The sequence below is a fragment of the Streptomyces altiplanensis genome (assembly GCF_053591575.1).
This window is the reverse complement of record NZ_JBSFUB010000010.1, coordinates 1-56,978: the sequence shown is the minus strand read 5'-3', so window position 1 is coordinate 56,978 and position 56,978 is coordinate 1. Positions and strand designations below refer to the sequence as shown.

Annotated in this window: 49 protein-coding genes and 1 pseudogene; 15 read left to right on the top strand and 35 right to left on the bottom strand. The window is 70.9% G+C overall.

The window, feature by feature from the left end; all coding sequences use genetic code 11:
- Positions 1-117: 117 nt before the first annotated feature.
- From ACWD0Y_RS07185 to ACWD0Y_RS07130, 12 genes are all read right to left on the bottom strand, one after another.
- A complete protein-coding gene (locus ACWD0Y_RS07185; protein ID WP_450259432.1) occupies positions 118-510 on the bottom strand; it encodes a YccF domain-containing protein in 393 nt (130 codons plus the stop codon).
- The gene (gene htpX / locus ACWD0Y_RS07180; protein WP_450259431.1) at positions 507-1,370 is read right to left on the bottom strand and encodes a zinc metalloprotease HtpX; all 864 of its coding nucleotides are present in this window, start codon (positions 1,368-1,370) and stop codon (positions 507-509) included. Before htpX ends, ACWD0Y_RS07185 begins: the two co-directional genes overlap by 4 nt.
- 144 nt (positions 1,371-1,514) lie before the next feature.
- Positions 1,515-3,023: an NADH-quinone oxidoreductase subunit N gene (locus ACWD0Y_RS07175; protein WP_450259430.1), complete on the bottom strand. Its 1,509-nt coding sequence runs from the start codon at positions 3,021-3,023 to the stop codon at positions 1,515-1,517.
- Positions 3,020-4,627 carry an NADH-quinone oxidoreductase subunit M gene (locus ACWD0Y_RS07170; RefSeq protein ID WP_450259429.1) on the bottom strand — a complete coding sequence of 536 codons (1,608 nt, stop codon included), beginning with the start codon at positions 4,625-4,627 and terminating at the stop codon, positions 3,020-3,022. The genes ACWD0Y_RS07175 and ACWD0Y_RS07170 overlap by 4 nt, the downstream gene beginning before the upstream one ends.
- A gap of 3 nt (positions 4,628-4,630) precedes the next feature.
- Positions 4,631-6,625 carry an NADH-quinone oxidoreductase subunit 5 family protein gene (locus ACWD0Y_RS07165; RefSeq protein ID WP_450259428.1) on the bottom strand — a complete coding sequence of 665 codons (1,995 nt, stop codon included), beginning with the start codon at positions 6,623-6,625 and terminating at the stop codon, positions 4,631-4,633.
- Positions 6,622-7,020, bottom strand: a complete 399-nt coding sequence (gene nuoK / locus ACWD0Y_RS07160) for an NADH-quinone oxidoreductase subunit NuoK (protein WP_450259427.1) — start codon at positions 7,018-7,020, stop codon at positions 6,622-6,624. Before nuoK (ACWD0Y_RS07160) ends, ACWD0Y_RS07165 begins: the two co-directional genes overlap by 4 nt.
- The gene (locus tag ACWD0Y_RS07155; protein ID WP_450259426.1) at positions 7,020-7,592 is read right to left on the bottom strand and encodes an NADH-quinone oxidoreductase subunit J family protein; all 573 of its coding nucleotides are present in this window, start codon (positions 7,590-7,592) and stop codon (positions 7,020-7,022) included. Before ACWD0Y_RS07155 ends, nuoK (ACWD0Y_RS07160) begins: the two co-directional genes overlap by 1 nt.
- Positions 7,589-8,185, bottom strand: a complete 597-nt coding sequence (locus tag ACWD0Y_RS07150) for a NuoI/complex I 23 kDa subunit family protein (RefSeq protein ID WP_450259425.1) — start codon at positions 8,183-8,185, stop codon at positions 7,589-7,591. The genes ACWD0Y_RS07155 and ACWD0Y_RS07150 overlap by 4 nt, the downstream gene beginning before the upstream one ends.
- Complete coding sequence (locus ACWD0Y_RS07145; RefSeq protein ID WP_450259424.1) at positions 8,185-9,153, bottom strand: complex I subunit 1/NuoH family protein; 969 nt, start codon at positions 9,151-9,153, stop codon at positions 8,185-8,187. The genes ACWD0Y_RS07150 and ACWD0Y_RS07145 overlap by 1 nt, the downstream gene beginning before the upstream one ends.
- The gene (locus ACWD0Y_RS07140) at positions 9,150-10,328 is read right to left on the bottom strand and encodes an NADH-quinone oxidoreductase subunit C (protein WP_450259423.1); all 1,179 of its coding nucleotides are present in this window, start codon (positions 10,326-10,328) and stop codon (positions 9,150-9,152) included. The genes ACWD0Y_RS07145 and ACWD0Y_RS07140 overlap by 4 nt, the downstream gene beginning before the upstream one ends.
- Positions 10,325-10,945: an NADH-quinone oxidoreductase subunit B gene (locus tag ACWD0Y_RS07135; RefSeq protein WP_450259422.1), complete on the bottom strand. Its 621-nt coding sequence runs from the start codon at positions 10,943-10,945 to the stop codon at positions 10,325-10,327. Before ACWD0Y_RS07135 ends, ACWD0Y_RS07140 begins: the two co-directional genes overlap by 4 nt.
- Complete coding sequence (locus tag ACWD0Y_RS07130; protein WP_093799593.1) at positions 10,936-11,328, bottom strand: NADH-quinone oxidoreductase subunit A; 393 nt, start codon at positions 11,326-11,328, stop codon at positions 10,936-10,938. Before ACWD0Y_RS07130 ends, ACWD0Y_RS07135 begins: the two co-directional genes overlap by 10 nt.
- 201 nt (positions 11,329-11,529) lie before the next feature.
- Between ACWD0Y_RS07130 and ACWD0Y_RS07125 the strand changes: the two genes are divergently transcribed.
- The 6 genes from ACWD0Y_RS07125 (at position 11,530) to rarD (ending at position 19,684) form a co-directional block, all read left to right on the top strand.
- A complete protein-coding gene (locus tag ACWD0Y_RS07125; protein WP_450259421.1) occupies positions 11,530-12,846 on the top strand; it encodes a sensor histidine kinase in 1,317 nt (438 codons plus the stop codon).
- A gap of 90 nt (positions 12,847-12,936) precedes the next feature.
- Positions 12,937-14,292, top strand: coding sequence for a sensor histidine kinase (locus ACWD0Y_RS07120; protein WP_450259420.1), 1,356 nt, complete (start codon positions 12,937-12,939; stop codon positions 14,290-14,292).
- A 258-nt stretch (positions 14,293-14,550) separates the two neighbouring features.
- A complete protein-coding gene (locus ACWD0Y_RS07115) occupies positions 14,551-15,210 on the top strand; it encodes a LuxR C-terminal-related transcriptional regulator (protein ID WP_450259419.1) in 660 nt (219 codons plus the stop codon).
- Between the two features lie 281 nt (positions 15,211-15,491).
- Entirely contained in the window at positions 15,492-17,459 is a 1,968-nt protein-coding gene (locus tag ACWD0Y_RS07110) for a 2-oxoacid:acceptor oxidoreductase subunit alpha (RefSeq protein WP_450259418.1), read from the top strand.
- On the top strand, positions 17,452-18,501 hold the full coding sequence (locus ACWD0Y_RS07105) for a 2-oxoacid:ferredoxin oxidoreductase subunit beta (RefSeq protein WP_450259417.1): 1,050 nt from the start codon (positions 17,452-17,454) through the stop codon (positions 18,499-18,501). The genes ACWD0Y_RS07110 and ACWD0Y_RS07105 overlap by 8 nt, the downstream gene beginning before the upstream one ends.
- Positions 18,502-18,664: 163 nt before the next feature.
- Positions 18,665-19,684 (top strand): EamA family transporter RarD, encoded by a 1,020-nt coding sequence (gene rarD, locus ACWD0Y_RS07100; protein WP_450259416.1) that lies wholly within the window; start codon positions 18,665-18,667, stop codon positions 19,682-19,684.
- A 135-nt stretch (positions 19,685-19,819) separates the two neighbouring features.
- Here rarD and ACWD0Y_RS07095 read toward each other — a convergent pair whose 3' ends face one another.
- A complete protein-coding gene (locus tag ACWD0Y_RS07095; protein WP_450259415.1) occupies positions 19,820-21,286 on the bottom strand; it encodes an MFS transporter in 1,467 nt (488 codons plus the stop codon).
- A 90-nt stretch (positions 21,287-21,376) separates the two neighbouring features.
- Here ACWD0Y_RS07095 and ACWD0Y_RS07090 point away from each other — a divergent pair, with 90 nt between their 5' ends.
- The gene (locus ACWD0Y_RS07090; protein ID WP_450259414.1) at positions 21,377-21,868 is read left to right on the top strand and encodes a winged helix-turn-helix transcriptional regulator; all 492 of its coding nucleotides are present in this window, start codon (positions 21,377-21,379) and stop codon (positions 21,866-21,868) included.
- A 60-nt stretch (positions 21,869-21,928) separates the two neighbouring features.
- Here the strand turns inward: ACWD0Y_RS07090 and ACWD0Y_RS07085 are convergent, their stop codons facing one another.
- A complete protein-coding gene (locus ACWD0Y_RS07085) occupies positions 21,929-22,549 on the bottom strand; it encodes a CGNR zinc finger domain-containing protein (protein ID WP_450259413.1) in 621 nt (206 codons plus the stop codon).
- Between the two features lie 37 nt (positions 22,550-22,586).
- Here ACWD0Y_RS07085 and ACWD0Y_RS07080 point away from each other — a divergent pair, with 37 nt between their 5' ends.
- Together ACWD0Y_RS07080 and ACWD0Y_RS07075 are read left to right on the top strand one after the other, a co-directional pair.
- On the top strand, positions 22,587-23,036 hold the full coding sequence (locus ACWD0Y_RS07080) for a VOC family protein (RefSeq protein WP_450259412.1): 450 nt from the start codon (positions 22,587-22,589) through the stop codon (positions 23,034-23,036).
- Positions 23,037-23,247: 211 nt separating this feature from the next.
- The gene (locus ACWD0Y_RS07075) at positions 23,248-24,567 is read left to right on the top strand and encodes a M28 family metallopeptidase (protein ID WP_450259411.1); all 1,320 of its coding nucleotides are present in this window, start codon (positions 23,248-23,250) and stop codon (positions 24,565-24,567) included.
- 205 nt (positions 24,568-24,772) lie between these two features.
- Here ACWD0Y_RS07075 and ACWD0Y_RS07070 read toward each other — a convergent pair whose 3' ends face one another.
- From ACWD0Y_RS07070 to ACWD0Y_RS07055, 4 genes are all read right to left on the bottom strand, one after another.
- Entirely contained in the window at positions 24,773-25,669 is an 897-nt protein-coding gene (locus ACWD0Y_RS07070; RefSeq protein ID WP_450259410.1) for an ABC transporter permease, read from the bottom strand.
- Entirely contained in the window at positions 25,656-26,618 is a 963-nt protein-coding gene (locus ACWD0Y_RS07065) for an ATP-binding cassette domain-containing protein (protein ID WP_450259409.1), read from the bottom strand. Before ACWD0Y_RS07065 ends, ACWD0Y_RS07070 begins: the two co-directional genes overlap by 14 nt.
- 48 nt (positions 26,619-26,666) lie before the next feature.
- Positions 26,667-27,914 (bottom strand): LolA family protein, encoded by a 1,248-nt coding sequence (locus ACWD0Y_RS07060; protein WP_450259408.1) that lies wholly within the window; start codon positions 27,912-27,914, stop codon positions 26,667-26,669.
- Positions 27,915-28,146: 232 nt separating this feature from the next.
- The gene (locus tag ACWD0Y_RS07055; RefSeq protein ID WP_450259407.1) at positions 28,147-29,157 is read right to left on the bottom strand and encodes a polyprenyl synthetase family protein; all 1,011 of its coding nucleotides are present in this window, start codon (positions 29,155-29,157) and stop codon (positions 28,147-28,149) included.
- A 187-nt stretch (positions 29,158-29,344) separates the two neighbouring features.
- On the opposite strand from ACWD0Y_RS07055, the pseudogene ACWD0Y_RS07050 reads away from it, so the two are divergent.
- Together ACWD0Y_RS07050 and fahA are read left to right on the top strand one after the other, a co-directional pair.
- Positions 29,345-30,111, top strand: a pseudogene (locus ACWD0Y_RS07050) (oligopeptide:H+ symporter); the annotation flags it as partial.
- A gap of 485 nt (positions 30,112-30,596) precedes the next feature.
- Complete coding sequence (fahA, locus tag ACWD0Y_RS07045; protein WP_450259406.1) at positions 30,597-31,823, top strand: fumarylacetoacetase; 1,227 nt, start codon at positions 30,597-30,599, stop codon at positions 31,821-31,823.
- Between the two features lie 135 nt (positions 31,824-31,958).
- On the opposite strand, the gene recQ is transcribed toward fahA, so the two are convergent.
- The 15 genes from recQ to ACWD0Y_RS06970 form a co-directional block, all read right to left on the bottom strand.
- On the bottom strand, positions 31,959-34,019 hold the full coding sequence (gene recQ, locus ACWD0Y_RS07040; RefSeq protein ID WP_450259405.1) for a DNA helicase RecQ: 2,061 nt from the start codon (positions 34,017-34,019) through the stop codon (positions 31,959-31,961).
- A gap of 142 nt (positions 34,020-34,161) precedes the next feature.
- The gene (gene nuoN, locus ACWD0Y_RS07035; protein ID WP_450259404.1) at positions 34,162-35,817 is read right to left on the bottom strand and encodes an NADH-quinone oxidoreductase subunit NuoN; all 1,656 of its coding nucleotides are present in this window, start codon (positions 35,815-35,817) and stop codon (positions 34,162-34,164) included.
- The gene (locus ACWD0Y_RS07030) at positions 35,814-37,391 is read right to left on the bottom strand and encodes an NADH-quinone oxidoreductase subunit M (protein WP_450259403.1); all 1,578 of its coding nucleotides are present in this window, start codon (positions 37,389-37,391) and stop codon (positions 35,814-35,816) included. Before ACWD0Y_RS07030 ends, nuoN begins: the two co-directional genes overlap by 4 nt.
- A 5-nt stretch (positions 37,392-37,396) precedes the next feature.
- Positions 37,397-39,349, bottom strand: coding sequence for an NADH-quinone oxidoreductase subunit L (gene nuoL / locus ACWD0Y_RS07025; RefSeq protein WP_450259402.1), 1,953 nt, complete (start codon positions 39,347-39,349; stop codon positions 37,397-37,399).
- A gap of 15 nt (positions 39,350-39,364) precedes the next feature.
- The gene (nuoK, locus tag ACWD0Y_RS07020) at positions 39,365-39,664 is read right to left on the bottom strand and encodes an NADH-quinone oxidoreductase subunit NuoK (protein WP_093799614.1); all 300 of its coding nucleotides are present in this window, start codon (positions 39,662-39,664) and stop codon (positions 39,365-39,367) included.
- Complete coding sequence (locus ACWD0Y_RS07015; RefSeq protein WP_093799615.1) at positions 39,661-40,506, bottom strand: NADH-quinone oxidoreductase subunit J; 846 nt, start codon at positions 40,504-40,506, stop codon at positions 39,661-39,663. The genes nuoK (ACWD0Y_RS07020) and ACWD0Y_RS07015 overlap by 4 nt, the downstream gene beginning before the upstream one ends.
- Positions 40,503-41,120: an NADH-quinone oxidoreductase subunit NuoI gene (gene nuoI, locus ACWD0Y_RS07010; RefSeq protein ID WP_450259401.1), complete on the bottom strand. Its 618-nt coding sequence runs from the start codon at positions 41,118-41,120 to the stop codon at positions 40,503-40,505. The genes ACWD0Y_RS07015 and nuoI overlap by 4 nt, the downstream gene beginning before the upstream one ends.
- Positions 41,113-42,465: an NADH-quinone oxidoreductase subunit NuoH gene (gene nuoH, locus ACWD0Y_RS07005; RefSeq protein WP_450259491.1), complete on the bottom strand. Its 1,353-nt coding sequence runs from the start codon at positions 42,463-42,465 to the stop codon at positions 41,113-41,115. Before nuoH ends, nuoI begins: the two co-directional genes overlap by 8 nt.
- A gap of 5 nt (positions 42,466-42,470) precedes the next feature.
- Positions 42,471-44,981 carry an NADH-quinone oxidoreductase subunit G gene (locus ACWD0Y_RS07000; protein WP_450259400.1) on the bottom strand — a complete coding sequence of 837 codons (2,511 nt, stop codon included), beginning with the start codon at positions 44,979-44,981 and terminating at the stop codon, positions 42,471-42,473.
- On the bottom strand, positions 44,978-46,363 hold the full coding sequence (nuoF, locus tag ACWD0Y_RS06995; protein WP_450259399.1) for an NADH-quinone oxidoreductase subunit NuoF: 1,386 nt from the start codon (positions 46,361-46,363) through the stop codon (positions 44,978-44,980). Before nuoF ends, ACWD0Y_RS07000 begins: the two co-directional genes overlap by 4 nt.
- Positions 46,363-47,184, bottom strand: coding sequence for an NADH-quinone oxidoreductase subunit NuoE (gene nuoE, locus ACWD0Y_RS06990; RefSeq protein ID WP_450259398.1), 822 nt, complete (start codon positions 47,182-47,184; stop codon positions 46,363-46,365). The genes nuoF and nuoE overlap by 1 nt, the downstream gene beginning before the upstream one ends.
- A gap of 35 nt (positions 47,185-47,219) precedes the next feature.
- Positions 47,220-48,545, bottom strand: coding sequence for an NADH-quinone oxidoreductase subunit D (locus tag ACWD0Y_RS06985; protein ID WP_093799620.1), 1,326 nt, complete (start codon positions 48,543-48,545; stop codon positions 47,220-47,222).
- On the bottom strand, positions 48,542-49,264 hold the full coding sequence (locus tag ACWD0Y_RS06980; protein WP_450259397.1) for an NADH-quinone oxidoreductase subunit C: 723 nt from the start codon (positions 49,262-49,264) through the stop codon (positions 48,542-48,544). Before ACWD0Y_RS06980 ends, ACWD0Y_RS06985 begins: the two co-directional genes overlap by 4 nt.
- The gene (locus tag ACWD0Y_RS06975; RefSeq protein ID WP_450259396.1) at positions 49,261-49,815 is read right to left on the bottom strand and encodes a NuoB/complex I 20 kDa subunit family protein; all 555 of its coding nucleotides are present in this window, start codon (positions 49,813-49,815) and stop codon (positions 49,261-49,263) included. The genes ACWD0Y_RS06980 and ACWD0Y_RS06975 overlap by 4 nt, the downstream gene beginning before the upstream one ends.
- 18 nt (positions 49,816-49,833) lie before the next feature.
- Positions 49,834-50,193, bottom strand: a complete 360-nt coding sequence (locus ACWD0Y_RS06970; protein ID WP_073792966.1) for an NADH-quinone oxidoreductase subunit A — start codon at positions 50,191-50,193, stop codon at positions 49,834-49,836.
- A gap of 708 nt (positions 50,194-50,901) precedes the next feature.
- On the opposite strand from ACWD0Y_RS06970, the gene ACWD0Y_RS06965 reads away from it, so the two are divergent.
- Positions 50,902-51,789, top strand: a complete 888-nt coding sequence (locus ACWD0Y_RS06965; RefSeq protein WP_450259395.1) for a C40 family peptidase — start codon at positions 50,902-50,904, stop codon at positions 51,787-51,789.
- Between the two features lie 106 nt (positions 51,790-51,895).
- On the opposite strand, the gene ACWD0Y_RS06960 is transcribed toward ACWD0Y_RS06965, so the two are convergent.
- A complete protein-coding gene (locus ACWD0Y_RS06960) occupies positions 51,896-52,762 on the bottom strand; it encodes an NAD(P)-dependent oxidoreductase (RefSeq protein WP_450259394.1) in 867 nt (288 codons plus the stop codon).
- A gap of 126 nt (positions 52,763-52,888) precedes the next feature.
- Between ACWD0Y_RS06960 and ACWD0Y_RS06955 the strand changes: the two genes are divergently transcribed.
- From ACWD0Y_RS06955 to ACWD0Y_RS06945, 3 genes are all read left to right on the top strand, one after another.
- Positions 52,889-53,869, top strand: a complete 981-nt coding sequence (locus ACWD0Y_RS06955) for a helix-turn-helix domain-containing protein (RefSeq protein ID WP_450259393.1) — start codon at positions 52,889-52,891, stop codon at positions 53,867-53,869.
- A 146-nt stretch (positions 53,870-54,015) separates the two neighbouring features.
- Complete coding sequence (locus tag ACWD0Y_RS06950) at positions 54,016-55,383, top strand: serine hydrolase domain-containing protein (protein ID WP_450259392.1); 1,368 nt, start codon at positions 54,016-54,018, stop codon at positions 55,381-55,383.
- Positions 55,384-55,489: 106 nt separating this feature from the next.
- Positions 55,490-55,915, top strand: a complete 426-nt coding sequence (locus tag ACWD0Y_RS06945) for a DUF6003 family protein (RefSeq protein ID WP_450259391.1) — start codon at positions 55,490-55,492, stop codon at positions 55,913-55,915.
- A 129-nt stretch (positions 55,916-56,044) separates the two neighbouring features.
- Here the strand turns inward: ACWD0Y_RS06945 and ACWD0Y_RS06940 are convergent.
- Positions 56,045-56,978: serine hydrolase domain-containing protein (locus tag ACWD0Y_RS06940; RefSeq protein WP_450259390.1), on the bottom strand; the 934-nt coding region annotated here is incomplete at its 5' end.

The following is a 56,978-nucleotide window of genomic DNA, read 5'->3' as shown; positions in this document are numbered from 1 at the left end:
CCGGCCTCGCGCATGCGCCCGGCGCCGCGGGGGTGTTGGGGCCGGTGCCGCGCCGGGGCGTCCCCGCCCGGCACCGGGGCCGTCGGCCGTCGGTCCTCGGGGCGGGGAGCCGGGCGGTCACCTGGACGCGAACGGCTGGTCCGTCGGGACGATTTCGCGGCCCAGCGGGAGCAGCGAGACGGGGATCATCTTGAAGTTGGCTATGCCGAACGGGATGCCGATGACCGTGACGCAGAGCGCGATGCCCGTGACGACGTGACTCAGCGCCAGCCACCAGCCCGCCAGGACCAGCCACAGGACGTTGCCCACGCAGGAGGGGGATCCCGCGTCGTGGCGCTCCACCGCGGTGTAGCCGAAGGGCCAGAGGGCGTAGCGGCCGATGCGGAAGGACGCCAGGCCGAAGGGGATGCCGATGACCGTGACGCAGAGGAGTACGCCGGCCAGGAGGTAGCCGAGGAAGAGCCAGAAGCCGCTCAGCACCAGCCATATGACGTTCAGGATTGTCTTCACGGGCGGTGACCTGCCATCTGTTCGAGTCGGGCGATGCGTTCCGCCATGGGCGGGTGCGTCGAGAACAGCTTTGACGCCGCCTGCCCGGGACGGAACGGGTTCGCGATCATCATGTGGCTCGCGGTCTCGATGCGCGGCTCGGGAGGCAGCGGCAGCTGCTTCGTGCCTGCCTCGAGCTTGCGCAGGGCGCTCGCGAGGGCGAGCGGGTCGCCGGTGAGCTGGGCTCCGGAGGCGTCTGCCTGGTACTCGCGGGAACGGCTCACCGCGAGTTGGATGACGGAGGCGGCCAGGGGCCCCAGGATCATGATCAGCAGCATGCCGAAGAGGCCCGGACCCTCGTCGTCGTCGGAGCGGCCGACGGGGATGAGCCAGGCGAAGTTGACCAGGAACATGATCACTGAAGCCAGCGCTCCGGCGACCGAGGAGATCAGAATGTCCCGGTTGTAGACGTGGCTCAGTTCGTGGCCGATGACGCCGCGGAGTTCACGCTCGTTGAGGAGCTGGAGGATCCCTTCGGTGCAGCAGACCGCCGCGTTGCGGGGGTTGCGGCCGGTCGCGAAGGCGTTGGGGGCCTGGGTCGGCGAGATGTACAGACGGGGCATCGGCTGACGGGCCTGGGTGGAGAGGTCGCGGACCATGTGGTAGAGCTGTGGCGCCTCGAACTCGCTCACGGGGCGGGCGCGCATCGCGCGGAGTGCCAGTTTGTCGCTGTTCCAGTACGCGTAGGCGTTGGTGCCGAGCGCGACGAGAACCGCGACGATCAGACCCGTACGGCCGAAGAAGCTGCCGATGACGATGATGAGTGCTGACAGTCCCCCGAGGAGTACGGCGGTCCTCAGTCCGTTGTGCCGGCGGTGCACGGTGCGCCCTCCAAATGGTGCGGCAGGGGAACCCCTTGCTTGGGGGGTGCTTCCACATTCAGTGGACCCTCCCTTACTGGTCAACGCCAAGCGAGGGGGGCTAGTTCCCTTGTGCTACCGGGGCGGCCGTTGGGCCATCCGTGCTTACTGGAAGAGATTGCCGGTGGCGAAGCGCAGTGCCAGCTGCGGTACGCCGGACAGGGCGATGCCCGCGACGGCGGTCAGGGCGATGGCGGCCGTGATGGGCACGGGGACCGCGTGGCGGGACGGTTCGCCCTCGGGTGCGCGGAAGAGGACGGCGGTCCACTGGAGGTAGTAGTAGAGCGCGATCACCACGTTCACCGCCATGACGACCGCGAGCCAGCCGAGCCCCGCGTCGACGGCCGCGGAGAAGACCGTGACCTTGGCGAAGAGGCCGATGATGCCGGGCGGCAGCCCCGCGAGGCAGAGGAGGAAGAAGCCGAGCGCGAGGGCGGCGAGGGGGCGGGTCGCGTAGAGGCCGCGGTAGTCGGTGATCCGGTTGAGCGGGTGCGTACGGGCGACGAGGGCCGCGACCGCGAAGGCACCGAGGTTCACCACGGCGTACATCAGGGCGTACGCGACGGTGGAGCCGATCTGGTCGTCGCTGGAGTACGCCGCCGCGGCGATCGGGACCAGGATGTAGCCGGCCTGGCCGACCGACGACCAGGCCAGGAGGCGGACGGCGCTGTACGCACGCGTGGCCGACTGGCGGAGGGCCGCCACGTTGCCCACGGTCATGGTGAGGGCTGCCAGCACGGCGACGGCCGGGCCCCATACGTCGGCGTAGGAGGGGAAGGCCACGACGGTGACCAGGATGAGGCCCGTGAAGCCGACCGCCTTGCCGATGACGGAGAGGTAGGCGGCTACGGGGAGGGGCGCCCCCACGTACGTGTCGGGGACCCAGAAGTGGAAGGGGACCGCGGCCGTTTTGAAGGCGAAGCCGATGAGGGTCAGGGCGACGCCTGCTTTGGCGAGGGTGTCGAGCTGCGCCGGTACGTCACCGAGGCGCACGGCGATCTCGGTGAGGTGCAGGGTGCCGGTCGTCGCGTACACGAAGCTGACACCGAGCAGCGTGACGGCGGTCGCGGTGACGGAGGAGAGGAAGAACTTCAGGGCCGCCTCGGAGGAGAGGCGGTCGCCGCGCTTCATGCCGACGAGGGCGAAGGCGGGCAGTGACGCGACTTCGAGGGCGACGACGAGGGTGGCGAGGTCGCGGGCGGCGGGGAGCAGGGCCGCCCCGGCTGCCGAGGACATCAGGAGGAACCAGAACTCGCCCGCGGGGAGTTTGTCCTTCACCGTCTCGGTCATCGAGAGCAGGGCGGTGAGCAGCGCGCCGCCGAGCACCAGGAACTGGATGACGAGGGTGAAGTGGTCGGCGGTGTAGCTGCAGACGTCCGCGTCGGAGTTCAGGCAGAAGGTGGAGCGGTCGCCCTGGCGGAGGGGGAGGAGAGTGAGGATCGCCGCGGCCAGACCGGCGACGGAGAGCCGGCCGAGCAGCTGCTTCCTGCTCTCGGGTACGAAGAGGTCGGCGACCAGGACGATCAGACCGACGGCCGCCGTGATGGTCGGCGGGGCGATCGCCGGCCAGTCGACGGACTGGACGAGGCTGGCGCTTTCGGCGGCCACGGTCACGACTTGCCTCCTGCGAGGAGCTTCTGCACGGCCGGGTCGGTGAGGCCGAGGAGGACCGCGGGCCAGAGTCCGGCGAGGACGGTGAGGGCGACGAGGGGGGTCCAGGCGGCGAATTCGTAGCCCTGGACGTCGATGATCTTCGTCGGTCCGGATGCCTGCTGCGGGGGGACGCCCATGCAGACACGGCGTACGACGACGAGCAGGTACGCGGCGGTCAGCAGGGTGCCGAGGCCGGCGATCGCCATGAAGGTGAGGAAGGCGGGGCGGCTGAGGCCCTCGGCGGGGTCGAAGGCGCCGAACATCGTCAGCATCTCGCCCCAGAACCCGGCGAGGCCGGGGAGGCCGAGGGAGGCGACCGCGGCGAAGGCGAGGAGGCCGCCGAGGCGGGGGGCGCGGCCGTAGAGGGCCGCGCCGGTGGCACCGGCGAGGGTGTCGAGGTCCGCGGTGCCGTAGCGGTCCTTGAGGGCGCCGACCAGGAAGAAGAGCAGGCCGGTGATCAGGCCGTGGGCGATGTTGGCGAAGAGCGCGCCGTTGACGCCGGTGGGGGTCATGGACGCGATGCCGAGGAGCACGAAGCCCATGTGACCGACGGAGGAGTACGCGATCAGGCGCTTCAGGTCGCCCTTGGCGCCCTTGCGGGCCAGGGCGAGGCAGGCCAGGGATCCGTAGATGATGCCGACGACCGCGAAGGCGGCGAGGTAGGGCGCGAAGACCCGCATGCCGTCGGGGGCGACGGGGAGGGCGATGCGGACGAATCCGTACGTGCCCATCTTCAGCAGGACGCCGGCGAGGAGGACCGAGCCGACGGTGGGGGCGGCGGTGTGGGCGTCGGGGAGCCAGCTGTGCAGCGGCCACATCGGGGTCTTGACGGCGAGGCCGAGACCGATCGCGAGAACGGCGACGACCTGCACGGACGTGGTCAGTCCACGGCCGTTGTCAGTGGCGAGTGCCACCATGTCGAACGTGCCCGCCTTCAGCCCGACGAGGAGGAGACCGAGCAGCATGACGACGGAGCCGAGCAGCGTGTAGAGGATGAACTTCCAGGCGGCGGGCTGCCTCTGGTCGCCGCCCCAGCGGGCGATGAGGAAGTACATCGGGATGAGGACCATCTCGAACGCCAGGAAGAACAGCAGGAGATCGAGGACGGCGAAGGTCGCGAGGGTGCCGGACTCCAGGACGAGGAGGAGTGCGACGAACGCCTTCGGGGAGGGGCCCGCGGCCCGCGGCGTCAGCCGCTCATGTTGCTGCTTGAAGTAGCTGTAGAGCGCGCAGAGGAAGGTCAGCAGCGCGGTCAGCACGAGGAGGGGGAGCGAGATGCCGTCGATGCCGAGGTGGATCCTGACGTCGAGCGCCGGGATCCAGCTGATGTCGGTCGTGGCCTGCATCTTCGACGGGTGGTCGTGGTCGAAGCCGAATGTGAGCGCGAGGGCGGCGACGAGGATCGCGCCGGTCACGGTCACGCCGTGGCGGAGCACGGCCTGGTCCGGGCTCTTGCCCTTCAGTCCGGGCGGGGCCGGGAGAAGGGCCGCGACCGCCCCCAGGAGCGGGGCGACGACGACGAACGCCAGGAGGAACTGCATCACGGACGGGCTGATATCGATCACGGCTCACGCTCCGACGGCGGCGACGATGACGGCGGCGATCGCCAGGACGACGGAACCGGCGAGCAGCGCGCTGAGGTAGGTCTGCACATTGCCGGTCTGGGCTCGGCGGACGCCCGCGCCGAGGAGGCGCGGGACGGCGCCCGCACCGCGTACGTACGTCTCGACGACCTCGCGGTCCAGGAAGCGGACCAGCTCGGCGCCCGCCAGGACGGGCCGTACGAAGAGGGCGTGGTAGACGGCGTCGAGGTGGAAGCCGGCCGCCGCGTGGCGGTGCAGCGGGCCCAGGAGGAGCCGGCCGGGGTCGGCGGGGTCGGGGGCCGACGCGATGTCGCCGTAGGCGGGGGTGTGGGTGGCGATGGCTTCCGCCTCGGAGACGGCCGGGCTGTCCTCGGGATGGGCGGCCACGGCGCCGATCGGGGGGCGGGCGGCCATGGCCGTGGTGTGGCGCCAGGCGCCGTAGGTGACCAGTCCGCCGACGAGGGCGACACCGGTGCCGAGGACCGCGGTGGTGACGGTCGGGGTGAGGGCGTGGACGTCGAACCAGCCGGCGAGCTCACCGACGGTGAGGCCGAGGGCGAGGGAGGGGACGGCCAGGACCCACAGCACAGCGTTCATGACGAGGGGCTGCTTGCCGTGATCGGGGGCGGCGGGGCCGCGGCCGCGGAAGGCCAGCAGCCACAGGCGGGTGGCGTACGCCGCCGTGAGCAGGGCGGTGAGCAGGCCCGCGACGAGCACGGTCCAGCCCGCGCCGGAGGGGACGCCGGTGGTGTCGCCGAGCGAGGCGTGCTCGGCGGCGACGAGGACGGCTTCCTTGGAGAAGAAGCCGGCGAAGGGAGGGATCGCCGCGAGCGCGAGCAGGGCGATCGTCATCGTCCAGTAGGCGTCGGGGATGCGCTTGGGCAGGCCGCTCATGCGGGACATGGCAGCCAGCGAATTGGTGCCGGCGGCGTGGATGACCACGCCGGCGGCGAGGAAGAGGAGCGCCTTGAAGGCGCCGTGGGAGAGGAGGTGGAAGACGGCGGCGCCGCGGTCGCCGACGGCCAGGGCCCCGGTCATGTAGCCGAGCTGGCCGATCGTCGAGTAGGCGAGGACGCGCTTGATGTCGTCCTGGGCCAGGGCGGCGAGGGCCGAGCCGACCATCGTGACCGCGGCCATCACGGCGAGGACGGTCAGGGCGGCGGCGGAGGCGGCGAAGACGGGGAGGATGCGGGCCACGAAGTACACGCCGGCGGCGACCATCGTGGCGGCGTGGATCAGCGCGGAGACGGGCGTGGGACCCGCCATCGCGTCGGGCAGCCAGGTGTGCAGCGGGAACTGGGCCGACTTGCCCGCCACACCGGCGAGGAGCAGCAGGGCGATCGGCGTCGGGTGGTCGAGTCCGCCGTTCGCGACGGCGCCCAGGATGCCGGTGATCCGGAACGTGCCGGCGTCGACGGCGAGTGCGAACAGGCCGAAAAGGAAAGGGACGTCGCCGAGCTTGGTGACCAGGAATGCCTTGAGGGAGGCGGCGCGGGCCTCGGGCGTCTCCCAGTAGTGGCCGACGAGGAAGTACGAGCAGATGCCCATGATCTCCCAGCCGACCAGCAGCACCATCAGGTCGCCGGAGTAGACGACGAGCAGCATCGCGGAGGTGAAGAGGGAGACCAGGGCGGCGTACGAGGGGTAGCGCGGGTCGTCGCGCAGGTAGCCCGTCGAGTAGAGCTGCACACAGGTCGCGACGGTCCCGACCAGGACGGCGACGAGAGCCGCGAAGCCGTCGAGGTGCAGGGCGAGGTCGATGGGGACCGAGCCCGTGGGGGTGAGCTGGGTCGAGGCGTCGATCGCCCTGCCGCCGCCCTGGCGTACGGCGACGATCGCGGCCAGCACGGCGGCGGCCAGGGCCGGCAGTACGGCCAGGGGGCGGACGAATCCGGGGGCGGTGCGGCCGAGCAGCAGGCCGGCCACGGCGCCCAGGAACGGAAGGAGGGGAACGAGGACGGCGAGGGTCGTGGTCGTCACGCGGCGGCCTCGGTCTTCTGTGCGGCCTCTTGTGCGGCCTTCTGGGCCAGGGCGGAAGCTTCGTCGCCGGCCGGGCCGGCCGGGTCCGGGCCTTCGGCGGTGTCGCGCAGCCTGTCGATGTCCGAGGACCCGCGGTTGCGGTAGACCATCAGGACGATCGCCAGGCCGATGCCGATCTCGGCCGCGGCGATGGCGATGGTGAAGAGGGTGAGGGCCTGGCCGGAGTGGAGGGTGTCGCGGAGCCACACGTCGAAGGCGACGAGGTTGAGGTTGACGGCGTTGAGCATCAGCTCGACCGACATCAGGACCAGGATCGCGTTGCGGCGCGCGAGCACTCCGTACAGCCCGGTGCAGAAGAGGAGGGCGGCGAGCACGGCGGGATAGGCGAGGTGCATCAGCGCTGCTCCTTGTCTTTGGCACTGTCGCTGTCGCTCTTGCGGGAGAGGACGATCGCGCCGACGAGAGCGGCGAGCAGGAGGACGGAGAGAGCCTCGAAGGGCAGCACCCAGTGCTGGAAGAGGATCTCGCCGCTCACCCTGGTCGAGCCCTGGACCGGTCCGTCCAGGTCGATCCAGGTGGTGCGGAACGCGTCCACGACCACCCAGACGAGTGCGGCGGCCGCGGCCACGGCCACCGTGAGAGCGGCCCAGCGGTTGCCCGAGTCGGCGTCCGGGGAGCGCCCGATGGGGGCCCTGGTGAGCATCAGCCCGAAGAGGAGGAGGACGACCACGGAACCGACGTAGATCAGGACCTGCACCCAGGCGATGAACTCGGCCGTCAGCAGGAGGTACTCGACGGCGAGGCCGCCGAGCGCGACGACCAGCCAGAGGGCGGCGTGCACCAGCTGCTTGGTGGTGACCGTGACGACGGCCGCGCCGAGGGTGGCGATGCCGACGAGGAGGAAGGCGATCTCGACGCCGGTCGGGGAGAGGAAGCCCTGCCCGGCGGCTGCGGCGAGGTGGCTCATTCGGCGGGGCCCTCTGCTTCCTGCTGGGCTGCCTGCTGCTGCGCTGCCTGCGCCTGGGCCGCCTGTGCCTGCGCTGCCGCGAGCTTGTCGGCGGCCTTGCGGGCCGCCGCGATCTCCTTCGGTTCCTCCGCGCCCGGGTCCAGCGCGGGCGGTTCGGGAACCGTCCACATCCACTCGCGGAGCTTGTCCCGCTCGTGGGTGAGTTCGTGGATCTCGGTCTCGGCGTACTCGAATTCCGGGGACCAGAAGAGTGCGTCGAAGGGGCACACCTCGATGCAGATACCGCAGTACATGCAGAGCGAGAAGTCGATCGCGAAGCGGTCGAGGACGTTGCGGCTGCGCTCGCGGCCGCCGGGGACGGCGGCCGGGACCGTCTCCTTGTGCGAGTCGATGTAGATGCACCAGTCGGGGCACTCGCGCGCGCAGAGCATGCAGACCGTGCAGTTCTCCTCGAACAGGCCGATCACGCCGCGCGTGCGGGGCGGGAGTTCGGGCTGGACGTCCGGGTACTGCGCGGTGACGGTCTTCTTCGTCATCGTGCGGAGCGTCACGGCCAGGCCCTTGGCGAGGCCGGAGCCGGGGATCGGAGGCATTACTGGATCGCCACCTTCACGATGCCGGTGAGCGCGATCTGCGCGAGAGCGAGCGGGATGAGTACGGTCCAGGCGAGCTTCTGGAGCTGGTCCTCGCGCAGCCGGGGGTAGGTCACGCGGAGCCAGATGATGCCGAAGGCGAGGATCGCGGTCTTGAGCAGCGTCCAGACCCAGCCGAGGCCGTCCGCACCCCAGGGGCCGTGCCAGCCGCCGAGGAAGAGGACGGTGGTCAGGCCGCAGAGGACGACGATTCCGGCGTACTCGGCGAGCAGGAAGAGCGCGAAGCGCAGGCCCGTGTACTCGGTGTACGCGCCGAAGATGATCTCCGAGTCGGCGACCGGCATGTCGAACGGCGGCCGCTGGAGTTCGGCGAGACCGGCGACGAAGAAGACGATCGCGCCGACGATCTGCCACGGCAGCCACCACCACTCGAAGGCGTTCAGGATGCCGGGCAGCGAGACGGTGCCGGCCGCCATCGCCACGGAGGCGGCGGCGAGCAGCATCGGCAGTTCGTACGCGAGCAGCTGGGCGGCGGTGCGCAGGCCGCCGAGGAGGGAGAACTTGTTGGCCGAGGCCCAGCCCGCCATGAGCGAGCCGAGCACGCCGACGCCCATGACCGCGAGCACGAAGAAGATGCCCGCGTCGACGACCTGGCCGACCGCGCCCTCGCTCGGGCCGATCGGGATCGCGACGAGCACGAGGAGGTACGGGAGGAGTGCGACGGCGGGGGCGAGCTGGAAGATGCGCCGGTCGGCGTTGGCCGGGACGATGTCTTCCTTCTGCGCGAACTTCACGCCGTCGGCGACGAGCTGCGCCCAGCCGTGGAAGCCGCCCGCGTACATGGGGCCGAGGCGGCCCTGCATGTGGGCCATCACCTTGTGCTCGGTCTGCCCCACGACGAGCGGGAGGACCATGAACACGGCGAAGACGACGACCAGGCGGAGGGCGACATCGAGTACGTCGTTCACGCGTCGTCGCTCCCTCGGTCCTGGGTGGGGCCGGTCGCCCCTTCGTCGGCGGAACCGGCCCGGCCGGGCTCCTTCGCGGCGGCCGCGTCGCCGCCCAGGGCCTCGTCGGCGGCTGCGTCGGCAGCTTCCGCCGCGTCGGCCTCCGTGTCCGCGGACGCGCCCGTACGGGTCGCGGCTTCTGTCTCCGGCCGTGCTTCCTCGTCCTGGAACGCGGGGCGCGGGTGGTGCCAGGGCGCGTCCGTGCTGCGCGCGGGCGCCGGCGCGGCCTGGGCACCGGCCTCGCTCCCGGCGGGCGCGGCGCCATCGGCCGGCGGCGTCGCGGCCTCCGGCTGCGGGGCCGGCCGCGTCTCCGGTGCGGGGGCCGCGGCCTCCGCGGCCTGGCTCGCCGAGCCCTCGCTCACGCTGCGCGTACGGCGCGGGGGCCTCGGGGCTGCGGCTTCCGGGGCGCCGGTCGCGGATTCGGTGGTCTGGGTGGCCGAGCCCTCCGTGACGCTGCGGGCGCGGCGCGGCGGGCGGTCGGCCGCCCCGCCCGCGGCGCCTGCCGCGCGCGGGGTGCGCGCGGGGCGGGCCGGGGCCGGCGGGAGCTGTCCCTTCTGGGGCCCCCAGTCGTTCGGGTCCGGGACGCCGGGCGGCAGCATCTGGCGGCGCTTGGGCCCGCCGTGGTCGGACTCCCCCGGCTCCTTCGCACCGGGCCACGCCTTGGCGACCCGGGCCGCCAGGACGAAGTCCTTGCGCAGCGGGTGCCCCTCGAAGCCCTCGGGCAGCAGGAGCGGCACCAGGTGCGGGTGGTCCGTGAAGTCGACGCCGAACATCTCGTGCGTCTCGCGCTCGTGCCACTGGGCGCCCGCGTAGACCGCGACGGCGGTGGGCAGGACGGGCGCCTCGTGCGGGACGGTCGTACGGAGCAGCAGGCGTCGTACCGTACGGCCTTCGAGGGCGGCGACGTGGGCGCAGACGCGGAAGCCCGTGCCCGGCTCGTCGACCGCGCTCAGCCAGTCGAAGTACGTGCAGCCGAGCGTGTCGCGGGCGGTCTCCAGGGCCGCGGTCCACGAGCCGGCCGGGACATCGACGGTGAGCAGGTCGTAGGCGCGCTCGGCGGTCGCTTCCTCGCCGAAGATCTCGGTGACGGCGTCCGGCAGGCTGTCGTACGCCGTCGTGCGGGTCGTCTCGCTCACTTCCCGGCCTCCCCCGGGGCCGGCGGCGGCGTGACGAGGCCGCTCCGCAGGGCCGCCGTGGAGGGCCGTCCATGGCCGTAGCGCTCGCCCAGGGACTCGCGGGCGATCTTCTCCTGGAGCTTGAGGATGCCCTGGAGCAGCGCCTCCGGACGGGGCGGGCAGCCCGGTACGTACACGTCGACCGGGATGATCTGGTCGACGCCCTTCGTCACGGAGTAGGAGTCCCAGTACGGACCGCCGCAGTTGGAGCAGGCGCCGAAGGAGATGACGTACTTCGGCTCGGGCATCTGCTCGTACAGCCGCTTGACGGCCGGGGCCATCTTGTCCGTGACCGTGCCGGAGACGACCATCAGGTCGGCCTGGCGCGGCCCCGGTGCGAAGGGGATCACGCCGAGCCGGATGAAGTCGTGGCGCGCCATGGACGCGGCGATGAACTCGATCGCGCAGCAGGCGAGGCCGAAGTTGAAGACCCACAGGCTGTAGCGGCGGCCCCAGTTCAGGACCACCTTCATGGGCTCGGGTGCCAGGCGGGCGAGGGCTCCCAGGCGCTTCGGCCCGGACGGCGGCGGCAGCGTCGGCTCGGGGAGATCGACAGGGGTCACTCGGGTCACGTCCATTCGAGGACGCCCTTCTTCCATGCGTACAGCAGTCCCACGGCCAGGAAGCCGAGGAAGATGAACATCTCGACCAGCGTCGTCGCGCCGTACTCGGGCGCGGCGAAGACCGTCGCCCACGGGAACAAGAAGATGGAGTCGACGGCGAAGATCACGTACAGGAAGGCGTAGACGTAGTAGCGGACCTGGGTGTGGGCCCAGCCCTCTCCGACCGGGTCCACGCCGCATTCGTACGTCAGCAGTTTCTCCGGCGTCGGCACGACGGGCCGCAGCAGTCGCCCGGCCCCGAAGGCCACGGCGACGAAGAGGACGCCGACGACTGCGAGCAGTCCGACGACCGAGTAGCTCTGGAAGTACCCGTCCGCGAGAACAGTCGGTTCCGGCATGTCCGCCCCTCTCGCTCCCTGACCTCGTCGCGTCCCGTCGCGCCTCGTTGCGCCTCGTTCGACGATCTGTACGCACGGGAGTCTAGGCCCTGGTAAAAGCTGGGTAAGCAGCCGCGTCGTACAGGGGGTGGGGTTATCCCCACTTCCTCACACCCAGCCACCCCATGGCATCCGCGGCCGGGGCCCGTCAGGCTGGGGGCCATGACCGCCAGCGCCAGTGACCTTCTCCCAGATTACGACCGGCCGGACCGCACCCAGCGTGCCGGTCGCACCGGACGTGCCGACCGGGCCGGTCACCCGCCGCCCGTGCGCTTCCCCTATGGCCCGGACACCTGGAAGGAGATCGCCCATCTCCTCCTCGACCTGCCGACGGCCCTCTTCGGTTTTGTGTTCACCGTGGTGGTTCTCGCCCTCGGGTGCGGTCTTTCGGTCACGGTGATCGGTCTGCCCCTGGTGGTGGCGGGACTGCTCGGGGCGCGCCGGTTCGGCGCGGTGGAACGGGCGCGCGCACGTGCCCTGCTCGGTCTGCACGTCGACGAGCCGAGCCCGGTCGCCGCGGGACGGCGTCCGGGCGAAGGCGGTTTCTTGTCGTGGTTGTGGGCCGGCCTGAAGGACCCGGTGGGCTGGCGGACGGCGCTGTACGCGTTCGTCCGGCTGCCGTGGGGCGTGCTGGCCTTCGCGGTCACGCTGACCGGGCTCGTCGTGCTCTGGCCGGTGCTGCCGTACCTGGTGCGGGCGCTGGCCAACGCGGACCGGGCGATGGTGCGCGGTCTGCTCTGCCCCTCCGGCGAACTGGAGCGGCGGATCGCCGAGCTGGAGTCGGGCCGGGGCGTCGTCGTCGACACCGCGGCCGCCGATCTGCGCCGTATCGAACGCGATCTGCACGACGGGGCGCAGGCCAGGCTCGTCGCCCTCGCCATGGGGCTCGGCATGGCGAAGGAGAAGCTGACCGGCGACTTCAAGGACCCGGTCGCCGCGGCGGCGATGGTCGACGAGGCGCACGGCGAAGTGAAGCTGGCACTGCAGGAGCTGCGTGATCTGGCGCGCGGCATCCATCCTGCCGTGCTGACCGACCGCGGCCTGGACGCGGCGCTGTCGTCCGTCGCGTCGCGCTGCACGGCCCCGGTGCGGGTCACGGCCGATCTGGCGGCGCGCCCGGCGGAGGCGATCGAGGGCATCGCGTACTTCACCGTCTCCGAGCTCCTGCAGAACGTCAGCAAGCACAGCGGGGCGCGGTCCGCTTCCGTGGACGTGTGGCGGAGCGGGGAGCGGCTGCTGATCCAGGTGCGGGACGACGGGTGCGGCGGCGCGCGGCTGGACGGCGGCACGGGCATGGCCGGTCTGGCCGAGCGGCTCGGCGCGGTGGACGGGCTCCTGGCCCTCGACTCCCCGGTGGGCGGGCCGACGACGGTCACGGCCGAGCTGCCGTGGCGCGACCGCGACGGGGCGGCCGAAGGTCCCGAAGGTGTGGTCAGGCGCAGTGCGGGGGTGGGGAAAACCCCCGGTGGAAGACGGTGACCGGCCTCATGGTCCCGGCCTGCCCGTCCCAGCATGCTTGAGGGACACAGCCACTCAGCAGCAGCATCAGAGCAGAAACGGACGGCAGTGATGGCCACGGAGTACGCATCGCAGACCAGAGACCAGTGGGGGCGCGAGGACCGCCCGGGCCGCCCCCCGAAGAGGCACGTGCTGCCTCCGGCACTGCGCGCGCCGATCGAGGCCCGTACCTGGCGCGAGTTCGGTTACCTGATGCTCAGCCTGCCGGTCAGCGTGCTGCTCTTCGTCTTCGCGGTCACCATGACGTCGCTGGGCATGGGTCTGCTGATCACCTTCCTCGGCGTACCGGTACTCGCGGCGGGCCTGGCCGGCTGCCGCGGCTTCGGGGTGGTGGAGCGGGCCCGCGCGAGGGCGCTGCTCAAGCTGGACGTGGCGGACCCGGCGCCCGTCCGGGCCAGGCCGGGCGGCGGCCCGATGTCCTGGATGGGCGCGATGCTCAAGAGCGGGGTGTCCTGGCGCCATCTGCTGTACGCCGTGCTGCATCTGCCGTGGGCGGTGTTCTCCTTCTCCGTGTCGCTGTTCTTCTGGTCGTACGGCTGGGCCATGCTCACGTATCCGCTGTGGCAGTGGGTGTTCCCGGTCTACGCGGGGACGGACGGCATCCAGCTGTACGGCGACAACACGCACAGCATCTACCTCGACGAGGCCCACGAACTGGCCCTGACCAGCGCGTTCGGCCTGCTCCTCACCCTCGTCACCCCGTGGCTCATACGCGGCATGACGACCGTGGACCGGGTGATGGTGACCGGGCTGCTCGGCCCGTCCCGGCTCGCCACCCGGGTCTCGGAGCTGGAGTCGGACCGGGGCGTCGTCGTCGACACCGCGGCCGCCGACCTGCGGCGCATCGAGCGCGACCTGCACGACGGGGCACAGGCCAGGCTCGTCACCCTCGCCATGGATCTGGGGCTGGCCAAGGAGAAGCTGACGGAGGACCCGGAAGCCGCGGCCCGCATGGTGGAAGAGGCGCACGGCGAGGTGAAGATCGCGTTGCAGGAGCTGCGGGACCTGGCCCGGGGCATCCACCCGGCCGTCCTGACCGACCGCGGTCTGGACGCGGCGCTCTCCGCGGTGGCCTCCCGGTGCACGGTGCCGGTGCAGGTCGAGGTGGATCTGCCGGCCCGGCCGGCCCCGGCGATCGAGGGCATCGCGTACTTCACCGTCTCCGAGCTCCTGCAGAACGTCAGCAAGCACGCGCGGGCGTCCCGGGCCACGGTCGATGTGTGGCAGACGGAGGACCGGCTGATGCTCCAGGTGAGCGACGACGGGCAGGGCGGCGCGGACGCGACGGCCGGCTCGGGTCTGGCCGGGCTCGCGGAGCGGCTGGACGCGGTCGACGGGATCCTGGTGGTCACCTCACCGGTAGGTGGGCCGACCACGGTCACGGCGGAACTGCCCTGGCGGGGCTGATCCGCCACCCGATCGCCCGGCTGCCCGGCTGCCCGTTCAGGGGGCCGGGCGCCGCCTTCTCGCCCGCTTCCCCGCTTCCCCGGCTCCTGAGTTCCGGCCGCTTGCGCTCGCTCTCTTCCCACGTCCCGGCAGCCCGTCCCGAGTCGTACGCCACTATTCCCAGCACCTGAGCACGCGTCGGCCCGGATACTGAAATGCTGGGCCCGACGGGGTGGGAAGCACACAACTGCTGGGGGCTGCACGGTCGTGGAGGACAGGGTGCGAGTGGTCATCGCCGAGGATTCAGTGCTGCTGCGGGAGGGCCTGACCCGGCTTCTGACCGACCGCGGGCATGATGTCGTCGCGGGCGTCGGGGACGCGGAAGCGCTGATCAAGACGGTGGGGGATCTGGCGTCGCGGGACGAGCTGCCGGATGTGGTGGTCGCGGACGTACGGATGCCGCCGACGCACACCGACGAGGGCGTGCGGGCGGCGGTGCGGCTGCGCAAGGACTACCCCGCGATCGGAGTGCTGGTCCTGTCGCAGTACGTCGAGGAGCAGTACGCGACGGAATTGCTGGCCGGGTCGAGCCGGGGCGTCGGCTATCTGCTCAAGGACCGGGTGGCCGAGGTACGTGAATTCGTGGACGCCGTCGTCCGGGTGGCCCAGGGCGGGACCGCGCTCGATCCCGAGGTCGTGGCACAGCTGCTGGGCCGCAGCCGGAAGCAGGACGTCCTCGCCGGGCTGACCCCCCGGGAGCGGGAGGTGCTGGGCCTCATGGCCGAGGGCCGGACGAACTCGGCGGTCGCCAAGCAACTGGTGGTGAGTGACGGCGCGGTGGAGAAGCACGTCAGCAACATCTTCCTCAAGCTCGGGCTCTCGCCGAGTGACGGGGATCACCGTCGGGTGCTGGCAGTGCTGACCTATCTGAGGTCCTAGGTCACCGACACCGGACCGGACATGTTCTGGAGTGCAGCTCAGAGGTGGTCGGGAATGGTCGGGGCGACGGCCCCAGAACCAAGAGGCGAATACGGAGCGTCTTCGATACAGAGCGCTGAGAGACGGGCTAAACATGTCAAAGCAGGGCAATTGGGCGTCTCAAAACGGGATCGATCATGTGATCGATCCAGGGAAGGGCACCCTTACCGACGTAGGGTGGGCCTTGGGGCCGCCGGTGGGCCGGCCGGCCCGAGCAGCCGCCTCGAAGGAGGTCCAGTTCAGTGACCAGCCAGGTCAGTAGCCCGGCCGAGAAGGCCGACGGAACCGATGGTGCCGGCGGAGCGAATGACACCGTCGTCGGGGAACAGCGCAGCACGCCGAACGGGAAGGTCTCCGGGAAGGAGGTTCGTCGGCTGGGGCAGGTGGTGATCCGTTTCGCGGGTGACTCGGGTGACGGGATGCAGCTGACGGGGGACCGGTTCACCTCGGAGACGGCGGCGTTCGGCAATGACCTGTCGACGCTGCCGAACTTCCCGGCCGAGATCCGGGCGCCCGCCGGGACGCTGCCGGGGGTCTCCAGCTTCCAGCTGCACTTCGCCGACCACGACATCCTGACCCCGGGCGACGCCCCGGACGTGCTGGTCGCGATGAACCCGGCCGCGCTGAAGGCCAACCTGGAAGATGTGCCGCGCGGGGCGCAGATCATCGTCAACACCGACGAGTTCACCCGGCGGGCGATGGCCAAGGTCGGCTACGCCGTCTCTCCGCTGGAGGACGGCTCCCTGGAGGCGTACCACGTCCACCCGGTGGCGCTGACCACGATGACGGTCGAGGCGCTCAAGGACTTCGGGCTCTCCCGCAAGGAGGCCGAACGCTCGAAGAACATGTTCGCGCTGGGCCTGCTGTCCTGGATGTACCACCGGCCCACCGAGGGCACCGAGAACTTCCTGCGCACCAAGTTCGCCAGGAAACCGCAGATCGCCGAGGCCAACGTGGCGGCGTTTCGGGCCGGGTGGAACTTCGGCGAGACCACCGAGGACTTCGCCGTCTCCTACGAGATCGCCCCGGCCACCGCCGCGTTCCCGCCCGGCACCTACCGCAACATCTCCGGCAACCTCGCCCTGTCCTACGGGCTGATCGCCGCCGGCCACCAGGCCGACCTGCCGCTGTTCCTGGGCTCCTACCCGATCACCCCGGCCTCCGACATCCTGCACGAACTCAGCAAGCACAAGAACTTCGGGGTGCGCACCTTCCAGGCCGAGGACGAGATCGCCGCCATCGGCGCCGCGCTCGGCGCGGCCTTCGGCGGGCAGCTCGCGGTGACCACCACCTCCGGGCCCGGGGTGGCACTGAAGTCGGAGACCATCGGGCTGGCGGTCTCGCTGGAGCTGCCGCTCGTGGTGGTCGCCATCCAGCGCGGCGGCCCCTCGACCGGGTTGCCCACCAAGACCGAACAGGCCGACCTGCTCCAGGCCATGTACGGGCGCAACGGCGAGGCCCCGGTACCGGTCGTGGCGCCGCGGACCCCGGCCGACTGCTTCGAGGCGGCCCTGGACGCGGCCCGTATCGCGCTGGCCTACCGCACCCCGGTCTTCCTGCTCTCCGACGGCTACCTCGCCAACGGCAGCGAACCCTGGCGCATCCCGCAAAGCGACGAGCTGCCCGACCTGCGGGTCCAGTTCGCCACCGGCCCCAACCACACCCTGCCCGACGGCAGCCACGTGTTCTGGCCCTACAAACGCGACCCGCAGACCCTGGCCCGCCCCTGGGCCGTGCCCGGCACCCCCGGCCTGGAACACCGCATCGGCGGCATCGAGAAACAGGACGGCACCGGCAACATCTCCTACGACCCGGCCAACCACGACCTCATGGTCCGCACCCGCCAGGCCAAAATCGACAACATCACCGTCCCCGACCTGACGGTCGACGACCCCGACGGTGCCCGCACCCTGGTGCTGGGCTGGGGCTCCACCTACGGCCCGATCACCGCCGCCGTACGCCGGCTGCGCACCGCCGGGACACCCATCGCCCAGGCCCACCTGCGCCACCTCAACCCCTTCCCCCGGAATCTGGGCGAGATCCTCGCCCGCTACGAGAAGGTCGTGGTGCCGGAGATGAACCTCGGGCAGCTCGCCACCCTGCTCCGGGCCACCTACCTGGTCGACGCCCGCTCCCACACCCAGGTCAACGGCATGCCGTTCCAGGCCGAACAGCTCGCCACCGCCCTCAAGGAGGCCACCGATGACTGAGGCGCTCTCCCTCATCCCCCGGGCCGAGGCCAAGCAGTCCATGAAGGACTTCAAGTCCGACCAGGAAGTGCGCTGGTGCCCCGGCTGCGGCGACTACGCCGTCCTCGCCGCCGTGCAGGGCTTCCTGCCCGAACTCGGCCTGGCCAGAGAGAACATCGTCTTCGTCTCCGGCATCGGCTGCTCCTCCCGCTTCCCCTACTACATGAACACCTACGGGATGCACTCCATCCACGGCCGCGCCCCCGCCATCGCCACCGGCCTGGCCACCTCCCGCCGCGACCTGTCCGTATGGGTGATCACCGGCGACGGCGACGCCCTGTCCATCGGCGGCAACCACCTCATCCACGCCCTGCGCCGCAACGTCAACCTCAAGATCCTGCTCTTCAACAACCGCATCTACGGCCTCACCAAGGGCCAGTACTCCCCCACCTCCGAAACCGGCAAGATCACCAAATCCACCCCGATGGGCTCCCTCGACGCCCCCTTCAACCCCGTCTCCCTCGCCCTCGGCGCCGAGGCCAGCTTCGTCGCCCGCACCATCGATTCCGACCGCACCCACCTCACCCAGGTCCTGCGCCAGGCCGCCGCCCACCCCGGCACCGCCCTCGTCGAGATCTACCAGAACTGCAACATCTTCAACGACGGCGCCTTCGACGCCCTCAAGGACAAACAACAGGCCCAGGAAGCCGTCATCCGCCTCGAACACGGACACCCCATCCGCTTCGGAGCCGACGGATCCAAGGGTGTCGTGCGAGACGCGGCCACCGGCGACCTCAAGGTGGTCCAGGTGACACCGGACAACGCCTCCCAGGTCCTCATCCACGACGCCCACGCCGCCTCCCCCACCACCGCCTTCGCCCTCTCCCGCCTCGCCGACCCCGACACCCTCCACCACACCCCCATCGGAGTCCTGCGCAGCACCCACCGCCCCGTCTACGACACCCTCATGGCCGACCAGCTCGACACCGCCCTCGAACAGAACGGCAAGGGCGACCTCAACACCCTCCTCACCGGCAACGACACCTGGACCGTCGTCGGCTGAGTCGCACGCCGTCCGCGAAGAGGGGCACCCGGTCTCAGGACCGGATGCCCCTCTTCGCTTTCCCGCCAGCGCCTGTCATGACCGTATTGCGATACGGACATGACAGGCGGGCCGTCCCGGCACTACCGTTCGACGCGATGACGTGTGTGGGTCGGGAGGGCCAGTGAAGTCGGTCAACGAACAGCGGTCGGGCTTGCTGTACGGCATCGGTGCCTATGGAATGTGGGGGCTGGTCCCCCTCTTCTGGCCGCTCCTCAAGCCCGCCGGCGCGATGGAGATCCTCGCCCACCGCATGGTGTGGTCGCTGGCCGTCGTCGGCATCGTGCTGCTGGCGGTACGCCGGTGGGCATGGATCGGGGAGCTGGTCCGCCGGCCCCGCAAGCTGGGCCTCATCGCCGTCGCCGCGACCGTCATAACGGTCAACTGGGGGCTGTACATCTGGGCCGTCAACAGCGGCCAGGTCGTCGAAGCCTCGCTCGGTTACTTCATCAACCCGCTGGTCACCATCGCCATGGGGGTCCTGCTGCTGAAGGAACGGCTGCGGCCCGTGCAGTGGACGGCGGTCGGGGTCGGCTTCGCGGCGGTGCTGGTACTGGCCGTCGGATACGGGCGGCCGCCCTGGATCTCCCTGGTCCTGGCGTTCTCGTTCGCGACGTACGGCCTGGTCAAGAAGAAGGTCAACCTCGGCGGCGTGGAGTCACTGGCCGCCGAGACCGCCGTCCAGTTCCTCCCCGCGCTGGGCTATCTGCTCTGGATCGGGTCGCACGGGGACGCGACCTTCGGCGCGGAAGGGCTCGGGCACGCGGGGCTGCTCGCCGCCACCGGCATCGTGACCGCCGTCCCGCTGGTCTGCTTCGGTGCGGCGGCGATCCGGGTGCCGTTGTCGACGCTGGGGCTGTTGCAGTACCTCGCGCCGGTCTTCCAGTTCGGGCTCGGCGTCGTGTACTTCCACGAGGCGATGCCGCCGGAGCGCTGGGCCGGCTTCTCGCTGGTCTGGGCGGCGCTGGCGCTGCTGACGTGGGACGCGCTGCGTACGGCGCGGCGGGGACGGGCGGAAGCGGTGCGGCTGGCCGCGGTGGCGGCGACTGCCGCCGCCGCGCCGGCCGCAGCGCCGGCCGCGGGTGGCGTGTCGGTCTCCGCGTCCGAGCCGGCGCCGGCGCCGACGTCCAAGTCCGTGTCCTAGGGCGAGCACCCGGCGGGGCTGTGGTCCCGCCCGCCTCTTCCCGCTGTGACCTTGTGCGGAACCGCCGTATGAGGGACCCCGCCCCGCCCCGGGCCCTGCTCCGGCGGCCAGGATGCCCGGGGCCTGCCCCACCGCCTACCCCGCCGGTACGGCTCCCGGCCGCGCGGCGGTGGGCCGGGGCGTCTCCAGCGGTGTCCGCCCGTCACTCCCGCCCTTCCCGTACTTTGCGCCCCTTCCGCCCCGCAGGCCGAACGCCGTGATCACCGCGCCCGCGACGACCATCACCGCCGGCACCGCCAGCGCGGCGCGGAACGCGCTGAGGGTGGCTTCCGGGGAGCCGTCGCCGCCCGCCGCCACCAGGCCGTACACCGCCGTCACCGCCGAGATCCCGACGGCCGACCCGAACTGGGTCGCGGTGGCGAGCAGCCCGCCGGCCACCCCCTGCTCCTCCTCCTCGATGCCGTCCGTCGCGGCGATCGTGAGCGGCCCGTACGCCAGGGCGAACGCCGCGCCCGTGAGGAACAGCGTCGGGAGCATCACGGCGTACGACCAGTCGAGGCCGACCGGCAGGAACAGCGCGTACGACACGATCGCCAGCACGAAGCCGCCGAAGATCACCCGGGCGTTGCCGAACCGGTTGACCAGGCGCGGGGTCAGCGTCGGTGCGAGGACCGCGTCGACGCCCATCACGACCAGGGCCAGGGCCGTCTCCAGGGAGGACCAGCCGCGCAGTTCCTGGAGGTAGAGCGTGACCATGAACTGGAAGCCGAAGAAGGAGCCGACGAAGAGCAGCGCTCCCAGGTCGGCACGGACCATCGACGCCTTGCGCAGGATGCCGAGCCGTACGAGCGGGGTGGCCGAGCGGCGCTCGACCGTCACGAACACCGCCACGAGCAGCAGCCCGGCGGCCACCACGGCGGCCGTCAGCCGCCAGCCGTCGAAGCCGTGCTCCAGCCGTACGATCCCGTACGCCAGCAGCAGCATCGCCCCGGCGGCCGTCGCCGCGCCGGCGAGGTCGAAGGCTCCGCCGCGGCGGGCCGGCCGGGCCTCCGCCGGGAGCAGCCGCAGCGCCGCGATCAGGATGAGGCCGCCCAGCAGGACCGGGGCGAAGAACACCCACCGCCAGCCGAGCTGGGTCAGCAGCCCGCCGATGACCAGGCCGAGCGAGAAACCGCCCGCGGCCGTGCCGGCGAAGACGAGCAGGGCCTTGTTCCGCTTCGGGCCCTCCTCGTACGAGGTGGTGATGATCGACATCGCGGCCGGAGTCATGAAGGCCGCGGCCACGCCGGTCACGAAGCGGGCGACGATCAGCATCCAGCCCTCGGTGGCGAACCCGCCGAGCACGGAGAAGCCGAGGAAGACCGCGAGCCAGGTCAGGAACATCCGTCGCCGGCCGAGCAGGTCGGCCGCGCGACCGCCGAGCAGGGTGAATCCGGCGTATCCGAGGACGTAGGCGCTCATCACCCAGGCCGCGGTGCCGGTCGGCAACTCCAGGTCGGATCTGATGGACGGCACGGCGACCGACAGCATGGCGACGTCGATGCCTTCGAGGAAGATGGTGCCGCAGAGTACGAGCAGCAGCGCCCAGGCGCGTCGGGTCATGGGTAAGTGCCTCTCATATCAAACCAGTTATCGGGATGCCGGTCGGTTCTCTCTTGTAACCAAAGGCATCCTGCGGCAGCATTCCGGCGCATGGAAGAAGGCACTTTGAAGTCACCGAGTAACTGCGAAGTCACCGGCTCCCAGGGGGCGTACGGCGACACCGACCCCTTCCAGTGGGACACCCGCGAGGACTGCGAGGTCCGCCAGATCCTCGACCGCGTCGCCGACAAGTGGTCGCTGCTGGTCATCGCGCTGCTCGACAGCCACGTACTGCGCTTCACCGAACTGCGGCGCAGGATCGACGGCATCAGCCAGCGCATGCTGACGGTGACGCTGCGCCAGCTGGAGCGCGACGGGCTCGTCAAGCGCACGGTGCACCCGGTGGTGCCGCCGCGTGTGGAGTACGAACTCACGCCGCTCGGCGCGACGTTGCACACCACGATCCGCTCCCTGGTCACCTGGACCGAGAAGCACCAGAGCGAGATCGCGGCGGCCCGCGCCGACTACGACGCCCGTACGGCGGCGGAATCCGCGGCGCCGGAATCCGCAGCGTCAGAAGCCACCGCGGCTTCCGCCCGCTGACCCGGCTTCAACTCCCCTTGCGGGAGCGGCCACCGGCCGCAGCGCCGTACGGGCCGTCCCTCAGCCGTCCGCCGGGGCGACGCCCTCGCTGCGGCGGACGCGGTGGGCGCGCGCCTTGTTGCGGTTTCCGCAGCGTTCCATCGCGCACCAGCGGCGGCGGCCGGGGCGTGAGGTGTCGACGAACAGCAGGTAGCAGTCGTGCGAGCCGCATTCGCGGATGCGGTGGGCGTACGGTCCGGTGAACAGGTCGACCGCGTCGCGCGCCACCGTCGACAGCAGCCGGTCCCCGGTGGCGCCCGGCGCCCACGCGCGCACGGCGCCCGCTCCCACGACCACGTCGACACGGGCGGCCAGCGGCTCCCGCGCCGCCCGTTCGTTGACCACGTCGAGGTCGGCGGCGGCCAGGGCGCGGCCGTGGGCGCGGTCGGCGGCCAGCCGGTGGAGCGCGTCGCGCAGGGCGCGCGCGTCCGACAGCTCGCCTTCGCCCACGGTCAGGTCGAGCCCTGCCGGCAGTCGGCTCCGCTCCGCCCACAGCGCCAGGTCGGCCGGAGTGTGCAGCACCTCGTACCGGGCGAGCGGCCCGGGACCGCCGGTCGGCAGCAGTTCGAGGCAGAGGGCGCCCGCGTCGAAGAGATACGGACGGCCCTGCGGCGTGCGCAGGACCAGTCCGGGCGTTTCCATTGCGGGCTCCATCACGTAACCACTATAACCGGTTACCATGACACTGCACTGGAAGCTCGTCGTCGACGCCGACGACCCGCATGCCCAGGCCGACTTCTGGGCCGCGGCCCTCGGCTACGAGGCGGAGGACAACAACGCCCTGATCGAGCGCCTCATCGGTTCCGGCGCCCTACCGCCCGACGCGACGGTGGAATTCCACGGCCGCCGCGCCTTTCGCGATCTGGTCGCCGTCCGGCATCCGGACGATCCGTACGACAAGGCCACAGGGACGGGGCTCGGCCGCCGGATCCTCTTCCAGCGCGTACCGGAGACGAAGACGGTCAAGAACCGGCTGCACATCGACGTGCACGCCGAGCCGGGCACGCGGGAGGCCGAAGTCGCCCGCCTGGGGGCGCTCGGCGCGGCCGTCGTCCACCACGCGAAGGGGCCCGGGGGCGAATGGGTGGTCATGACGGACCCCGAGGGAAACGAGTACTGCGTGCACTGAGGCGGCTTCCGCACCACTCCCGCCGTCCGGTATACGGACACCGGTGACCGGTTTCCGCTCTTGACGGTCGGTCGGGCCCTCGCTGAACATTCAGCACGCGCAGCCCACGCACAACCGACGCACCATCAGCTCCAATGCCCCGCGCCGCCGCACGCGCCGCGGGGCATCTCGCACGTTCCGTCTGTCCCCGTACGGAATCCGGAGCCCCCACATGAACCTCTCCAGCACTCCCGGACGCACCGCCGCGGCCGTCGCCCTCGCCCTCACCGGCCTGGTCGCCGCCACCGCGCCCGCCGCGTCCGCCACCACCGCCACCCCGTCCGCGGCGCTCGCCGCCCCCGACATACCCCTCGCCAACGTCAAGGCGCACCTCACCCAGCTCCAGTCGATAGCCACCGCCAACGGCGGCAACCGCGCCCACGGACGCCCCGGTTACAAAGCCTCCGTCGACTACCTGAAGGCCAAGCTGGACGCCGCCGGATTCACCACCTCCGTCACGACGTTCACCTCCGGCGGCGCGACCGGCTACAACCTGATCGCCGACTGGCCGGGCGGTGACCCCAACCAGATCCTGATGGCCGGCGCACACCTCGACTCGGTCGCCTCGGGCCCCGGCATCAACGACAACGGGTCCGGTTCCGCCGCCGTCCTGGAGACCGCCCTCGCCGTCTCCCGCGCCCAGCTCAAGCCCGAGAAACACCTGCGGTTCGGCTGGTGGGGCGCGGAGGAGCTGGGGCTCGTCGGATCCAAGGCGTACGTCAACAGCCTTCCCGCCACCGAGCGTTCGAAGTTCTCCGGCTACCTCAACTTCGACATGGTCGGCTCACCGAACCCCGGCTACTTCGTCTACGACGACGACCCGGCCATCGAGAAGACCTTCAAGGACTACTACGCGGGCCTCGGCGTCCCGACCGAGATCGAGACCGAGGGCGACGGCCGCTCCGACCACGCCAGCTTCAAGAACGTGGGCATACCGGTCGGCGGCCTCTTCACCGGCGCGAGCCGTACGAAGACGAGCGCCCAGGCCCAGAAGTGGGGCGGCACCGCCGGCCAGGCCTTCGACCGCTGCTACCACTCCTCCTGCGACACCACGGCGAACATCAACGACACCGCCCTGGACCGCAACAGCGACGCGATCGCCCACGCCGTCTGGACGCTGGGCACCGGATCCACCACCCCGCCCGGCGACGTGCACGAGAACACCGCCGACGTCGCCGTCCCGGACAACGGCGCGGCCGTCACCTCGTCCGTCACCGTCTCGGGCCGCACGGGCAACGCCCCGGCCGCCCTCCAGGTGGGGGTGGACATCAAGCACACCTGGCGCGGCGACCTGGTCGTCGACCTCGTCGCACCCGACGGGACGGCGTACCGGCTGAAGAACTCCAGCAGCAGCGACTCGGCCGACAACGTGATCACCACCTACACGGTGAACGCGTCGAGCGAGCCGGCCAACGGCACCTGGAAGCTCAGAGTCCAGGACATCGCCACGCAGGACACCGGCTACATCGACAGCTGGAAGCTCACCTTCTGACCGCGGGCCGGCGGCCCGGCCCCCGGCGGGGCCGGGCCACCGGCGCGTGCGGAGTGTCGCGTGCGGAATGTGCGGAGTGTGCGGAGTTTCCGGCCCGAAGGGCCCACGAGGAGGCCGGCCCCTGGGCGGGACCCCCCGTGCCGAAGGACTCACGTTCTCCTGGAGCAGCGCGTGACCGGTTTCCACGCGGTCGCTCCCCCGTGCCTCAGGCCGTGATGTCCTTCGTCGTGAAGCGCGCCCAGGCCGCGGAGCCGAACACCGCCGCGTACAGCGCCTGGAGCCCGAGGTTGTCCAGTACCCCGTCCCAGTAGAGCGGCTCGCGCAGCAGGTCTGTGAAGGACAGCCAGTGGTGCGTGAAGAGATACGGATGGATCGCGTCCAGCTGCGGGACCGTGTCCAGGATCTGCACCGTGATCAGCAGTCCGACCGTCGTCGCCATCGCCGCGACACCGCTGTTGGTGAGGGTCGAGACGAACAGGCCGATCGCCGCGAGGCCGACCAGCGAGGCCGCCACGACCGCCGCGATCAGCACGGCCCGTACCAGCCCGTCCCCGAAGCCGATCCGCGTGCCCGAGATGGTGGTGACTTCGCCCAGCGGGAAGAGCAGGGCCCCGGTGACCAGCGCTGACACGGCCACGACCAGGGTCGCGGCCAGGCAGAAGACCAGCGTGGACGTGAACTTGGCGAGCAGCAGCCGGGTGCGTCCGGCCGGGGCGACCAGCAGATAGCGCAGCGTGCCCGCGTTCGCCTCGCCCGCCACCGCGTCGCCCGCGACGACGCCGACGGCCATCGGCAGGAAGACCGGCAGGGTCGCGGCGAGCGCCGCGAAGACGAGGAAGAGACCGTTGTTGGTGATCTGCGCGAGGAAGGCCGGTCCCGCGCCGCCCCCTCCGCCGCCACCGCCGGCCGGCGAGCCGTCGCCCGTCTCGATCTTCACGGCGATGCCGATGAGCACGGGTACGGCGGCCAGCACCGCCAGCAGCGCGAGCGTGCGCCAGCGCCGGAAGGTGGTGGTCAGCTCGGACCGGAGGAGGCCGAGCGTCCACAGCGGGCTGCGGGCCCGCGGGCTCTCCCGCCGGACCGTCGTTTCAGCCCGCGACATCGAAACCTTCTCCCGTCAGTGCCACGAACGCGTCCTCCAGCGAGGCCCGTTCGACGCCGAAGGACCTCACCCGCACACCGGCCCGCACGAGTGCGGTGTTGAGGTCCGCCAGGTCCGCGTCCCCCGGCGGCAGCTCTCCGGTCACCCGGTCCTCCGCGACCGTCAGGCCGGTGACGCCCAGCTCCTTGAGCACCCGCGCCGCGTCCGCCGTGTCCGGTGTGGTGACGGCGAGCCGCCCGCGCGCACCGGCCGCCAGCTCGGCGACCGGGCCCTGGACGATCAGCCGTCCCCGGGCCATCACCGCCGCGTGCGTGCACACCTGCTCGATCTCGTCGAGCAGGTGCGAGGAGAGGAAGACCGTCGTGCCGTCCGCCGCCAGCTCCCGCACCAGCGAACGGATCTCGCGCATGCCCTGCGGGTCGAGGCCGTTGGTCGGCTCGTCGAGTACGAGCAGCCGGCGCGGCCGGAGCAGCGCGGACGCGAGCCCGAGCCGCTGCTTCATCCCCAGCGAGTACGCCTTGGCCTTCTTGCTCCCCGCGGCCGTCAGGCCCACCCGGTCGAGCGCCGCCGCGACCCGCGCCCGGCGGGTGCGCGGATCGGCCGCCGGGTCGGCGGAGTCGTAACGGATCAGGTTGTCGCGGCCCGACAGGAACCCGTACAGCGCGGGCCCCTCGATGAGCGCGCCCACCTCGGGCAGCACGCTGCGGGCGTCGCGCGGCACGGGTCTGCCGAGCAGGGTCGCCGTACCGGACGTCGGCTCGATCAGGCCCATCAGCATCCGGATGGTGGTCGTCTTCCCCGAGCCGTTGGGCCCGAGGAAGCCGAAGACACTGCCGGCGGGGACGGTGAGATCGAGGCCGTCGACGGCGAGCTGCCCGCCGCGGAAACGCTTGGTGAGCCCACGTGTGTCGATCACGGCCTCACTGTTCACGGCGGACAGCTCCTCCATCCCGGCTCTGCCTTGTCTGCCCTGTCTTCCCTGCCTGTTCTGCCTGTCCTACTTGGCCGCGTCGGCGGCCCGGACCAGCGCGTCCTTGGTGACCGCGCCGACGTACACCTTGCCGTCGTCCGTCATCAGGGCGTTGACGAGACGGGTCTCGAAGACCGTGCCCGAACCGAACTCACCGGACACCTTGTCGCCCAGCGCGTCCATGAACTGCTGGGCCTGCGGCGGCACGTCGCCCGCCTCGGGCGCCCCGGAGCCGGCGCCCGCTTCGCCGCCGGGGGACGAGATCTCGGCGACCGAGGTCCAGCCCTTGCCGATGACGTTCAGCCCCTCGAAGTCCTTCAAACCCTCCTCGCCCTTGAAGTCCTTCCCGAAGTCCTTCCCGAAGTCCTTCTCCCGGGCCTTCGGCTCGTCGTCGCCCTCGGTCACCTTCGCACCCTTGGGCGGGGTGAACGCGAAGGTGTCCGCGGACGGCTTCCCGAAGTCGACCTTCGTGAAGCCCACGTCGATCGCGGCCTTGCCGCCGCTGCTCGGTGTGAGCGTGAACTTGAGCGGTACGCCGTTCTCCGCGTCGACCGCGACCCGGACGGACCCGACCGTCGAACCGGACTGCTTGGGCTCGACGAGCAGCTGGTACGCGTCCCGGCCGGCGACCTGCGTCGTACCGTCGACCGTCACCGACGTGGTGTCGTCCGCGGCCTTCAGCGCCCCCTCGGCCAGCTCCTTCGGCGTCGTCGGGACCCCCTCGGGCAGCTTCTCGGGCCGGCCGGAATCCTTGCCGGAACCCTTGGCCTCCGCGGGCGCCTTGGTGTGGAAGGCCTCGTTCGAGGCACTGTCGTACGCCCAGACCTCACCGCCGTTGTGAATCAGGCTGTACTCCGCGGCGTCGCCCAGGACCGACACCCGCTGCTTGTCCGGGCCGTCGGCCGCGACGCGCAGCGTGTGCGTACCGGAGGCGAGCTCCATCAGCCTGGCCTGCGGATCGGCCGACGAACCCTCGTCCCCGCCCCGGGGCGCCAGGCTGTCCGCGATGCCGCCCAGGGAGGGGATGCCCAGGTCGGTGCTGATCTTCACGTTGCCGGAGAGCTGCTGCGTGTCCGACGCCGCCATCTTCTCGACCAGCTGCTGAGCGGTGATCTTCGGCAGATCGGGGTCGCCGGAGTCAGCGAGCGCCGGGACGAGCCCGATGGTCGCCGCCGCCACCCCCGCCACCGCGACCGGGACGATGTAACGCGCGGCCTTCCGGCGGCCCGCGGCGAAGTTCCCATCAGTGGTCTGTGCGCTGTCGTTCGGTGCCATGTGTGCTCTACCTCCGTGGTTGGCGGCCGTCGTCCACTGCACTCGTCCACCCCGCGCCGCCATTCTCACCCGAATCGGTGGGGAGTGGTGGTTCTCATCCGACCAAAACGGCGGGCAGGAAGCGTCAGCCCCCAGGATCAACTCCGTCTCCTGCTGCGGGATGACAAAAGGCGGCGGCGCCTCCCCCGTCAGTCAGGGAAGGCGCCGGTCGCCCCGTGCGTCCGTCGGCCGTCTAGCCGGCGCGGTGCACCACCGCGTCGCACAGCTCCTCCAGAGCCGACTTCGCGTAGCACTCGGGCAGCGGCGCCAGCGACGCCCTCGCGCCCTCGGCGTACCGGATGGTGTCGCGGCGCGCCTGCTCCAGGGCCGGGTGCGCGCGCAGGCGCCGCAGCACCTCGGCGAGCAGGGCGTCGTCGGTGAGGTCCCCGTCGAGCAGCTCGCACAGCTCGACGTCCTCCGGACGCCCGTGCTCGGCGGCCTGGGCGCGCAGCAGCAGCACCGGCAGCGTGGGGATGCCCTCGCGCAGGTCCGTGCCCGGCGTCTTCCCGGACTCGTGGCTGTCGCTCGCGATGTCGAGTACGTCGTCCGCCAGCTGGAAGGCGGTGCCCAGGCGCTCGCCGTACTGGGTGAGGATGTCGACGACGCTCTCGTCGGCGCCCGACATCATCGCGCCGAAGCGCCCCGAGACCGCGATCAGCGAGCCGGTCTTGCCCGCGATGACGTCCAGGTAGTGCCCGACCGGCTCCTGGCCGTCGCGCGGTCCGGCCGTCTCCAGGATCTGGCCGGTGACGAGGCGCTCGAACGCCTCCGCCTGGATGCGTACGGCTTCGGGCCCGAGGTCCGCCAGGATGTGCGAGGCGCGCGCGAAGAGGAAGTCGCCGGTGAGGACCGCGACCGAGTTGCCCCAGCGGGTGTTGGCGCTGGCGACCCCGCGGCGTACGTCCGCCTCGTCCATCACGTCGTCGTGGTACAGCGTCGCCAGGTGGGTCAGCTCGACGACCACCGCGGAGGGCACGATGCCCGGCGCGTGGGGGTCACCGAACTGGGCGGCCAGCATGACCAGCAGGGGCCGGAACCGCTTGCCCCCTGCCCGGACCAGGTGCTGCGCGGCCTCCGTGATGAACGGAACCTCGCTCTTGGTGGCGTCGAGAAGCCCTTCCTCGACGGCTGCCAAGCCGTTCTGGACATCGGTCTCAAGAGCCTGGTCCCGCACGCTCAGTCCGAACGGCCCGACGACGGTCACGAGGGTTACTCCTGTCTGCTGACGATCACACGGATTGTCGATGTGTCGCTGTCTTCACTCAAGTCAGCGTATCCGGTCAGCTTTCGATCACAGTGAGCGCCTTCCCGTCACCCGCGCACCGCCCGAGAGACACCGGTATGTTCCTGCTCACCTGATACGACCAGGAGTAGTCCCTTTGTTCCGCGCCGTGTCCGACGCCCGGCCCGACGAGCCCACCGAACCGCCGCCCGAGGACGACCACGCCTTCTTCGGCCGGCCGCGGGGCCTGATGCTCCTGTCCGGCCTGGAGGTCTGGGAACGCTTCTCGTTCCTCGGCATGCAGGCCCATCCTGGTCCTCTGCTTCGCCGATTCCGTGGCCGGCCAGGGCATGGACATGGCCCCAGCACGGCCGCCTCCGTCTCCGCGGCCTACGGGACCATGGTCTACCCGGCCTCCGTGGCGGGCGGGCGGCCGGCTGGCCGGCTGGCCGACCGCATCCTCGGCTCCTGCCGCGCCGTGCTCTACGGCGCGGCATCCTCATCGCCTGCGGCCCCTACGCGATGGCCGTCCCGACCGACGCCATGACCTGGACCGGCCTCGGCCTGATCAGCGCCGGCACGAGCCTGCTCAAACCCAATGTCGCCAGCATGGTCGGCAAGCTCTACCGCACCGAGGACGACCGCCGCGACGCCGGGTTCGCCCTGTACTCCATGGGCATCAACATCGGCGCCTTCGCCGGCCCGCCCGTCACCGGCCGGCCCGGCGACCACAGGGGCTGGCACTGGGGCTTCTCGGCCGCCGCGATCGGCATGACGTTCGGCCTGGCGCAGTACGTCACGGGCCGCCGTCACCTGGCCGGGCGCAAGCACTCCGCCGAATTCGCCCTCGCGCCGGGACCGATGCGCCGGGCCGTGCGCCTGATCGCCCTCGGCCTCCTCGCGACCGCCGTCGCCGCCGTGCTCCTCGCGGCCGCCGTCGCCGGCGGCGGACTCGGCGGGGTTCACGCTCGACCCGGCGGGCAGCGCGCTGGAGCTCGGAGAATCCAGCGCGGCCCCACCCGGCCCGTCCGGCGATCGAGGTCACGCCCGCAGGGCGCCCCGGGGCCCCGGTTCGGGAGGGGCGGGCAGGGGACGGCCCCGCGTCAGCGGAGCGACACCGCGCGCACCGGCCGCGGCGACGCGTACTGCGTACCGCACACGAACCGTGCGACCGGAGTCCACTGGTCCTCGGTGCCGGCGTGCACGGGGACGCCGGGCCTGCCCGGACTGCGGCCCGCCCCGCCCCCGCCCCTGTCCCTGTCCCTGTCCCTGTCCTTGTCCCTGTCCGCGAAGGACGCTGAGCCGGAATTCCCGCCTCCAGCAAGGCCCTTTCGGACATTTCGAACTTTTTAAGCACTGCCGTCGCAGGCGGCTCCCACGTAACGTGTTCCCCCCATGACCTGGAAAGCGAGGCAGCACCGATGCCCGAGCAGAGCCCGCTCGACCTTGCCGAAGGCGACCTCTTCGGCCCGCACAACCTCCCTTACGGCGTCTTCTCCACCGCGGACGAGCCCGAGCGCCGCCGGGTCGGTGTCCGTATCGGCGGCCATGTGCTGGACGCGGGGGCGGCCGCACTCGCCCTGGGCTCTCCGTACGCCGCGCTGCTCGCCCGGCCCACGCTCAACCCGCTGCTCGCGGCGGGGCGTACCGCGTGGCGCGACGTGCGCCGCGCGCTCACCGCGTGGGTGACGAGCCCCGCGCACCGCGCCGACATCGAGCCCCTGCTGCACCCTCTCGCCGCGGTCACGCTGCACCTCCCGTACGACGTCGCGGACTACGTCGACTTCTACGCGAGCGAGCACCACGCCACCAACGTGGGCAGGATCTTCCGCCCCGACGGCGACGCGCTGACCCCCAACTGGAAGCACCTGCCGATCGGTTACCACGGCCGGTCCGGCACGGTCGTGGTCTCCGGCACGGACGTGGTGCGCCCCAACGGCCAGCGCAAGGCGCCGGCCGATCCGGCCCCCGTCTTCGGCCCCTCCGTCAAGCTCGACATCGAAGCGGAGGTCGGCTTCGTGGTCGGCACTCCTTCCCCGCACGGCACGCCGGTCCCGCTCGCGGACTTCCGGGACCACGTCTTCGGGCTGTCCCTCCTCAACGACTGGTCGGCGCGGGACATCCAGGCCTGGGAGTACGTCCCCCTCGGCCCCTTCCTCGGCAAGTCCTTCGCCACGTCCGTGTCGGCGTGGGTGACCCCGCTGGAGGCCCTGGACGCGGCCCAGGTGGCACCCCCGGCCCGCGACCTCCCCCTCCTCCCCTACCTCGACGACTCCGACGAGGAGGAGCCCGGCGGCTACGACATCCGCATCGAGGTGAGGATCAACGGCGAGGTGGTCTCCACTCCCCCCTTCTCCACCATGTACTGGACGGCGGCGCAGCAGCTGGCCCAGATGACGGTGAACGGCGCGTCGCTGCGTACGGGCGACCTCTTCGGCTCCGGCACGGTCAGCGGCCCCGAGGTGAACGAACGCGGCTCCCTCCTGGAACTGACCTGGAACGGCCGCGACCCGATCGAACTCCCCACCGGCAAGCGGACGTTCCTGGAGGACGGCGACGAGGTCACGATGACGGCGTGGGCCCCGGGCCCGCACGGCACCCGCGTCGGCCTGGGCGAAGTGACGGGCCGCATCACCCCCACGCCCTGACACGCCCCCCGGCCGGAGAGGGCTGGACATTCCAGCCCTCTCCGGCGTCCGAGGAGCGGGATCCGGGGCGGAGCCCCAGTTGCGGGAAGGGAAGGGGCGGGGCGGGGCGGGGAGAGAAGCCCCCCTGCGCCGGCCCTACGGTTCCGGCTCGTCCCAGTCCGGCTCCGCGCCCCAGTCCCAATCCGCCGCATCCGCGTCGGCAACCCGCGCCGCCCCGGCCGGGGCCGAGGAAACCGGGGCCGAGGAAACCGGGGCCGAAGGGGCCGACGAGGCCACCGGGGCCGCAGGATCCCCAGGGCCCGCCGGACCCTCCGCCCCGCCCAGCGAGGCCAGCACCTCCAGCACCCCTTCCCCGTACGTGGCCAGCTTCTTCTCGCCGAGCCCGGCAATACCGCCCAGCTCCGCCACCGACCCCGGCCGCACCGTCGCGATCTCGCGCAGGGTCGCGTCGTGGAAGATCACGTACGCCGGTACGCCCTGCTCCCGCGCCTGCTCCGCGCGCCACGCCCGCAGCGCTTCGAAGACCGGCACCGCCTCCGCCGGCAGGTCCGCCTTGGCGGCCGCCGCCTTCGCCCTGCGCTCGCCCTTCGCGGACCCGGACCGCGCGGCCGGGACCGGCTTCGCCTCCTTGCGCAGGCGCACCTCACGCTCCCGGCTCAGCACCGACGCGCTCTCGTCCGTCATGACCAGCGTGCCGTACTCACCCTCGACCGCCAGCAGACCCTGTGCCAGCATCTGCCGCACCACGCCCCGCCACTCCGCCTCCGCCAGCTCCTCGCCGATGCCGAAGACCGACAGCTGGTCGTGGTCGAACTGGATCACCTTGGCGGTCTTGCGGCCCAGCAGGATGTCGATGATCTGGCCCGCCCCGAACTTCTGCCTGCGCTCCCGCTGCAACCGCACGATCGTGGACAGGACCTTCTGCGCCGCCACCGTCCCGTCCCACGTCTCGGGCGGTGTCAGGCACGTGTCGCAGTTGCCGCAGGCGGCCGCCTCGGGGTCCTGCCCGAAGTACGCCAGCAGCTGGGCCCGCCGGCACTGCGCGGTCTCGCAGAGTGCGAGCATCGCGTCCAGGTGGGAGGCGGCCCGCCGGCGGAACGCCTCGTCGCCCTCGCTGCTCTGGATCATCTTGCGCTGCTGCACCACGTCCTGGAGGCCGTACGCCATCCAGGCCGTCGACGGCATCCCGTCGCGCCCGGCGCGGCCCGTCTCCTGGTAGTAGCCCTCGACCGACTTCGGCAGGTCGAGGTGGGCGACGAACCGCACGTCCGGCTTGTCGATGCCCATGCCGAAGGCGATGGTCGCCACGACCACCAGGCCCTCCTCCCGCAGGAACCGGGACTGGTGCGCGGCGCGCGTCCCCCCGTCGAGCCCCGCGTGGTACGGCACGGCCTCGATGCCGTTGCGGCAGAGGAACTCCGCCGTCTTGTCGACCGAATTGCGCGAGAGGCAGTAGACGATGCCCGCGTCCCCCGGGTGCTCCTCCCGCAGGAAGGCCAGCAGCTGCTTCTTCGGATCGGACTTCCCCACGATCCGGTACTGGATGTTGGGGCGGTCGAAGCTCGCCACGAAGTGCCGGGCCTGCGGCATCCCGAGCCGCTGGGTGATCTCGCGGTGGGTGGCGTCCGTCGCGGTCGCGGTCAGCGCGATCCGCGGCACCTCCGGCCACCGCCGGCCCAGCACCGACAGGTTCAGGTAGTCCGGCCGGAAGTCGTGGCCCCACTGGGCCACGCAGTGCGCCTCGTCGATCGCGAACACCGAGATCTTGGCCCGGCCGATCAGGTCCAGGGTGGAGTCCAGGCGCAGCCGCTCCGGTGCCAGGTAGAGGAGGTCCAGCTCCCCGGCGAGGAACTCCGCCTCCATCGCGCGCCGCTCGTCGAAGTCCTGCGTGGAGTTGATGAACCCGGCCCGCACACCGAGCGCCCGCAGCGCGTCGACCTGGTCCTGCATGAGTGCGATGAGAGGGGAGATCACGATGCCCGTACCGGGCCTGACCAGCGCGGGGATCTGGTAGCACAGCGACTTTCCGCCGCCGGTCGGCATCAGCACGACCGCGTCCCCGCCGGCCACCACATGCTCGATGACCGCAGCCTGCTCACCGCGGAACGCCTCGTACCCGAAGACGCGGTGCAGCGTCTCCAGCGCGTCGCTGCGCGTCACCTCGCCGGCCTCGACCATGCCACCCGTCCCGTTCATCGCTCTGTCCCCCGTGCGTACCGTGCCCGGCTCCCCACGATAGGGGCCCCCACTGACACCCCCGCCCGAAAACAGCCGCCCGGCACCCCTGCGAGGAGGGGCACCGGGCGGCGGTCGTGCCCGTACGGAAGACGGCACACGGTCAGCGGACGAAGACCCCCGCCTGGCCGGCCAGGTCCAGGAAGTACTGCGGCGCGAGACCGAGCACCAGCGTCACCGCGACGCCCGTCCCGATCGCCACCATCGTCAGCGGCGACGGCACGGCGACCGTCGGGCCGTCCGCCTTCGGCTCGCTGAAGAACATCAGGACGATCACCCGGATGTAGAAGAACGCGGCGATCGCCGACGAGACCACACCGACCACGACCAGCACCCCGGCGCCGCCCTCGGCCGCCGCCTTGAAGACCGCGAACTTCCCCGAGAAGCCCGACGTCAGCGGGATACCGGCGAAGGCCAGCAGGAACACCGCGAAGACGGCGGCCACCAGGGGCGAGCGCCGCCCCAGCCCCGCCCATTTCGACAGGTGCGTCGCCTCGCCGCCCGCGTCGCGCACCAGCGTGACCACGGCGAAGGCGCCGATCGTCGTGAAGGAGTACGCCAGCAGGTAGAAGAGGACGGCCGAGACGCCCTCTCCCGTGGTCGCGATCACACCGGCCAGGATGAACCCGGCGTGCGCGATCGACGAGTACGCCAGGAGGCGCTTGATGTCGGTCTGGGTGACCGCGACGATCGCGCCGCCCAGCATGGTGACGATCGCGATGCCCCACATCACCGGGCGCCAGTCCCAGCGCAGGCCCGGCAGCACGACGTACAGCAGCCGCAGCAGCGCGCCGAAGGCCGCCACCTTGGTCGCCGCCGCCATGAAACCGGTGACCGGGGTCGGAGCGCCCTGGTAGACGTCCGGGGTCCACATGTGGAACGGCACCGCTCCGACCTTGAAGAGCAGGCCCATCAGGATCATCGCGGCGCCGATGAGCAGCAGCGCGTCGTTGCCCATGGTGGCGGCGAGCGCCGGGTCGATCTGCCGGACCGTGCCGTCGACGACGCTCGCGATCCTCGCGTACGAGACCGAGCCCGCGTACCCGTACATCAGCGCGATGCCGAAGAGCAGGAACGCCGACGAGAAGGAGCCGAGGAGGAAGTACTTCACCGCGGCCTCCTGCGACATCAGCCGCTTGCGGCGGGCGACGGCGCACAGCAGGTACAGGGGGAGCGAGAAGACCTCCAGCGCCACGAACAGCGTCAGCAGGTCGTTGGCCGCCGGGAAGACGAGCATCCCGGCGATCGCGAAGAGCGCGAGCGGGAAGACCTCGGTCGTGGTGAATCCGGCCTTGACCGCGGCCTTCTCACTGTCACTGCCGGGTACGGACGCGGCCTGGGCCGCGAACGAGTCGACGCGGTTGCCGTGCGCGTCCGGATCGAGCCTGCGCTCGGCGAAGGTGAACACGGCGACCAGCGAGGCCAGCAGGATCGTGCCCTGGAGGAAGAGCGCCGGACCGTCGACCGCGATGGCGCCCTCCGCCGCGATCTGCGCCTTCGTGGTGCCGTATCCGCCGGCCGCGAGCGCCACGACCGCCGCGAAGGCGGCGGCGAGGGCGACGACCGACAGGAACAGCTGCGCGTAGTACCGGGCCTTGCGCGGCACGAAGGCCTCGGCGAGTACGCCGAGCACCGCCGCGCCGACGACGATGAGCGTCGGCGACAGCTGCGCGTACTCGATGTGCGGGGCCGTGAAGCCGCCCTCGGCGGCGGGTGCCGCGACCGTCGTCCACAGACCGTGGACAGCTGATGCGCTCACTTGGCCGCCTCCGCTTCAATCTCGGGGGTGGGGTCCGTCTTGCGGACGTCGTTCATGGTGTGCTGCACGGCCGGGTTGACGATGTCCGTCAGCGGCTTGGGGAAGACGCCGAGGAGCAGCAGCAGCGCGATCAGCGGGGCGACGACCACCAGCTCACGGGCCTTGAGGTCGGGCATGGCCCGCACCTCGGCCTTGACCGGGCCCGTCATCGTCCGCTGGTAGAGGACCAGGGTGTAGAGAGCGGCGAGGACGATGCCCAGGGTCGCGATGACGCCGGCCACCGGATACGCCGCGAACGTGCCGACCAGCACCAGGAATTCACTGACGAAGGGTGCCAGCCCCGGCATGGACAGCGTCGCGAGACCGCCGACCAGGAAGGTGCCCGCGAGCACCGGGGCCACCTTCTGCACCCCGCCGTAGTCGGCGATGAGCCGCGAGCCGCGCCGCGAGATCAGGAACCCGGCCACCAGCATCAGCGCGGCGGTCGAGATTCCGTGGTTGACCATGTAGAGCGTCGCGCCCGACTGGCCCTGGGACGTCATCACGAAGATGCCCAGGATGATGAAGCCGAAGTGCGAGATCGACGCGTACGCGATCAGGCGCTTGATGTCGCGCTGGCCGACGGCGACCAGCGCGCCGTAGATGATGCTGATCAGCGCCAGCACGAGGATGGCGGGCGTCGCCCACTCGCTGGCGTTGGGGAAGAGCTGGAGGCAGAAGCGCAGCATCGCGAAGGTGCCGACCTTGTCGACGACCGCGGTGATCAGCACGGCGACCGGGGCGGTCGCCTCTCCCATGGCGTTGGGCAGCCAGGTGTGCAGCGGCCACAGCGGCGCCTTCACCGCGAACGCGAAGAAGAAGCCGAGGAACAGCAGCCGCTCCGTACTGGCCGCCATCTCCAGCTCGCCGCTCGCGCGCGCCTCGGCGATCTCCGCGAGCGAGAAGGACCCGGCGACCACGTACAGCCCGATGACGGCGGCCAGCATGATGAGCCCGCCGGCCAGGTTGTAGAGGAGGAACTTGACGGCGGCGTACGAGCGCTGGGCCGCCGCCGCCCCGTCGGTGCCCGCGTGCGCCCGGTCCCCGAAGCCGCCGATGAGGAAGTACATCGGGATGAGCATGGCTTCGAAGAAGATGTAGAAGAGGAAGACGTCGGTGGCCTCGAAGGAGATGATCACCATCGCCTCGACCATCAGGATCAGGGCGAAGAAGCCCTGGGTCGGCCGCCACCGCGAGGACTTCGTCTCCAGGGGCTCGGCGTCGTTCCAGCCGGCCAGGATCACGAACGGGATCAGCAGGGCGGTCAGCGCGATCAGCGCGACGCCGATGCCGTCCACGCCCAGCTCGTACCTGACTCCGAAGTCCGGGATCCAGGCGTGGGACTCGGTGAGCTGGTAGCGGTCGCCGGAGGGATCGAAGCGGACGGCCACCAGGGCGGCCAGGACCAGCGTGGCGAGCGAGAAGAGCAGCGCCAGCCACTTGGCGGCGGTGCGGCGGGCGGCCGGGACGGCGGCGGTCAGGACCGCGCCGACGGCCGGGAGCGCCGCCGTGACCGTCAGAAGGGGAAAGGACATCGTGATCAGACCGCCCTCATCAGCAGGGTCGCGGCAATGAGGATCGCCGTACCGCCGAACATCGAGACCGCGTACGAGCGGGCGTAGCCGTTCTGCAGCTTGCGCAGCCGGCCGGAGAGCCCGCCGACCGAGGCCGCCGTACCGTTGACCACCCCGTCGACCAGGGTGTGGTCGACGTAGACCAGGGAGCGGGTGAGGTGCTCGCCGCCGCGGACCAGGACGACGTGGTTGAAGTCGTCCTGGAGGAGATCGCGCCGGGCGGCGCGGGTCAGCAGCGAGCCGCGCGGGGCGACGACCGGGACGGGCCCCCGGCCGTACTGGGCGTACGCGGCCGCGACGCCGATCAGCAGGACGGCGACCGTCATCGCGGTGATCAGCGGCACGCTGATCGGCGGGTGCGGGTGCTCGAACTGCGTCACCGGCTCCAGCCAGTGCGCGAACCGGTCGCCGATGCTGAAGAACCCGCCCGCGAACACCGACCCGAAGGCGAGCACGATCATCGGGACCGTCATCGACCGGGGCGACTCGTGCGGGTGCGGCTCCCCATGGGCGCCGTGCGTCTGCGCGGCGGGCTCGACGTCCGGCTCCGCCGGGGAGGCGGTCGCCGTGTTGCGCCACCGCTCCTCGCCGAAGAACGTCATCAGCATCACGCGCGTCATGTAGTACGCCGTGATGCCCGCGCCCAGCAGGGTCACGGTGCCGAGGATCCAGCCCTGCGCGCCGCCGGAGGCGAACGCCGCCTCGATGATCTTGTCCTTCGAGAAGAAGCCGGACAGTCCCGGGAAACCGATGATCGCGAGATAGCCGAGACCGAACGTCACGAACGTCACCGGCATGTACTTCCGCAGGCCGCCGTACTTCCTCATGTCGACCTCGTCGTTCATGCCGTGCATGACCGATCCGGCGCCGAGGAAGAGGCCCGCCTTGAAGAAGCCGTGCGTCACCAGGTGCATGATCGCGAAGACGTAGCCGATCGGGCCGAGGCCCGCCGCCAGGATCATGTAGCCGATCTGCGACATCGTCGAACCGGCCAGCGCCTTCTTGATGTCGTCCTTCGCGCAACCGACGATCGCACCGAAGAGGAGCGTGACCGCGCCGACCGTCACGACGGCCAGCTGCGCGTCGGGGGCGGCGTTGAAGACCGCGCCGGAGCGGGTGATGAGATAGACGCCCGCGGTCACCATGGTGGCGGCGTGGATGAGGGCCGAGACCGGGGTCGGACCCTCCATCGCGTCACCGAGCCACGACTGGAGCGGCACCTGCGCCGACTTGCCGCACGCGGCCAGCAGCAGCATCAGCCCGATGGCCGTGAGCTTGCCCTCGCCGGTGTCCCCGTTCGCGGACGCCTCCAGGACCGGCCCGAAGGCGAAGGTCCCGAAGGTGGTGAACATCAGCATGATCGCGATGGACAGGCCCATGTCGCCGACGCGGTTGACGATGAACGCCTTCTTGGCCGCCGTCGCCGCGCTGGGCTTGTGCTGCCAGAAGCCGATGAGCAGGAACGACGCCAGGCCGACGCCCTCCCACCCGACGTACAGCAGCAGGTAGTTGTCGGCGACGACCAGCAGGAGCATCGCCGCGAGGAAGAGGTTCAGGTAGCCGAAGAAGCGGCGCCGGCGCTCGTCGTGCTCCATGTAGCCGATCGAGTAGATGTGGATCAGCGTGCCCACACCGGTGATCAGCAGCACGAACGTCATCGACAGCTGGTCGAGCTGGAAGGCTACGTCCGCCCGGAAGTCCCCGACGGGAACCCAGCTGAACAGGTGCTGGCGCATCGTCCGCGCCTCGGCGTCGTACCCCAGCATCGCGCCGAACAGCACCACGCCGACCACGAACGAGGCCGCCGCGAGCAGCGTGCCGATCCAGTGGCCCGCGCGGTCGAGCCGCCGGCCGCCGCACAGCAGGACCGCCGCTCCGAGCAAAGGCGCTGCGACGAGCAGCGCAATCAAGTTCTCCACGATTCTTGCGACCCCTTACAGCTTCATCAGGCCGGCGTCGTCGACCGAGGCCGAGTGGCGGGACCGGAACAGCGACACGATGATCGCGAGACCCACCACGACCTCGGCGGCGGCGACGACCATCGTGAAGAACGCGACGATCTGGCCGTCGAGATTGCCGTGCATCCGGGAGAAGGCGACGAACGCGAGGTTGCAGGCATTGAGCATCAGCTCGATGCACATGAAGACGACGATCGCGTTCCGCCGGATCAGCACACCCGCCGCGCCGATGGTGAACAGCAGCGCCGCGAGATACAGGTAGTTGACCGGGTTCACTTCGCGACCTCCGATTCGTCCTGGCCGCGCCCGGACTCATGGCCGGACTCGCGGCCGAGCCGCTCCGCGGCGCGCTGCTCCAGCGCCTTCAGGTCGGCCATCGCCTCGCTCGACACGTCGCGGATCTGACCGCGCCCGCGCAGCGTCTTGTTGACCGTGAGCTCGGACGGCGTGCCGTCCGGCAGCAGGCCGGCGATGTCGACCGCGTTGTGCCGGGCGTACACACCGGGGGCGGGCAGCGGCGGCAGGTGCTTGCCGCGTACGCGCTCCTCGGACATCTCCCGCTGTGTCTTCGCGCGCTCGGTGCGCTCACGGTGCGTGAGCACCATCGCGCCGACGGTCGCCGTGATGAGCAGGGCACCGGTGAGCTCGAAGGCGAAGACGTACTTGGTGAAGATGAGCTCCGCGAGGCCCTCGACGTTGCCGCCGGAGGCGGCGTTGGCCCTGCCGAGCCCGTTGAAGGTGGACAGCGAGGCCTGCCCGATGCCGGCGATCAGCAGGACGCCGAAGCCGAGGCCGCACCCCGCGGCCAGCCAGCGCTGGCCCTTGATCGTCTCCTTCAGGGAGTCCGCGGCCGTGACGCCGACCAGCATGACCACGAAGAGGAACAGCATCATGATCGCGCCGGTGTAGACGACGATCTGGACGACGCCGAGGAAGTACGCGCCGTTGGCGAGGTAGAAGACGGCCAGGATGATCATGGTCCCGGCCAGGCACAGCGCGCTGTGCACCGCCTTCTTCATCAGGATGGTGCACAGGGCCCCGACGACGGCGATCGTGCCCAGCACCCAGAACTGCACGGCCTCGCCGGTCGAAGTGGCCGAGGCGGCAAGCGTGTTCATCCCCCGATCACCTTCTTCGACATCGGCTCGTCCTCGCCGAAGGTCGACGCGGCTTCCTGCGGCCGCTCGCCCCTGCTCAGCGCCACCTGCCGCTCCGTGCCCGGCGCGGCCTCGGTGACCAGGCCCCGGTAGTAGTCCTGCTCGTCCATGCCGGGGAAGACCGAGTGCGGTGCCTCGACCATGCCTTCGTCCAGACCGGCGAGCAGCTGCTCCTTGGTGTAGATCAGCGACTCGCGACTGCTGTCGGCCAGTTCGAACTCGTTGGTCATCGTCAGCGCGCGGGTGGGGCACGCCTCGATGCACAGGCCGCACAGGATGCAGCGGGCGTAGTTGATCTGGTAGACGCGGCCGTACCGCTCACCCGGGGAGTAACGCTCCTCGTCCGTGTTGTCCGCGCCCTCGACATAGATCGCGTCGGCCGGGCAGGCCCAGGCGCACAGCTCGCACCCGACGCACTTCTCCAGGCCGTCCGGATGGCGGTTGAGCTGGTGCCGCCCGTGGAAGCGCGGCGCTGTCGTCTTCTGCTGCTCCGGGTACTGCTCGGTCAGCCGCTTCTTGAACATGGCCTTGAAGGTCACGCCGAAGCCGGCCACAGGATTCTGGAAATCAGACACCGTCGGCCTCCTTTCCGTCACTTGTAGTGTCCGGCCCACCACTGACAATCAGCTCGCGCTCGTGGCGCGGCCGCCTGCGGGGCACCGGCGGCAGCTCCTGCCCCGGCAGCGGAGGTACCGGGAAGCCGCCCGCCATCGGGTCGAAGGCGGCCGGCTCTGCCGCGTCCCGCGCCGCCGCCTCCTTCTCCTTCTTGTCGCGGAAGATGTCGGCGACGAAGGAGAGGAGCAGGATCGCGACGATCGCTCCGGCGACGTAGAGCACGATGTTCTGGAATTCCATGTTCTCGTTGCGCATCGCGCGCACCGTGGCGACCAGCATCAGCCAGACCACCGAGACCGGGATCAGGACCTTCCAGCCCAGCTTCATCAGCTGGTCGTAGCGCACGCGTGGGAGCGTGCCGCGCAGCCAGATGAAGAAGAACAGCAGCAGCTGGACCTTGACGACGAACCAGAGCAGCGGCCACCAGCCGTGGTTGGCGCCCTCCCAGAAGGTGCTGATCGGGTACGGGGCCCGCCAGCCGCCCAGGAACAGGGTGACCGAGACCGCCGAGACGGTGACCATGTTGACGTACTCGGCCAGCATGAACAGCGCGAACTTGATCGACGAGTACTCGGTGTTGAAGCCGCCGACCAGGTCGCCCTCGGACTCCGGCATGTCGAACGGGGCGCGGTTCGTCTCCCCCACCATCGTGACGACGTAGATGATGAAGGACACCGGCAGCAGGATGATGAACCAGCGGTCCTCCTGCGCCTCGACGATCGCCGAGGTCGACATCGACCCCGAGTAGAGGAAGACCGAGGCGAAGGCCGCGCCCATGGCGATCTCGTACGAGATCATCTGCGCGCAGGAGCGCAGGCCGCCGAGGAGCGGGTACGTCGATCCGGACGACCAGCCCGCGAGCACGATGCCGTAGATGCCGACGGAGGCGACCGCGAGGATGTAGAGCATCGCGATCGGCAGGTCGGTCAGCTGCATCGTGGTGCGCTGCCCGAAGATCGAGACCTCGTTGCCGGCCGGGCCGAACGGGATGACCGCGATGGCCATGAAGGCCGGGATCGCCGCGACGACCGGAGCGAGGACGTAGACCACCTTGTCCGCGCGCTTGACGATCACGTCCTCCTTGAGCATCAGCTTGACGCCGTCCGCGAGGGACTGGAGGAGACCCCAGGGGCCGTGCCGGTTGGGGCCGATGCGCAGCTGCATCCAGGCGACGACCTTGCGCTCCCACACGATGGAGAAGAGCACGGTGATCATCAGGAAGGCGAAGCAGAAGACCGCCTTGACGGCGACGAGCCACCACGGGTCGCGGCCGAACATGGACAGGTCCTCGGCCGCGAGGAACATCGGGTTCACGCGATCACCTCCGGTGCGTCGGTGGCGGTGGTGACGGTGGCCGCCGGGCCGATGCGGACGACCTGTCCGGGCACCGCGCCGGTGTCGGAGGCGACTCCGCCGCCCACCGAGTTCAGCGGCAGCCACACCACGCGGTCCGGCATCGGCGTGACCTGGAGCGGCAGGCGGACCGTTCCGGCGGGGCCCGTGACGGCGAGCAGGTCGCCGTCCTTGACGCCCGTGCCGGCCGCGGTCGCCGCGGAGAGCCGGGCGACGGCCGCGTGGCGGGTGCCCGCGAGGGCTTCGTCGCCGTCCTGGAGACGGCCCTGGTCGAGCAGCAGCCGGTGGCCCGCCAGCACGGCCTCGCCGGCGCCGGGGTGCGGCAGCGGGGCGGCGGACTCGGCCGGGTCGGTGGCGTGGGCTCCGCCCCAGGCGCCGAGGCGGTCCAGTTCGCGGCGTACGGCACGGACATCCGGCAGCGCGAAGTGCACGTCCAGAGCGTCGGCCAGCATGTGCAGCACGCGCGCGTCGGCGGGGGCGAGCGTGCGCGTCATCTGGTCGGGCTTGAGCGCGGCCTCGAACATCCGGGCCCTGCCCTCCCAGTTGAGGAAGGTGCCGGGCTTCTCGGCGACGGCGGCCACCGGAAGGACGACGTCCGCCCGGTCCGTCACCTCGCTGGGCCGCAGCTCCAGGGAGACGACGAAACCGGCCCGGTCGAGAGCTTCACGCGCGCGCGGCGGGTCGGGGAGGTCCGCGACCTCGACGCCGCCGACGAGCAGGGCGGCCAGTTCACCGGTGGCCACGGCTTCGAGGATCTGGCCGGTGTCGCGCCCGTAACGGCCCGGCAGTTCGGCCACACCCCAGAGGGACGCCACCTCGTCCCGCGCGCGCGGGTCGGTGGCCGGGCGTCCGCCGGGCAGCAGCGAGGGCAGCGCGCCCGCCTCGACGGCGCCGCGCTCGCCCGCCCGGCGCGGGATCCACACCAGGGACGCGCCGGTCGCGGTGGCGGCCCGTACGGCGGCGGTGTACGCACCGGGCACGGCGGCCAGCCGCTCGCCGACGACGATCACGGCGCCTTCGCCGCGCAGCGCCTCGGCGGCCGCGTTCCCGTCGGTGCCGAGTTCGGTGCGGTCCGTGATCGCGTCGAGCCACTCGGGTTCGGTGCCGGGGGCGGCGGGGAGCAGCGTGCCGCCCGCCTTCGTCAGGCCGCGGGTGGCGTGCGTGGCGACGGCGAAGGTGCGCTGGCCGTGCTTGCGGTGGGCCTTGCGCAGCCGCAGGAAGACGCCGGGCGCCTCCTCCTCGGACTCGATGCCGACGAGCAGGACGGCGGGCGCCTTCTCCAGCGCCGTGTACGTCGTCCCCGTGCCGTCGAGATCACGTCCGCGCCCGGCGACCCGGGACGCCAGGAAGTCGGCCTCCTCGCTGCTGTGCACGCGCGCGCGGAAGTCGATGTCGTTGGTGTCGAGGGCGACGCGGGCGAACTTGGCGTACGCGTACGCGTCTTCGACGGTGAGCCGGCCGCCGGTCAGGACCCCGGCCCGTCCGCGCGCCGCCGAGAGCCCCCGGGCCGCCGCTTCGAGCGCCTCGGGCCAGCTCGCCGGCTCCAGTACGCCCGCTTCGCTCCGTACGAGCGGAGTGGTGAGCCGGTCGGGACGCTGGGCGTAACGGAAGCCGAAGCGCCCCTTGTCGCAGATCCACTCCTCGTTGACCTCGGGGTCGTCGGCCGCCAGACGCCGCATGACCTTGCCGCGCCGGTGGTCGGTGCGGGTCGCGCAGCCGCCCGCGCAGTGCTCGCAGACGGACGGCGACGACACGAGGTCGAAGGGGCGTGAGCGGAAGCGGTACGCCGCCGAGGTCAGCGCGCCCACCGGGCAGATCTGGATGGTGTTCCCGGAGAAGTACGACTGGAAGGGGTCGCCCTCACCGGTGCCGACCTGCTGGAGCGCGCCGCGCTCGATCAGCTCGATCATCGGGTCGCCCGCGATCTGGTTGGAGAAGCGGGTGCAGCGCGCGCACAGCACGCACCGCTCGCGGTCGAGCAGCACCTGGGTGGAGATGGGGACGGGCTTCTCGTACGTCCGCTTCTTCTTGTCGAAGCGGGAGTCCGGGTCGCCGTGGGACATGGCCTGGTTCTGGAGCGGGCACTCGCCGCCCTTGTCGCAGACCGGGCAGTCCAGCGGGTGGTTGATCAGCAGCAGTTCCATCACACCGCGCTGCGCCTTGTCGGCGACCGGCGAGGTGAGCTGGGACTTGACGACCATGCCGTCGGTGCAGGTGATCGTGCACGACGCCATGGGCTTGCGCTGGCCCTCGACCTCGACGATGCACTGGCGGCAGGCGCCGGCCGGGTCGAGCGCCGGGTGGTCGCAGAAGCGCGGGATCTCGATGCCGAGCAGCTCGGCGGCACGGATGACCAGCGTCCCCTTGGGGACGGAGACCGGGATGCCGTCGATGGTCAGCGAGATCAGGTCTTCGGGCGGGACCGCCGCCTCGCCGCCTCCGGAGGGAGCACTTGTCGTGACGGTCATGCGTTCACCTCCGTGGGGTGGGCGGGCTTGTCGGCCCATACGGTCGACTTGGCCGGGTCGAAGGGACAGCCCCTGCCGGTGATGTGCTGCTCGTACTCCTCGCGGAAGTACTTGAGCGAGGAGAAGATCGGGGACGCGGCGCCGTCACCGAGGGCGCAGAAGGACTTGCCGTTGATGTTGTCGGCGATGTCGTTCAGCTTGTCGAGGTCGCTCATGCTGCCCTTGCCGGCCTCGATGTCGCGCAGCAACTGCACGAGCCAGTACGTCCCCTCACGGCAGGGCGTGCACTTGCCGCAGGACTCGTGGGCGTAGAACTCGGTCCAGCGGGTCACCGCCCGCACCACGCACGTCGTCTCGTCGAAGCACTGGAGCGCCTTGGTGCCGAGCATCGAACCGGCGGCGCCCACGCCCTCGTAGTCGAGCGGGACGTCGAGGTGCTCGTCGGTGAACATCGGCGTCGACGAGCCGCCGGGCGTCCAGAACTTCAGCCGGTGACCGGCGCGGATGCCGCCGCTCATGTCGAGCAGCTGGCGCAGCGTGATGCCGAGCGGGGCCTCGTACTGGCCGGGGCTGGTGACGTGGCCGCTCAGCGAGTACAGCGTGAAGCCCGGGGACTTCTCGCTGCCCATCGAACGGAACCAGTCCTTGCCCTTGTTGAGGATCGCGGGAACGGACGCGATGGACTCGACGTTGTTCACCACGGTGGGGCACGCGTAAAGACCCGCGACGGCGGGGAAGGGGGGACGGAGCCGGGGCTGGCCGCGCCGGCCTTCGAGCGAGTCGAGCAGCGCGGTCTCCTCACCGCAGATGTACGCGCCCGCGCCCGCGTGCACGGTGAGTTCGAGGTCGAGGCCGCTGCCCAGGATGTTCTCGCCGAGGTAGCCCGCCGCGTACGCCTCGCGTACGGCCTCGTGCAGCCTGCGCAGTACGGGGACGACCTCGCCGCGCAGGTAGATGAACGCGTGGTTCGACCGGATCGCGTAGCAGGCGATCACGATGCCCTCGATGAGGGAGTGCGGGTTCGCGAAGAGGAGCGGGATGTCCTTGCAGGTCCCGGGCTCCGACTCGTCGGCGTTGACGACGAGATAGTGCGGCTTGCCGTCGCCCTGCGGGATGAACTGCCACTTCATGCCGGTGGGGAAGCCGGCCCCGCCGCGGCCGCGCAGACCGGAGTCCTTGACGTACGCGATGAGGTCGTCCGGCGACATGGCGAGGGCCTTGCGCAGGCCCTCGTACCCCTCGTGTCGCCGGTAGGTGTCCAGGGTCCAGGACTCGGGCTCGTCCCAGAACGCCGACAGGACGGGCGAGAGCAGCTTCTCCGGGCTGGTCTCTCCCCCGGTCTCCGGCCGGGAGGCGCCCCCGTATTGGGTGGACAAGGTCATCACTCCCCCTCCTCGGCTTCCGGTCCGGCCGGGTGAGCGGGGTCGGACGCCGAGGTCTGCTGCGGAGCGTCGTGCGAGCTGAGGTGCTCGGACGGCGAAGGATCGTGCGGCGGCCCGTCCTGCCGGGCCTCCCCGCGCGGGTGGACCACACGGTGCTGCGGTGCCTCGCCCTTGGCGAGCCTGAGGCCGATGAGCGAGGCGGGTCCGGCGCCGCCCGTGGCCTCGACGGCGCCGGGGCGCTGGTCGGGGAAGCCGGCCAGGATGCGGGCGGTCTCCTTGTACGTGCACAGGGGTGCGCCGCGGGTGGGCCGGACGGGCCGCCCGGCCCGCAGGTCGTCGACGAGCCGCTTGGCGGATTCGGGCGTCTGGTCGTCGAAGAACTCCCAGTTGACCATCACCACGGGCGCGAAGTCGCAGGCCGCGTTGCACTCGATGTGTTCGAGGGTGACCTTGCCGTCCTCGGTCGTCTCGTTGTTGCCGACGCCGAGGTGCTGCTTGAGTTCGTCGAAGATGGCGTCGCCGCCCATCACCGCGCACAGCGTGTTGGTGCAGACGCCCACCTGGTAGTCGCCGCTCGGCTTGCGCCGGTACATCGAGTAGAAGGTGGAGACGGCGGTGACCTCGGCGGTGGTCAGGCCCAGCGTCTCGGCGCAGAAGCGGACGCCGGTGCGGGTGACGTGTCCCTCCTCCGACTGCACGAGGTGCAGCAGCGGCAGCAGGGCGGACCTGCTGTCGGGGTAGCGGGCGATCACCTCCCTGGCGTCCGCGTCGAGCCGGGCACGCACGTCGGCCGGGTAGTCGGGAGCGGGGAGCTGCGGCATCCCCAAAGACACCTCTTGATTTGCTGGTGTGGCTGTCACCGGTCGACGCCTCCCATCACGGGGTCGATGGACGCGACGGCGACGATGACGTCGGCGACCTGGCCGCCCTCGCACATCGCCGCCATGGCCTGCAGGTTGGTGAAGGACGGGTCGCGGAAGTGGACCCGGTAGGGGCGGGTGCCGCCGTCGGACACGACGTGCACGCCCAGCTCGCCCCTGGGCGACTCGACGGTGACGTACGTCTGTCCGGCCGGGACCCGGAAGCCCTCGGTCACCAGCTTGAAGTGGTGGATCAGGGCCTCCATGGAGGTGCCCATGATCTTCTTGATGTGGTCGAGCGAGTTGCCGAGGCCGTCCGGTCCGAGCGCGAGCTGCGCGGGCCAGGCGATCTTCTTGTCGGCGACCATCACGTCGCCCGGCTCCCGGAGGCGGTCCAGGCACTGCTCGACGATCCGCAGTGACTGCCGCATCTCTTCGAGCCGGATCAGGAAGCGGCCGTAGGAGTCGCAGGTGTCGGCGGTCGGCACCTCGAAGTCGTACGTCTCGTAACCGCAGTAGGGGTCGGTCTTGCGCACGTCGTGCGGCAGGCCGGCCGAGCGCAGGACCGGTCCGGTCACGCCGAGCGCCATGCAGCCGGTGAGGTCGAGGTATCCGACGTCCTGCATGCGGGCCTTGAAGATCGGGTTGCCGGTGGCGAGCTTGTCGTACTCCGGCAGGTTCTTCTTCATGGTCTTCACGAGCTCGCGCAGCTGGTCCATCGCGCCCGGGGGCAGGTCCTGGGCCAGGCCGCCGGGGCGGATGAACGCGTGGTTCATGCGCAGGCCGGTGATCAGCTCGAAGGCATCGAGAATCAGTTCACGATCACGGAACCCGTAGATCATGATCGTGGTCGCGCCCAGCTCCATGCCGCCGGTGGCGATGCACACCAGGTGCGAGGAGAGCCGGTTGAGCTCCATCAGCATCACACGGATGACACTGGCCCGGTCCGGGATCTGCTCCTCGATGCCGAGCAGCTTCTCGACGCCCAGGCAGTACGCCGCCTCGTTGAAGAACGGCGTCAGGTAGTCCATGCGCGTGACGAGGGTCGTGCCCTGCGTCCAGTTGCGGTACTCGGCGCTCTTCTCGATGCCGGTGTGCAGGTAACCGATGCCGCAGCGGGCCTCGGTGACCGTCTCGCCGTCGATTTCGAGGATGAGCCGGAGCACGCCGTGCGTCGACGGGTGCTGCGGGCCCATGTTGACGACGATGCGCTCGTCGTCGGCCTTGGTCGCGGCCTGGACGACCTCGTCCCAGTCGCCGCCGGTGACGGTGTAGACGGGACCTTCGGTGGTCTCGCGCGCTGACGCGGGTGGGGTAGTCACGAGTACGACCTCCGCTGGTCCGGAGCCGGGATCTGGGCGCCCTTGTACTCGACGGGGATGCCGCCGAGCGAGTAGTCCTTGCGCTGCGGGAAGCCCTGCCAGTCGTCCGGCATCATGATCCGGGTGAGGGCGGGGTGCCCGTCGAAGACGAGGCCGAAGAAGTCGTACGTCTCGCGCTCGTGCCAGTCGTTGGTCGGGTAGACCGAGACCAGCGAGGGAACGTGCGGATCACTGTCCGGCGCGCTCACTTCGAGGCGGATCAGCCGGCCGTGGGTGAGCGAGCGCAGGTGGTAGACGGCGTGCAGCTCGCGGCCCTTGTCCTCCAGGTAGTGGACACCGCTGACGCCCGTGCAGAGCTCGAAGCGCAGGGCCGGGTCGTCACGCAGCGTCTTCGCCACCTGCACCAGGTGTTCGCGGGCGATGTGGAAGGTGATCTCGTCCCGGTCGACGACGGTCTTCTCGATGGCGTTGTCCGGGAGGAGGTCCTGCTCCTCCAGGGCGCCTTCGAGCTCGTCCGCGACCTCGTCGAACCACCCGCCGTACGGCCGCGGGCTGGCGCCGGGCAGCGTGACGAGGCGCACGAGGCCGCCGTAGCCGCTCGTGTCACCGCCGTTCTTGGCGCCGAACATGCCCCTGCGTACGCCGATGACCTCGGCGGTGTCCTCGCGCTGGGCGGGGAGGCCGCTGTTCCCGGGGACGCCGTTGTTCTGCTCGCTCACCGCAGCAGCCCCTTCATCTCAATGGTGGGGAGCGCCTTGAGGGCCGCTTCCTCCGCCTCGCGGGCCGCTTCTTCCTGGTTCACCCCGAGCTTGGAGTTCTGAATCTTCTGGTGCAGCTTCAGAATCGAGTCGATCAGCATCTCGGGGCGGGGCGGGCAACCGGGCAGGTAGATGTCGACGGGAACAATATGATCAACACCCTGCACAATTGCGTAGTTGTTGAACATTCCGCCTGAAGAGGCGCAAACTCCCATGGAAATGACCCACTTGGGGTTCGGCATCTGGTCGTAGACCTGCCGCAGCACCGGCGCCATCTTCTGGCTGACCCGGCCCGCCACGATCATCAGGTCGGCCTGGCGCGGCGAGCCGCGGAACACCTCCATGCCGAAGCGGGCCAGGTCGTAACGGCCCGCGCCCGTCGTCATCATCTCGATGGCGCAGCAGGCGAGGCCGAAGGTCGCGGGGAAGACGGAGGATTTCCGCACCCAGCCCGCGGCCTGTTCGACGGTGGTCAGCAGAAAGCCGCTGGGCAGCTTCTCTTCGAGTCCCATTGGTGACCCCTCAGCCCCTCAGTCCCATTCCAGGCCGCCGCGCCGCCATACGTACGCGTAGGCAACGAAGACGGTGAGCACGAAGAGCAGCATCTCGACGAGCCCGAAAAGCCCCAGGGCGTCGAAGGAGACGGCCCAGGGATAGAGGAAGACGATCTCGATGTCGAAGATGATGAAGAGCATCGCCGTCAGGTAGTACTTGATCGGGAAGCGGCCGCCTCCGGCGGGCGTGGGTGTCGGCTCGATGCCGCACTCGTACGCTTCAAGCTTTGCCCTGTTGTAGCGCTTTGGGCCGATAAGCGTGGCCATGACCACGGAAAAGATCGCAAACCCTGCCCCGAGGGCGCCGAGCACGAGGATGGGCGCGTAGGCATTCACGCTCCTCGCTCCTTCCAGTCGTCCTTGACCGTTGGACCGCACCGGAGCTTGCGTTTTCCGCCGCCTCCGCGATCTTCGCCACGCGAAGATCACGTACATGTGAGGCAGTTCACAAACCCGGCTGCTTCGCATCCTATGCCTGCCGGTCTGTGATCTGCGACACGGGGTACGACAACGTCTTTGTGATCTCCAACACCCGACGAAGGATCATGAAGTCGGATGAGCGGTGATCTTTATACGCGAAGCACACGACTGGTCACGAGCCGTGACAAGTGAGGGTGTTACCGCTGGTCGGGGGTGTGTTGCGCTATCAAGGGAGATGCGCTCAGGCAAATTCGCAATGGACGGCACCGGGTGATAGAGGACGCGCTCACCCCGGCGGGGGAGCTTCGCGTACGAATGTGGACGCGTGCGCGCGTTCACGAGCGCCGGCAGCGCCCCGAGGGGCGCCCAACCTGTGACCTGCGTCACGTCCGCCCGGCTTCCATACAAGCGGGCTTGGCCAACAGTGTGAACGGATGGTAAGCGCCCGGCAATTGGGACGTATTGCGGAAAGCCCATGATCACAGGCTTGATCGCGCATGCCCGTATTGCCCGTTACGGCGTCAATAAAGCCCGGGCGGGGCCCGATTCGGGCCGCTGCGGCGCAACTGTGGCGCACCCCACCTTTCTTGAAGGGAACCGTGAACCCCTGATAGCGGTTGTCCCATGTCCCTCACCGCTCACATACCCAGCCACCGGAAACCCCGCCGCAGCGCCTCCAAGGTCGCGCTCCGTGCCGGAGTTGCCGGTGGCGTCCTCAGCACCATCGCGGTGGCCGGTGCTGCCGGGCCGGCGAATGCCGAGCCGGTGACCGCGACCCTCGAGATGCCCACGATCACCGCGGACCTGGCGACCACCGTCGCCGTCTCCGCCGAGGCCACCCAGCAGGTCGCGCACGCCTACGACCTCCAGGCCCAGCAGGACGCCGCCGCCGAGAAGGCCGCGAAGACCGCCAAGAAGGCCAAGGCGGACGCCGAACGCAAGGCCGAGGCCGAGCGGAAGGCCGAAGAGGCCGCCAAGAAGAAGGCCGCGGAGGAAGCAGCCGCCAAGGAAGCGGCCGCCGAGAAGGCCGAGCAGGAGCGCGCCTCGCGCACCGCGGAGCGCACGACGCTCAGCGCCTCCGCCGGTGACTCCGGCGTCTCCGTCGGTTCCTCCGACTCCTCCTCGTCCTCGTCGGCCCCGTCGTCCTCCACCGCCACGGGCAGCGCGGCGGCCGTGGTCGCCTTCGCGCGCGCCCAGGTCGGCGACGCGTACGTCTCCGGCGGCACCGGCCCCAACTCCTGGGACTGCTCCGGCCTCACCCAGGCCGCGTTCCGCTCGATCAACGTCGACCTGCCGCGCGTCTCGCAGGCCCAGTCGACCGCGGGCACCCAGGTCGGCCTGGACAACCTCCAGCCGGGCGACATCCTCTACTGGGGCAGCGCGGGCAGCGCGTACCACGTGGGCATCTACGTGGGCGGCGGCAACTTCGTCGGCGCGCAGAACTCCGGTACCGGCGTGGTCGAGCGTCCCCTGTCGTACGACATGCCGACCGGCGCGGTCCGCGTGCTCTGAGCGGTCTCCGCATCTTCTCCACGACGGAGGGCCGTCGTTCCCGCGCCCGGGAACGACGGCCCTCCGTCGTGCGTCCGGCCGCCGGCCACCCGTCGTCCGGCGTCGCTCAGCCCTTGCGGAACAACTCGACGAGGCGCGCGTAGCTGTCCCCGCCGTTCCCCTCCTCGACGGCCCGCTCGATCAACGCCTGCGACAGCTCGGGCAGCCGCCCGTCGATGCCCCGGTCCCTCCCCGCGTGGACCAGGTGCCCGATCGCCACGCGCTGCATGGCCGGAGTGGCGTCGTCGCCCGGGTAGTGACCGGCGTCCACCTGCCCGGCGTACGTCCCCATGAAGCCCGTCACCGCGCCCAGCCAGCGGATCGCGACCGGGGTGAACGCCGTCGCGGCCACGCCGTCGGCGCCGGCCAGGGCCGTGGCGTGCAGCCAGCCGCTCAGCGTCGTCCACATCAGGTCGAGCAGCGCCAGGTCGTAGAGCGAGGCGACGCCGGGGTCGTCGCCGAGGTCGACGGGGTCGCCCAGGGCGGCCAGGGTGTCCCGGTGGGCGGCGAAGGCGGCGGGTGAGCCGCTGTAGAGGAACATGCTCGCCGGGTCGCCGACCCCGGGCGGCGTCGACATGACGGCGCCGTCGAGGTAGCCGAAGCCGTGCCCGGCCGCCCAGGACGCCGTCTGCCTGGCCTGCTCGGGCGAGCCGGTGGTGAGGTTGACGACCGTACGGCCCGCGAGCGACCCGGCCACCGGCTCCAGCAGTTCCCGTACGGCGTCGTAGTCGAGCACGCAGACCACCACGACCCCGGCGGCCGTCACCGCGTCGCCGGGCGTCGCCGCGCGCACGGCGCCCCGGGCGACGAGCGGGTCCGCCTTGGCCGGGGTGCGGTTCCAGACGGCCGTGGGGTGTCCGGCGGCGAGGAAAGCGTCCGCGAGCGCCGTCCCCATCTGTCCCAGACCGAGGACCGTGACGTTTTCCCGGTTCATTGTCGTATCTCCCAAATGCGCAGTGTGTATTGCTTCTTGGTGAGATCAACCCTCGCAGCGCCCGGCGTCCGCCGACAGTGGCAGGAGTGCCTCCCTCCGCAAAATTCCTGCCGTACGCTCGCCCGCATGCACACCGTCGCCATAGCCGTGACCGAGGACGCCGGCATCTCCCCCTGGGAGCTGCACGAACTGTCGATCGCCTGCACGGTCTTCGGCGTCCCGCAGCCCGATCTCGCCGACCCCTGGTACGACCTGCGCCTGTGCGGTACGCGCAGGAGCGCCCCCCGTACCGGCTTCTCCCTCTCGACCCCGCACGGACTCGACGCGCTCGCCGGGGCGGACACCGTGATCGTGCCCTCGGTCCCCGACCCGTGCGTCGAGGACGGACAGGACGTGCCGCCCGAACTCGTCGACGCGCTGCGCGCGGCCGCCGGCTCCGGGGCCCGCATGGTGTCCCTGTGCACCGGCGCGTTCGCGCTCGCCGCGGCCGGACTGCTCGACGGCCGCCGCGCCACCGCCCACTGGCAGCACACGGCGGCACTCGCCGAGCGCTACCCGAAGGTCCTGGTCGACGACTCCGTCCTCTACACCGACGACGGCAACGTCCTCACCAGCGCCGGAGCCGCCGCCGGCCTCGATCTCTGCCTGCACCTGGTCCGCCGCGACTTCGGGGCCCGGGTCGCGGGCCAGCTGGCCCGCCGCCTGGTCGTCCCCGCCCACCGCACGGGCGGACAGGCCCAGTTCATCGACCATCCCGTCCCCGAGACCGACGACGACAACCTCGGACCGGCCCTCCAGTGGGCTGCGGCCCGCCTGCACGAGCCGCTCACCGTCGACGACATGGCCCGCCGCGCCCGCATGAGCCCGCGCACCTTCTACCGCCGCCTCCAGGCGTCCACCGGCACCACCCCGCTCCAGTGGCTGCTGGGCCGCCGCCTGGCCCACGCCCAGTCGCTCCTCGAATCGACCGACCTGCCGGTCGACCGCATCGGCGAGGAGAGCGGCCTCGGCACGGCGGCCAACCTGCGCCATCACTTCACCCGCCGGGTCGGGGTCTCCCCCAGCGACTACCGGCGCAGCTTCAGGGCGGCGCGCACCTCACCGTGACCGCCCCGGCACCGTCCGAAGCCTGACGTTTGTCATGTGTTCCTGTGCAGAAGATCGTGCTGCGGGCGGAGGGCGGGCCGCAGCGGTGCGATGAGGATGGGGAAATCGAACACCCACCGTGCACGAGTGACGAAACAGGAGTGACCATGCCCCTCGCCCGCGTCAACGCCCCCCGCCCGGAGCGCCGGAGACTCCGCCTGACCGCGGTGGCCACGGCCGCCGTCCTGTCGCTCGGGGCCGTGCCGGCGCAGGCGGCCGCGCCCGCGGCGACCGCTCCCGCCGCCACCGGGTCCGGCTCGTCCGCCGCGCCGTTAGCCGGGCCCGGACGCGGACTTGACCGGGCGGCCCTCCGGAGCTCGCTGGCGGCATTCCACGAAGCCGGTATGTACGGGGCCTATTCCGCGGTCCGCGACGGCTCCGCGCAGTGGCGGGGAGCCGCCGGGCTGGCCGACGTGGACACCGAGCGCCGGATGCGCCCCGACTTCGAGCACCGGATCGGCAGCATCACCAAGACCTTCACCGCGGTGGCCGTCCTCCAGCAGGTCCGCCAGGGCCGCATCGGGCTCGACGCGCCGATCGGGCGCTACCTGCCCGAGCTGATACCCGGCGAGCGGGGGCGCGAGGTGACGGTGCGCATGCTGCTCAACCACACCAGCGGCATCCCCGATTACATACTTCCCGCCTTCCCCGGCCTGACCGTGGACCCGGGCAAGGAGCTCGACGAGAACCGCTTCCGCCGCCTGCGACCGGAGCAGCTCGTCCGCCTCGGGCTCGCGGCGCCGCCGGTCGCCGAGCGCGGCACGCACTCCTACGCGAACACCAACTATGTGATCGCCGGGCTGCTGTTGCAGAAGGTGACGGGCGAGGACCCGGAAACGTACATCACCCGCAACGTCATCCGTAAGGCCGGGCTGCGGCACACCTACTTCCCGAGCTCGCCCCGCATATCCGGGCCGCACGCCAGGATGTACGAATCGATGTACGGCTACATCGAGCCGGCCCGCGACTACAGCGTCTACGACATGTCCTGGGCGGGCACGGCCGGAGCGATGGTCTCGACGATGCGGGACCTCAACGACTTCTACCGCCAACTGCTGGGCGGCAAGCTGCTCGGCCCCGCCGAACTGCGCGCCATGAAGACCACCGTCCCGGCCTACGAGCCCGATCCGGGCCAGGACGTCGCGATGCGCTACGGCCTGGGCATCTACACCCTGCGCATGCCCAGCGGCGGCTGGTACTGGGGCCACGACGGCGGTGTCTTCGGGGCCGGGACCTGGGCGCTCTCCACCGAGAACGGCCGCAGGCAGGTCGCCGTCGGCTACAACCTCATGAAGTACGAGCGGTTCGACGAGCAGAACAAGCCGAAGCCGGACCCGATAGGGGCGGCGCTGTTCTCGTACGTCGACGGAGCCCTCAGCGGCGGGCCGGGCAAGCCCTCGACGTCCCTCCGCCAGCCGGCGCCCGGCTCCCTGCCCCCGCTCCGGTCCCTGGTCACGCCCGAGCAGTTGCGCTGACGGCCCCCCGGCCGGGTGCTGTGCCGTGCGGCCGGGTGGTGACTTCCGTGTGCCGGGGTAAAGGAACGGAACCGACCGATTCAGCACCCTCACGAAGGACTCGAAGATGACGGACGACGCCTACCTGTTTCTCGCGGACGCCTCGGCCAGGCACCTGGGGGTGGCGTTGTCCGTCGTCGGTGACCTCGAATGCCTGGAGACCTCCGCCGTGCAGGCGTGGTTCGACGCCCAGGGCGTCACGGCACACCAGGAGCACGTGCGGGTACTGCCGCCCGAGGAGAACGGTTTCGTCCCCGAGGGGGCCGAGCGGCTGCCGGTCCCGCTCAGCGAGGAGGAGCTCGAACGCGTCCGGCGGGCCGGTGCCCCGGAGGCGACGGCCCGCCTCGAAGAGGAACTCCTGGCTTTCCGCGACTGCGCCGACGGGCGGGACGCGTTGCTCGGCAAGGCCCTGGCGGCCGGTGTCCCGCCGCACCGCATCGTGGAACTGACCGGGGTGGACCCCACCACGTTGGCGGCGGCCGCCGAAGCCTGAGCCCGGCACCGGCACCGGCACCGGCACCTCGTCCGTCCAGCCGGCCGTGCCCGTCCCCCGGGCCCGCCCCGTACACGAACGAGGCGGCGTACTCCGACACGGTTTCGGAGTACGCCGCCCGGCTTCGTACTACTGAGCCGGCCCGGCCGCGTCGGCCGGTCCGTCCTGCCCGCCGCCGAACACTTCCTTGACGAGCCCTTGCGTCGCCTTCTGGAACGCCACCGCCATGGACAGCGCGGCGTCGTCGACATAGTTCAGCGCGGCGGTCAGGGTCTTGCTGCCGTCGGGCGTGCTGTACATCAGCGCGGCGTGGCCCGCCATGCCGCCGTTGTGGGTGATGACGGTGCCGCCGTTCTCGCCCGTCTCCTGCACGAACACCCCCAGGCCGTAGCCGGCCTTGGGATGCGGCGTGCACATCTCGGCCAGCAGCGGGGCCGGCAGGAGCTTGCCGCCCATCAGCGCGGAGATGAACGTGTGGAGGTCCCGGGTGGTCGAGATCATGTCTCCGCCGGTGGAGATCCAGGAGGGGTTCTGGCGGGTGACGTCGACCGTCTCCTGCCGGCCGGCGTCCTCGTACCGGTAGTAGGCGTGGGTGTGCGGCTCGGGGATCTCCGGGCTTGCGTCCGGCACCACGGTGTCCGACAGCCCGAGCGGCCCCAGGATCAGCCGCCGCATCTCCTCGGCGAGCGAGCGGCCGGTGACCTTCTCGATCAGCAGCCTGGCCAGCACGTAGTTGGTGTTGGAGTAGTTCCAGTCCGTCCCCGGCTCGAACCGCGCCGGCTTGGACAGCGCCAGCCGTACCAGCTCTTCCGGCCGGTAGGTCCTGAACCGGTTGTCCACCCACTCCCGGCCCGCGATCGTGGCGGGGATCCCCGGAACGAACGTCCCGTCGGCGTCGTAGTCGCCGGTGAAGTTGAACACCCCGCTGGTGTGCTGCAACAGCATCCGCACCGTGATCTTCGGGTCCAGCCCGAACTCGGGCAGGTGGCCGGCCACCGGGACGTCCAGCCCGATCTTGCCCTCGGCCACCAGTTGCAGCACCACGGTCGCGGTGAAGGTCTTG

What these genes read in the sequence shown, in the direction of transcription:
- ACWD0Y_RS07150 (WP_450259425.1), bottom strand. Translation starts at nt 8,185, where the DNA reads ATGCCTCCGATCCCCGGCTCCGGCCTCGCCAAGGGCCTGGCCGTGACG.
- ACWD0Y_RS06950 (WP_450259392.1), top strand. Translation starts at nt 54,016, where the DNA reads ATGCCCCTCGCCCGCGTCAACGCCCCCCGCCCGGAGCGCCGGAGACTC.
- ACWD0Y_RS07125 (WP_450259421.1), top strand. Translation starts at nt 11,530, where the DNA reads ATGACCGCCAGCGCCAGTGACCTTCTCCCAGATTACGACCGGCCGGAC.
- ACWD0Y_RS07060 (WP_450259408.1), bottom strand. Translation starts at nt 27,914, where the DNA reads ATGGCACCGAACGACAGCGCACAGACCACTGATGGGAACTTCGCCGCG.
- ACWD0Y_RS07030 (WP_450259403.1), bottom strand. Translation starts at nt 37,391, where the DNA reads ATGTCCTTTCCCCTTCTGACGGTCACGGCGGCGCTCCCGGCCGTCGGC.
- ACWD0Y_RS06945 (WP_450259391.1), top strand. Translation starts at nt 55,490, where the DNA reads ATGACGGACGACGCCTACCTGTTTCTCGCGGACGCCTCGGCCAGGCAC.
- ACWD0Y_RS07105 (WP_450259417.1), top strand. Translation starts at nt 17,452, where the DNA reads ATGACTGAGGCGCTCTCCCTCATCCCCCGGGCCGAGGCCAAGCAGTCC.
- nuoF (WP_450259399.1), bottom strand. Translation starts at nt 46,363, where the DNA reads ATGACCTTGTCCACCCAATACGGGGGCGCCTCCCGGCCGGAGACCGGG.
- ACWD0Y_RS07090 (WP_450259414.1), top strand. Translation starts at nt 21,377, where the DNA reads ATGGAAGAAGGCACTTTGAAGTCACCGAGTAACTGCGAAGTCACCGGC.
- recQ (WP_450259405.1), bottom strand. Translation starts at nt 34,019, where the DNA reads ATGAACGGGACGGGTGGCATGGTCGAGGCCGGCGAGGTGACGCGCAGC.
- ACWD0Y_RS07155 (WP_450259426.1), bottom strand. Translation starts at nt 7,592, where the DNA reads ATGAGCCACCTCGCCGCAGCCGCCGGGCAGGGCTTCCTCTCCCCGACC.
- ACWD0Y_RS07095 (WP_450259415.1), bottom strand. Translation starts at nt 21,286, where the DNA reads ATGACCCGACGCGCCTGGGCGCTGCTGCTCGTACTCTGCGGCACCATC.
- ACWD0Y_RS06955 (WP_450259393.1), top strand. Translation starts at nt 52,889, where the DNA reads ATGCACACCGTCGCCATAGCCGTGACCGAGGACGCCGGCATCTCCCCC.
- ACWD0Y_RS07070 (WP_450259410.1), bottom strand. Translation starts at nt 25,669, where the DNA reads ATGTCGCGGGCTGAAACGACGGTCCGGCGGGAGAGCCCGCGGGCCCGC.
- ACWD0Y_RS07080 (WP_450259412.1), top strand. Translation starts at nt 22,587, where the DNA reads ATGACACTGCACTGGAAGCTCGTCGTCGACGCCGACGACCCGCATGCC.
- ACWD0Y_RS07015 (WP_093799615.1), bottom strand. Translation starts at nt 40,506, where the DNA reads ATGAACACGCTTGCCGCCTCGGCCACTTCGACCGGCGAGGCCGTGCAG.
- ACWD0Y_RS07130 (WP_093799593.1), bottom strand. Translation starts at nt 11,328, where the DNA reads ATGCCGGAACCGACTGTTCTCGCGGACGGGTACTTCCAGAGCTACTCG.
- ACWD0Y_RS07065 (WP_450259409.1), bottom strand. Translation starts at nt 26,618, where the DNA reads ATGGAGGAGCTGTCCGCCGTGAACAGTGAGGCCGTGATCGACACACGT.
- ACWD0Y_RS07120 (WP_450259420.1), top strand. Translation starts at nt 12,937, where the DNA reads ATGGCCACGGAGTACGCATCGCAGACCAGAGACCAGTGGGGGCGCGAG.
- ACWD0Y_RS07000 (WP_450259400.1), bottom strand. Translation starts at nt 44,981, where the DNA reads ATGACCGTCACGACAAGTGCTCCCTCCGGAGGCGGCGAGGCGGCGGTC.
- fahA (WP_450259406.1), top strand. Translation starts at nt 30,597, where the DNA reads ATGCCCGAGCAGAGCCCGCTCGACCTTGCCGAAGGCGACCTCTTCGGC.
- nuoE (WP_450259398.1), bottom strand. Translation starts at nt 47,184, where the DNA reads ATGCCGCAGCTCCCCGCTCCCGACTACCCGGCCGACGTGCGTGCCCGG.
- ACWD0Y_RS06965 (WP_450259395.1), top strand. Translation starts at nt 50,902, where the DNA reads ATGTCCCTCACCGCTCACATACCCAGCCACCGGAAACCCCGCCGCAGC.
- ACWD0Y_RS06960 (WP_450259394.1), bottom strand. Translation starts at nt 52,762, where the DNA reads ATGAACCGGGAAAACGTCACGGTCCTCGGTCTGGGACAGATGGGGACG.
- ACWD0Y_RS07085 (WP_450259413.1), bottom strand. Translation starts at nt 22,549, where the DNA reads ATGGAAACGCCCGGACTGGTCCTGCGCACGCCGCAGGGCCGTCCGTAT.
- nuoH (WP_450259491.1), bottom strand. Translation starts at nt 42,465, where the DNA reads ATGTTCCTCGCGGCCGAGGACCTGTCCATGTTCGGCCGCGACCCGTGG.
- ACWD0Y_RS06975 (WP_450259396.1), bottom strand. Translation starts at nt 49,815, where the DNA reads ATGGGACTCGAAGAGAAGCTGCCCAGCGGCTTTCTGCTGACCACCGTC.
- ACWD0Y_RS07135 (WP_450259422.1), bottom strand. Translation starts at nt 10,945, where the DNA reads ATGGACGTGACCCGAGTGACCCCTGTCGATCTCCCCGAGCCGACGCTG.
- nuoK (WP_450259427.1), bottom strand. Translation starts at nt 7,020, where the DNA reads ATGCACCTCGCCTATCCCGCCGTGCTCGCCGCCCTCCTCTTCTGCACC.
- ACWD0Y_RS07075 (WP_450259411.1), top strand. Translation starts at nt 23,248, where the DNA reads ATGAACCTCTCCAGCACTCCCGGACGCACCGCCGCGGCCGTCGCCCTC.